Raw genomic sequence first — 57,671 nt, forward strand, 5'->3', positions numbered from 1 at the left:
TTACTGGCTATTTTGTTAGGAATTATGTCCCAGCTTCCCGTATCAATTATTATTCTTTTTTACTTAATTTATAATCAATTAAATAGATAGATTCTGGTGTAACATTAAAATGTCTTACTTTATTATTCACACCATCTATTTGAGAGTTGTATGTGATATAGCTGTTAGGAATATCTTTTTTAGATTCATTTAGTATTTCATTAGTCACTTGACCACGTTGCTTGTCACCGAAAGTAGTATTTAATTCTTTAATTAACTGAGTGACTTTAGTATTACTATAATTACCTTTATTTAATGCTCCATCAGGTAAGTATGCAGTGTTAAAGAAATAACCTGTATCACCACGTGGCACACTTAAATAACTATACATTGAAACATCCCAACCCTGTTTGTTTTTGAGATATCCTTCGATATCATCTACATTGCGTAATTGTATATCAACATTTGCCTTTTTAGCTTCAGATTGTATCACCTGTCCAATTTTAGGCAATTCTGGTCTGCCATCGTATGTGACCATGTTTAATTTAAGAGGATGTGATTTGGAATAACCTTCTTGAGCTAAAAGTTCTTTTGCACGCTTGATGTCTTGTGATTGAATTTCCTCTTTTTCTAATGATTTTAATCGATGGTTAAAAGGACCTGATGCTGGCTCAGCATAATTTTTAGAAATATTTTTAGCAATGTCTTTTCGATTAATAATCATATCTAGTGCTTCTCTTACTTTTTTATTAACTTTTTTACTATCATGATTGTATAACATTAAATGCGTTCTAAAGCCTGATGTACTTTGAATGTTTGCTTTGTTAGATTTTTTTACATCATCAACGCGTTCAATTGGAACATCAGTAGTCAAATCTGATTTGCCTGATAATAAGTGATCAACACGAGTATTACCATCTTCATGATAAGTGACATTAATTCTTTTTAATTTTGGCGTACCTTGCCAGTAGTCTTTGAATTGTTTTAGTACGATTTTTTGAGAACGTTTATACTGATCAATTTTATAAGGACCCGTACCAACAGGTTGATCAGTTACTTTGTTTTTAGCTTTTGTGTCGTAAATAGCAGCAAATGGGCTTGCGAGTTCAGACATTAATTCTGGATAAGGTTCTTTAGTATTGATTGTGACTTTTTGTCCATGAGCATTGATTGATTTGATAGGAAGTGATCCTTTTAACAAATCACTTTTTTTCATTCCTTCTTCGAGACTGCGTTTTACAGCTTCGCCTGTTAAATGATGACCGTTTTGAAATTTAATATTATCTTTTAAAGTGAGTTCTAGTTGATTGTCAGATACTTGATGATAATTTTTGACTAATAAAGGTTTTACTTTACCATTCTTCGACATTTTAAAAAGCGATTCCAAGGCACCTGTTTTAACTGGGATATCAGTTTCGTAAGGTGCAATTGATTTAGTTTTCAAAGGTATTTCAACATTGAGGGTGTCTTTGTCTGTACTTGAGGTGCCCCCACAGCTCGCTAAAACAAAAGATATCATGACAATAAGAGTAATCAATTTTTTCATAAATGAAATCCTCTCTAAATATGAATTATTTGAGATATTTAAAAATGTAATTATGTAGTAAATATAAATACATTTGGCATGATTATATTTGTAAACTCTCAACGAATTTTATTATATAACTTATAATTAAAAAAATAAAATTTTTGACAACTATGTTAGCATATTTATTTAAGATGCTACATTATACATTAGTACACAAATGTGATTTAATTATTCGTAATAATGATAATACAAAAGGGTGGGATAATTATGATAGGTAATATTCTAGTCGCTCACGGCATGAGAAAAGGAAATCAGAATGAAGCTTTAGAAGAATTTATCGGAACTTTATTAAAAGATGAGCAATATTATTATGAGTTAGCATTTTTAGAAAGTGAAACACAAAATCTTGAAATCATAATGGAGAAGATGATTAAGCAAGGAATTACAAAATTTCGTATTGTACCTTTACTCATTTTTAGTGCAATGCATTATATCAGTGATATTCCACAAATACTTAAAGAGATGAAAGCTCGATATCCACAAATTGATAGTAAAATGAGTGCGCCTCTTGGTACACATCCATATATGAAAACATTAGTAGAAAATAGAATTGCTGATGAGAAAGTCAGTGAAGGTTCAACCAAAGCAACTATAGTAATTGCCCATGGAAATGGAAGTGGACGTTTTACGAAAGCACATGATGAATTAAAAGCATTTGTTAAAACGCTTGATAGTCATCATCCTGTTTATGCAAGAGCTTTATATGGGACATTAGCATTTAAAAATGATTTAGATAAAATCTCAGAGCAATATGACGAGTTAGTCATTGTCCCATTATTTTTATTTGATGGTAGATTGGTGAATAAAGTAAAACGTCTTTTAGGTGAAATGACATTGCATAGTCAATTACACATTACGCCATCGATTAACTTTGATCCAATTTTAAGATTAATTATTAGAGAAAGACTTGAAGCGTTAGATATTTAATATATTTCAATTATTTTAAACGAATTTACAAAAAATAAATGATATGATTCGTTAAGGTTGGGGAATGTAACACAATTCATTGTTACATTCCCCTTAATATTTGATGATATTATTTCTATAATGAATGCAGCTCATTATAAAATAGTTTGTGGTTTAAAATGACAGCGTAAAGTGTAATTTCAATTGCAACATATATTATAAAATAGTTAATAATATATTTTAATTTTGGCCTCAATTTCATCCTAGAAAACCATATCCATGCCATTAGGGAAATCCCCGATTTTAATTTTAAATGTGAATTACATCACAAAAAACTGAAGTTTTGTTATAAGATGAACTTGAAAAGAGAAATACAAAATGATTAAATTTCTGACCTTTTATAAAGTTACATTGTGTTTTGTATTAAAAATTTATATTGATAAAAGGGGCATTAAAGTATGGCAAAACAAAAACTTGTAATGATTGGTAATGGTATGGCAGGTTTAAGAACGATAGAAGAGATTTTAGAACGTTCACAATCACAATTTGATATTACTATTATTGGGAAAGAACCTTATCCGAACTATAACAGAATTATGTTATCCAATATTTTACAGAAGAAAATGACCGTCGAAGATACAATTATGAATCCGTATGATTGGTATCAAGAGAATAATATTGAACTTATAAATAATGATCCAGTGGAAAAAGTTGATAAAGAAAACAAAATAGTTACTACTTCTAAAGGTATTGAAGTAGAGTATGACATTTGTATTTTCGCTACTGGATCAAAAGCTTTTGTATTACCTATACCAGGTTCAAATCTTCCTAGTGTCATTGGATGGCGAACAATTGATGATACAAATAAAATGATTGAAATTGCCCAAACGAAAAAACGCGCAGTTGTCATTGGTGGAGGTCTTCTAGGCTTAGAGTGTGCCAGAGGACTTCTAGATCAAGGAATGGAAGTGACAGTTCTTCATTTAGCTGATTGGCTCATGGAAATGCAATTGGATCGTAAAGCCGGAGAAATGCTTAAAGCGGATTTAGAAAAGCAAGGTATGAAGATTGAACTTCAAGCAAATTCTAAAGAAATCATTGGTGATAAAGATGTTGAAGCTATTAAATTAGCTGACGGTCGGGTGATTGAAACAGATTTAGTAGTTATGGCTGTTGGTATCAGACCTTATACTGAAGTTGCTAAAGATAGTGGATTAGATGTCAATAGAGGTATTGTTGTAAATGATTATATGCAAACATCTGATTCTCATATTTATGCAGTCGGTGAATGTGCCGAACATGATGGGAAAGTTTATGGATTGGTGGCGCCACTTTATGAACAAGGCAAAGTGCTAGCAGATTATTTAACTGGTAAAGAAACAAAAGGTTATAAAGGATCTACTACTTTCACTTCACTTAAAGTATCTGGTTGTGATTTATATAGTGCAGGGCAAATTGTTGAAGATGAAGATGTCCATGGTGTGGAAATTTTTAATAGTGTCGACAATATCTACAAAAAAGTGTATTTAAGTCAGGGTCAAGTCGTTGGTGCTGTCTTGTATGGTGATACTGATGATGGATCACGATTTTATAATATGATGAAAAAACATGAAACGCTTGAAGATTATACACTTGTTTCTTTATTGCATAAAGGTGATGAAGATGCGGGGACATCTATTGCTGATATGTCTGATGATGAAACGATTTGTGGATGTAATGGTGTTGATAAAGGAACAATCGTCAATGCTATTACAAGTAAAGGTTTAACGTCTGTAGATGAAGTGACTAAAGCAACAAAAGCAGGTAATTCATGTGGTAAGTGTAAAGGTCAAATCGGTGAGTTATTACAATATACATTAGGTGACGACTTTATTGCTGCAAAACCAACAGGTATTTGTCCATGTACTGATTTAACAAGAGACCAAATTGTAACTCAAATCAGGGCTAAAAATCTCAAATCATCAAAAGAAGTACGACACGTTCTTGATTTCAAAGATAAAGATGGTTGTCCTAAATGTCGACCTGCAATTAATTATTATTTAAATATGGTTTATCCTTTTGAACATCGAGACGAAAAAGATTCTCGCTTCGCTAATGAAAGATATCATGCAAATATACAAAATGATGGTACTTTCTCAGTGATTCCTCAAATGCGCGGTGGTGTTACAGATGCTGACCAACTCATTCGATTAGGAGAAGTTGCTAAAAAGTATAACGTACCACTTGTTAAAGTAACAGGTTCGCAACGTGTAGGTTTATATGGATTGAAAAAAGAAGAATTACCACAAGTTTGGAAAGATTTAGGAATGCGTTCTGCTTCTGCTTATGGTAAAAAGACGCGTTCTGTTAAAAGTTGCGTTGGTAAAGAGTTTTGTCGTTTTGGTACACAATACACAACTCGACTAGGAATAAGACTTGAAAAAACATTTGAATATATTGATACACCTCATAAATTTAAAATGGGAGTATCAGGTTGTCCGAGAAGTTGTGTAGAGTCTGGTGTTAAAGATTTTGGCGTCATATCTGTTGAAAATGGCTACCAAATATTTATCGGAGGTAATGGTGGTACTGATGTTACTGTAGGTAAATTGTTAACGACAGTTGAAACCGAAGATGAAGTGATTCAATTATGTGGTGCCCTCATGCAGTATTACAGAGAAACAGGTGTTTACGCTGAAAGAACAGCACCATGGTTAGAACGTATGGGCTTTGAAAATGTCAAGAATGTCTTATTAAATCAAGAAAAGCAAAAAGAACTGTATTTAAGAATTATGGAAGCCAAAAAAGCTGTTGAGAATGAACCATGGGAAACTATTGTTGAAAATAAAGAAGCACAAAAAATCTTTGAAGTTGAGAAGGTGTAAGAATGAAAGCTAAAGAAAAGATTAAAGTTACAACAATGAATGAAATGATTCCTCAAATAGGCAAAAAAGTAGTTGTAAACGAAAAAGAAATAGGTATTTTTCTCACAGATAATGGTGATTTATATGCCATTGGAAATATATGTCCACATAAAGAAGGACCGTTGTCTGAAGGGACTGTAAGTGGTGATTATGTTTACTGTCCGTTACACGATCAAAAAATAGCTTTAAAAACTGGAGAAGTACAACAACCTGATACAGGATGTGTAGAGACATACGAAGTAGAAGTTATTGATGGAGATATTTACTTATGTCTATAACTTATCCTGGCACAGTATATCTAATCGGTGCAGGACCAGGCAATCCAAACTTATTAACTAAAAAAGCTGAACGGTTAATTAGATCAGCTGACGTGATTTTATTTGATCGTCTCGTAAATCCTTTCATCTTACAGTATGCTTCTTCTCAAACAAAAGTGATCAATGTGGGAAAGAAACCTTATTGTAAACACATTCAACAAGAGGAGATTAATCAAAAAATTGTTGAAGCAGCTAATCAATATCAATGTGTGGTGAGACTAAAGGGAGGAGATCCTGCGATTTTTGGTAGAATTACAGAAGAAGTACAAACATTAGAAAATCATCATATTCATTACGAGATTGTCCCTGGTGTGACATCAGCAAGTGCTGCCGTAGCAACTATGAATATGGGATTAACGATGCGTTCTATCGCACCGAGTGTGACTTTCTCAACTGGTCATTTTAAAGATTCGGTTAATCACGATACGGATATTAGGAACTTGATTAATGGAGGCACTTTAGCTATTTATATGGGTGTGAAAAGATTAGGTCAAATTATTAAACAAATTGAATCATATACGAATGAAGACTACCCCATTGCAATAGTGTTTAATGCTTCCTGCTACAATGAAAAGATTGTTATAGGTCATTTAAGTACGATTGAAGAACAATTGGTTTCTCAACAACTAGAAGGTCATCCAGGCATATGCATTTTAGGTAATATACTTGATGACATTAATCGTACGTTATTGAATAATAATAAGAATGACAAGGGAAATCTATATTTAATCAAGGGAGATAAAGAACGTGCAATTGCAAAGGCTGAAACTTTATATGATGAAGGAATCCAATGTCTGATTGATTTTGACCATAGCTACCACATTTCTCAACAAAACGTGTATAACGAAATGATTAAACACAAGAGTATTAAAACAATATATGTATAAACATTTGGGTCTACAAGTTCATTATGAATTTGTAGGCCTTATTTTTTAGGGAATCTCTAACATCAATTAGGACATTCCCTAATATAATGGCTTTGTGAAAAAATGTACAATAAAGATAAGACACAATACCTATGCATTGAGAAAGGATATAACCTTGTATGGTGGGAGGATTAATAAAATGGGAAAATTTGGATTGAATTTCTTTAAACCGACAGAAAAGTTTAATGGAAATTGGTCGGTATTAGAGCATAAAAGTCGAGAATGGGAAAAGATGTATAGAGAAAGATGGAGCCACGACAAAGTTGTGAGAACGACGCATGGTGTTAACTGTACTGGATCATGTTCATGGAAAGTATTTGTCAAAAATGGCGTAATTACATGGGAAAATCAACAAATTGATTATCCAAGTTGTGGACCTGATATGCCAGAATTTGAGCCAAGAGGTTGTCCGAGAGGTGCATCATTTTCTTGGTATGAGTATAGTCCGTTAAGAGTTAAATATCCTTATATTAGAGGTAAATTATTAGATTTATGGACCGAAGCGCTTGAAGAACAAAAGGGAAACCGAATTGCGGCATGGGCATCCATCGTAGAAAATGAAGAAAAAGCCAAACAATATAAAGAAGCAAGAGGTAAAGGTGGACACGTCAGAGCAAATTGGAAAGATGCCACAGATATCATTGCAGCTCAAATTTTATACACCATAAAAAAAGATGGACCGGATCGTATTGCTGGATTTACTCCTATTCCTGCTATGTCGATGATTAGTTATGCTTCAGGAGCAAGATTTATTAATTTGTTAGGTGGAGAAATGTTAAGTTTTTACGATTGGTATGCTGATTTACCACCTGCATCTCCACAAATTTGGGGTGAGCAAACAGACGTGCCAGAATCCAGTGATTGGTACAACGCCTCATACATAATGATGTGGGGATCAAACGTTCCATTAACACGTACACCTGACGCACATTTTATGACTGAAGTTAGATATAAAGGGGCGAAAGTTATTTCAGTAGCACCTGATTATGCTGAGAATGTTAAGTTCGCCGATCATTGGCTTGCACCACATCCGGGGACAGATGCAGCGGTTGCACAAGCAATGACACATGTTATTTTACAGGAATATTATGAAAATCAACCGAATGATATGTTTATTAACTATGCTAAGCAATATTCTGATATGCCGTTTGTCATTATATTAGATGAAGATGAGAATGGCTATAAAGCAGGTAGATTCTTGCGTGCTTCTGATTTAGGGATGTCAGGTGAAAATAATGAATGGAAGCCAGTTATTCAAGACAAATTGAGTCAACAATTACTTGTTCCTAATGGCACAATGGGGCAACGCTGGGAAGAAGGGAAAAAATGGAATTTGAAACTTGAAACAGAGGATGGTACACCAATTGATCCAATGTTATCAATGGTTGAAAGTGACTATCATGTTGAAACGATTCAATTTCCATATTTTGATAGCAGTGGTGATGGTATCTTTGAGAGACCTATTGCAACGAGAACTATTCAGTTAGCTAACGGAGAAGAAGTTAAAATTGCTACGGTTTATGATTTAATGACGAGTCAATATGGTGTTCAACGTTTTGAACACGAACTAGAAGCTACATCTTATGATGACGCATCTTCTAAATATACTCCCGCTTGGCAAGAACAAATTACAGGTATCAAAAAAGAATTAGTGACGAAAGTGGCAAAAGAATTTGCACAAAATGCTATTGATACTGGTGGACGCTCAATGATTATTATGGGGGCTGGTATCAACCATTGGTTTAACTCCGATACTATTTATCGTTCAATTCTTAACTTAGTACTATTGTGTGGTTGTCAAGGCGTTAACGGTGGTGGTTGGGCACACTATGTAGGACAAGAAAAATGTCGACCAATTGAAGGATGGAATACTATTGCATTCGCTAAAGATTGGCAAGGTCCTCCACGTTTACAAAATGGTACAAGTTGGTTCTATTTCGCTACAGATCAATGGAAGTATGAAGAATCAAATGTAGATAAATTAAAATCACCATTAGCTGAAAATATTAAGCATCAACATCCAGCTGATTACAATGTAACAGCTGCTCGTATGGGCTGGTTGCCTTCATATCCACAGTTTAATAAAAACAGTCTATTATTTGGTGAAGAGGCTAAAGATGAAGGTGATGATTCAAATGAAGCCATCTTACAAAAAGCGATTGAATCAGTTAAAAATAAAGATACACAATTTGCGATAGAAGATCCAGATTTAAGAAAAAACCATCCTAAAACATTATTTGTATGGAGATCTAATTTAATTTCTAGTTCAGCTAAAGGACAAGAATACTTTATGAAGCACTTGTTAGGTGCGCGCTCTGGTTTAATGGCAGAGCCAAATGAAGATGATAAACCAGAGGAAATTAAATGGCGCGAGGATACAGAAGGGAAACTTGATTTATTAGTATCACTTGATTTCAGAATGACTGCGACGCCATTATATTCAGATATCGTTTTACCTGCTGCAACTTGGTATGAAAAACATGATTTATCTTCTACAGACATGCATCCATTTATTCATCCATTTAACCCAGCGATTGACCCATTATGGGAATCGCGTTCGGACTGGGATATTTATAAAACTCTAAGTAAAGCTGTTTCAGAAATGGCGAAAGATTATCTTCCAGGTAAATTTAAAGATGTCGTAACTACACCATTAGGACATGATTCAAAACAAGAAATTTCAACTGAATACGGTATTGTAAAAGATTGGTCTAAAGGAGAAATTGAAGGTGTGCCAGGTAAAACAATGCCTAATTTTTCTATCGTAGAGCGAGACTATACACAAATTTACGATAAATTCGTTACTGTTGGTCCAAAACTAGAAAAAGGGAAAATAGGTGCTCATGGTGTGAGTTATAGCGTTAGTGAAGAGTACGAAGAACTTAAAAGTATAGTTGGAACTTGGAATGATGATAATACTATTTCAGTTAAAAATGATAGACCGAGAATAGATACAGCGAGAAAAGTAGCAGATGTCATTTTGAATATATCCTCTGCTACAAACGGCAAATTATCACAAAAGTCATATGAAGATTTAGAAAATCAAACAGGTATGGAACTTAAAGATATTTCTAAAGAACGTGCTTCTGAAAAGATATCATTCTTAAACATTACTTCTCAACCAAGAGAAGTGATTCCAACTGCAGTATTCCCTGGCTCTAATAAAGATGGAAGACGCTACTCACCGTTTACAACTAATGTTGAACGTTTAGTGCCATTTAGAACACTAACTGGACGTCAAAGTTATTATATAGATCATGAGGTATTCCAACAGTTTGGCGAAAGTTTACCGGTATATAAACCTACTTTACCTCCAATGGTATTTGGTGCTCGTGATAAAAAAGTTAAAGGTGGACAAGATACATTAGTGCTTCGATACCTTACACCTCATGGAAAATGGAATATTCATTCAACTTATCAAGATAATGAACGCATGTTGACGTTGTTTAGAGGTGGACCAGTTGTATGGATTTCAAATGAAGACGCAGCTGACCATGGTATTAATGATAACGACTGGTTAGAAGTATACAACAGAAACGGAGTTGTTACTGCCAGAGCTGTAACATCTCATCGTATGCCTAGAGGCACAATGTTTATGTATCATGCACAAGATAAACATATAGAGACACCTGGTTCTGAAATTACTGATACTCGTGGAGGTTCTCATAATGCACCTACTCGTATTCACTTGAAACCTACTCAATTAGTAGGAGGATATGCACAAATTAGTTATCACTTTAACTATTATGGACCAATTGGAAATCAAAGAGATGAGTATGTAGCTGTTAGAAAAATGAAGGAGGTCAATTGGCTTGAAGATTAAAGCGCAAGTTGCAATGGTATTGAATCTAGACAAATGTATTGGTTGTCATACTTGCAGTGTGACATGTAAAAACACATGGACAAATCGACCTGGTGCAGAATATATGTGGTTTAATAACGTAGAAACAAAACCGGGTGTAGGATATCCAAAAAGATGGGAAGACCAAGGACAATATAAAGGTGGTTGGGTGCTAAATAAAAAAGGAAAGCTTGAATTAAAATCTGGTAACAGATGGTCAAAAATTGCTTTAGGTAAAATCTTCTATAATCCAGACATGCCACTCATTCAAGATTATTATGAACCGTGGACATATAACTATGAACACTTAACCAATGCTAAACAAGGACAGCACTCTCCCGTGGCGACAGCTCACTCTTTAATTTCAGGTGATAGATTGAATCTTAAATGGGGGCCAAACTGGGAAGATGATTTAGCTGGAGGTCACATTACAGGACCAGAGGATCCAAATATTCAGAAAATAGAAGAAGATATTAAATTCCAATTCGATGAGACATTTATGATGTATTTACCAAGACTATGTGAACACTGTTTAAATCCAAGTTGCGTAGCATCTTGTCCATCAGGAGCTATGTATAAACGAGATGAGGATGGTATCGTACTCGTCGATCAAGAAGCCTGTCGAGGTTGGAGATACTGTATGACTGGATGTCCGTATAAAAAAGTATATTTTAACTGGAAAACGAATAAAGCTGAAAAATGTACATTTTGTTTCCCACGAATCGAAGCTGGTATGCCAACTGTTTGTTCCGAAACTTGTACAGGACGTATGAGATATTTAGGTGTTTTATTATATGACGCAGATCGCGTTCAAGAAGCGGCTTCAGCTAAAGATGAAAAAGACTTATACGAAAAACAATTAGACCTATTCCTTGATCCATTTGATGAGGAAGTCATTGCACAAGCTGAAAAAGATGGAATAAATCAAGAATGGATTACAGCAGCTCAAAACTCACCAGTGTATAAATTGGCAATAGAATATAAAATGGCCTTTCCATTGCATCCTGAATTTAGAACTATGCCGATGGTGTGGTATTGTCCACCTTTAAGTCCTATTATGAGTTATTTCGAAGGTGAAAATGCAGGTCAAAATCCAGATATGATTTTCCCAGCTATTGAGGAAATGCGTTTACCTATTCAATACTTAGCAAATTTATTAACTGCTGGCGACACAAAACCTGTTAAAGAGGGCTTACAAAAAATGGCGATGATGAGAAGTTATATGCGTTCTCAAATAACAAACCAACCTTTCGATACTTCTAAATTAGAACGATTAGGACTTACTGAAAGACAGATGACTGAAATGTATCGCTTACTAGGTATTGCTAAATATGAAGATCGTTTTGTTGTGCCTTCTTCCCATAAAGAAACATATTTAGATACTTATAAAGCGCAAGGAAGTCAAGGTTACGGTGGAGAGTACTTTGGCTCTAATTGTGAAGGTTGTGGTGTTGCAGTTCAATCAGGTAAAACTGGACAAGAAATTTATAATGAAAATTTCTATGGAGGGATCTTCCGTGATTAACCTTGAACAATTAAGTCTATACCAAGATAGCTTAGGCTATCTTGGTCAACAAATGAATTTTCCAGAAAAAATGACATTTCATCCAAAAATATTTGAAGAAACTATTTCTAAGTCTCACCCCGGCTACGAAGATTTGCTTGCATATAGAGAAGTCATGATGAATTATACTTTGTCAGAAATTAAAGCTATCTATACAGATACATTTGATTTTAGTAAAAAACACCCACTCTATATGACATTTAATAAATTTGACACGCAAAAAGAACGGGGTCAAATGCTAGCTAAATTAAAGGTTTTATACGAAATGTTTGGACTAAAAATGGTTGATAATGAATTATCTGATTTTCTCCCATTGATGCTACAGTTTTTGCAAGTTGCTGATTTTAAAAATGATAGTCGAGCACAGGAAAACCTTCAACTTGTCATTATGATTATTGAAGATGGTACGTATGAAATGGCAAATACCCTAGCTGAAAACAATAATCCCTATGCATATGTTGTCAGTGCATTAAGAAAAACTTTAAAAGCGTGTATCGTGCCTTTGAAAGAGGTGGAAAATCATGCTTAATCAATTTGTATGGGTTATTTATCCATATTTATGTTTAGCAATATTTGTTATTGGACATATCGCAAGATATAAATATGATCAATTTTCATGGACAGCAAAGTCGAGTGAAATGATTGAAAAGAAACGATTAAAATGGGGAAGTTTACTTTTTCATTTAGGTATTATTCCGGTATTCTTTGGTCATGTTGTGGGATTATTGATTCCCGCTAATTGGTTAGAGGCGATAGGAGTAAATAATCATATCTATCATATAGGTGCAGTTTATATAGGTAGTGTTTTTGGTATAATAACATTAATAGGAATGTTGTTGCTAACTTTAAGACGACTATCCATCAAAAACGTTAGACGATTAAGTTCATTTTCAGATATATTTGTGAATATCGTTTTGTTGATTATTTTAATAATGGGTTGTTATTCTACGCTTGTAACCAATGCGATTCAACCTGAATTTGATTATCGTCAAACCATTGCGATATGGTTTAGACATTTATTCATGTTTTCTCCAAATGCTGACTTAATGTTAAACGTGCCTTGGTCGTTTAAACTGCACATATTATTAGGGTTTACAGTGTTTGCGTGTTGGCCATTTACTCGTTTAGTACATGTTTGGAGTGTACCACTGTCTTATATGAACAGAAGATATATTGTTTATCGCAAAAACAAAATTTAATTTATTATGAGGTGAAAGTGTGGAACCAGAATCTTTAAAACATAATCAACATTTACAAATGAATTTAGATAAGTTGAGAGCACAAGAGGGTTATGATTTTGGTGGTATCGCTTTATATGATTATCATCACACTTCATCACCAATTAAATGGCAATATGTTTCAGGTAACACAAATGATAGATATAAACTTATCATTTTGAGAAAGGGTAGAGGGCTTGCTGGAATGGTGATGAAAACCGGTAAGCGTATGGTTATTGCTGATGTAGATACAGCTTTATCTCCAGAAGAGAAAGTTAAATTTCCAATCATTCTTAGTGAGTCATTGACAGCTGTAGTTGCAGTCCCTTTATGGTTAGAAAATTCAATGTATGGCGTTTTATTATTAGGTCAAAGAAATCATCAGCCGTTACCTCAGTCATTGGACCAACTTAATATTGAAAAACAAATCGGTATTTTTACAGAAATAAACTAGGTGGTAAATATGTTGGAGCAAACTGATTTAAGTTTAGAGCAATTACTTAAGAATTATTATGAAACCACGAACGAGAAAATTGTATTTGTTAATAGACAAGGCAAAATTATTGCTATGAATGACGCAGCAAAAGATATTTTAACTGAGGAAGATAATTATAATGCTATGACAAATGCGATTTGTCATCGATGCGAAGGATACTCTAATGAATATGATGTACAATCGTGTAAAGATTGTTTTTTAGAGACAACGCAATTACAACATTCCAATTTCCAAGTATTTATGAAGACAAAAGATAATGAAATTAAGCCTTTTACAGCTATGTATCAAAATATTGATGAACAAAGAGGTATTAGTGCATTTACCTTACAGAATGTGGCGCCTCAGATTGAAAGGCAAGAAAAAATGTATCAACAAAAAATGTTACATCGTTCAATTCAAGCACAAGAAAATGAACGAAAGCGTATTTCTAGAGAATTACATGATAGTGTAATACAGGATATGCTCAATATAGATGTTGAACTAAGGCTTTTGAAGTATAAGCACAGGGATAAGGTGTTAGCTGAAACATCTCAACGTATAGAAGGCTTATTATCACAGCTTATTGATGATATTAGAAATATGTCTGTTGAATTAAGACCTTCTTCTCTCGACGATTTAGGCATTGAAGCAGCTTTTAAATCATATTTTAAACAGTTTGAAGAAAATTATGGTATGCATATTAAATATGATTCGAACATTAAAGGCATGCGTTTTGATAATGAAATTGAAACAGTTGTGTATCGTGTAGTTCAAGAGGGTGTATTTAATGCTCTAAAATATGCTGAGGTTAATGAAATTGAGGTAAGTACGCATAGTGATGGCAAGCAGCTTGTAGCAGAGGTTGTGGATCGAGGTAAAGGGTTTAGTTTAGATCATCACCCTAAAGGCTCTGGACTTGGATTGTACGGAATGAGAGAACGTGCAGAATTAGTTAACGGTCATGTTAATATAGAGACACATATTAATAGAGGTACTATAATTACATTAGATATACCGATTTAAGTTGATGATGTAAGTTGGGGGAATTGAAGTGAAAATAGTTATAGCGGATGACCATGCAGTTGTTAGGACAGGATTTTCAATGATATTAAATTATCAAGAAGATATGGAAGTTGTTGCAACTGCAGCTGACGGGGTTGAAGCTTATCAAAAAGTGTTAGAACATCGACCAGATGTTTTAATTTTAGATTTGAGCATGCCGCCAGGAGAGTCAGGCTTAATCGCAACCAGTAAAATTTCTGAAAGTTTTCCTGATACTAAAATTTTAATACTTACGATGTTTGATGACGAAGAATATTTATTTCATGTGTTAAAAAGTGGTGCTAAAGGATACATTTTAAAAAATTCACCTGATGAGCAATTAATATTGGCCGTACGTACAGTATATCAAGGTGAAACTTATGTTGATATGAAATTGACGACGTCTTTAGTCAATGAGTTTGTCAATCAATCACAAACGGATGAAGTGTCATCATCTTCAGATCCATTTAAAATTTTATCGAAACGAGAGTTAGAAATATTACCTCTTATAGCAAAAGGCTATGGCAATAAAGATATTGCAGAAAAGTTGTTTGTATCGGTGAAAACGGTAGAGGCACATAAAACGCATATTATGACGAAACTAAATTTAAAGAGTAAACCTGAATTAGTTGAATATGCCTTAAAGAAAAAATTATTAGAATTTTAAATGTATATCATGATTGATTATTAGGGCTTACTTAGTCTATGACTAAGTAGTCCTTTTTTTGTACCTTTATATAGGGAAAAATAAAAGTAAAATCAGGGTATGTCCTTATGTTCATATTTTCACAAACATATTAAAATGAATTTGTGATTGGTACTTTGTTTATAATTTTGTTTTATATTATTAATTTTGACCTCTTATTAAGCTCTCACAAAGTACCAATACACCTTATAATTAAATCAGATGAAGGTGAATTAAAATGAACATGAAAAAGGGTGTTTCTCAGCTTACGTTACAGACATTGAGTTTGGTCGCAGGCTTTATGGCATGGAGTATCATTTCTCCATTAATGCCATTTATTTCACAAGATGTTGATATTTCTCCAGGACAAATATCTGTCATTTTAGCTATTCCTGTTATTTTAGGTTCTGTACTACGTGTACCATTTGGGTACTTAACTAACATTGTAGGAGCGAAATGGGTGTTTTTCTGGAGTTTTATTGTACTATTACTTCCAATTTTTCTTTTAGGTCAAGCTCAATCACCCGGTATGCTAATGTTATCAGGATTCTTTCTAGGAATTGGTGGCGCAATTTTTTCAGTAGGTGTTACTTCAGTACCTAAATACTTTTCAAAAGACAAAGTTGGTTTAGCAAATGGTATATATGGTGTAGGTAATATTGGTACTGCAGTTTCATCATTTTGTGCCCCAGTGTTAGCAGGTGCAATTGGCTGGCAAAATACAGTTCGTAGTTATTTAATTATTCTAAGTATATTTGCAATTTTAATGTTTTTTTTAGGAGATAAAAATGAGCCGAAAGTGAAGATTCCTTTGATGGCTCAAGTCAAAGACCTATCTAAGAATTATAAGTTGTATTATTTAAGTTTGTGGTATTTTATTACTTTTGGAGCTTTTGTGGCTTTTGGAATCTTTTTACCGAACTTCCTAGTTGATCATTTTAGTATTGATAAAGTGGATGCAGGTATTCGTTCAGGTATATTTATAGCACTAGCGACATTCTTAAGACCGGTTGGTGGTGTTATAGGTGATAAATTTAATGCAGTACAAGCGCTTATCATCGACTTCGTGATAATGATTATTGGTGCACTTATATTAAGCTTATCTAGTCATATTGTTCTGTTTACGATAGGCTGTTTAGCAATTAGTATCTGTGCGGGTATAGGTAATGGTTTAATATTTAAATTAGTACCTTCATACTTTTCTAAAGAAGCAGGTTCAGCGAATGGTATTGTATCCATGATGGGGGGACTAGGCGGTTTCTTCCCACCACTAGTGATTACTTTTGTAACGAGTATCACTGGTTCAAGTCATCTCGCTTTCTTCTTCTTAGCTATATTTGGTGTAATTGCTCTTATTACAATGATTCATTTAAATAAAAAAGAAAAAGCTGTTCGTATATAAATAAAAATTGTGTCCTAAGGTGAGCATTAAAGAGTGTTCAAATTAGGGCACATTTTTGTTTAATATCAAAATAAAATATTCAAAAAATTTTGCTATTTTCGTTTCATTAGAATGAAATAACTAACAGTCAGATTTCATACACATACTGAACCAAAGACTATCAATGAATTAGGAAACAATCATCTTTTCAAGACATTGGCAGTCGATAGATCATTTTAAAAAATACGTATATCATAATGTTTTAGCATAATTCCATGTTGTCATATATGTGAATAACTGATTTTACAATCACACCCTCTACTTTCATTAAAATAGCTATACAATTGCTTCTTTCAACCTCCATTATATGAAGGGAAACAAACAACACACATCTTGATAGTCTATTTAAATACCATCTTAATTCACATTTTTAGATGTTAAAATGGATTATTATTAAATTATCTATAATCATTCATTAATGGTCTTTACAATGCTTGTAATTAATAGAGTATAGATAAAGTGATGTAACTTGCAAAAAAAGAGGTATTTAGATAAGTTTAGTAGGAATTAGGTGCAAAAAAATATACTGACTGTACGAGAGAATAAGACAAAAGCTTACTTTAGACATACTATTACTATTAAATTGTGTCGCTATTGCTAAAGTTGAAAGTTTTGTTGTATTTAAAAAGCTTACTTTTGTCTCTAGTCTCTATAAGTATCACTTTTCCACTGTTTTATCAAAATTTTTCGTTACAAAATTTTGCAAGTCTTCAACTAAATTTTGGGTTTCTTCTTGAGTAATATTAAATTCATTAAAAACACTTTGTGAAATATCAGATAGAACATTTTGAATATCCTTGCCACGTTCTGTTAAAGAAATTTGAAGGTTCCGTTCATCATGTTCTTCACGAGTTCGAATGACATAATTCTTTTTCTCTAATTTTTTTAATAATGGTGTCAGCGTGCCAGAATCCAAGAAGACTCTTTCGCCTAGTTTTTTAATGTTAAGTTTCTCATCATCTTCTATCGCCATTAATACAATATAACCTGTGTATGTAAGACCATACTCTTTTAGGTAATCTGTATATTTTTTGATGATTTCTTTAGAGGAAACATAAAATAAAAAACATAATTGTTTGCTCAAATAACTATTCTCTACATACATTTAATCACTCCTTGTTAAGGTAACAATATTATGAAGCGTATCACTTGTCAAGTATTGATTTCATCACTATAATTCAAATTGTTTTAAATTAAATTTATCAAATATTTGAATGAGTTTAATTTGATAATAAAGCAATTTTTTAAAAAATTAGAGGAGTGCGAAAATTGACACGTATAAATGATTTTAACGAAGTGCTTAACAGTAGAAAATCAGTAAAGGTATTTGACGAGAATTATAAAATTCCTCGAGAAGAAATGGATGAAATCATTACTAAAGCAACTAAAGCACCTTCATCGGTTAATATGCAACCATGGAGAATTGCTGTTGTAGAAAGTGATGAAATGAAAGAAAAAGTTAAAGAATCATTTGGATTCAATTCCAGACAGTTAACTACATCCTCAGCTATGTTAATTATTTTTGGAGATTTACAAATTACGAAAAAGCTGAACAGATTTATGGCGATGCTGTAGAACAACAATTGATGACAGAAGATATCAAAGCACAGCTATTAGATTGGATATTACCCTATTATAAAAACTTATCTAGAGAAGGCATGAAAGATATAGTGAATATAGATAGTAGTTTAATGGCAATGCAATTAATGCTTACAGCGAAAGCTCATGGATACGATACAAACCCTATTGGCGGCTTCGATAAAGAAAATATTGCGGATATTATTGGTTATGATTCTGACAGATATGTGCCAGTTTTAGCGATTGCTATAGGTAAAAAAGCACAAGATGCACACGATTCAGTGAGACTTCCGATTGATGATGCAAGGGAATTTTTATAAAACTTCTCAAAATTTTCACATTTACAAACGAACATTTTGTTACAATTTAACTAAATCTTTCTTTTCTATACGAATTAATCGTTTATAATTGTGTGTGATAAGATAAAAGGAGTTTCTATAATAATGAGTAAGAAACAGGTTATTTTTAGGGTAATCATTATTTTGATTATCTCTCTAATATTAGCAATTGCATTTTTCTTCGGACTCAAAGCTTATCAAGGTCATAAAAATCTTGAACTGATTGATAGCTATATGAGCGACCATCATCTTAATGATAAAGTGAAAAAAGACAAAACATCATATAGCACTAAAAAGGGGCTATACTATAAAGAAGTTGTTTTCAAAGATGAACCTAACGTGACATATGTGATTCAACCTATCAGTACTTCAAAAGGAATATTCATTGAAGGTTTTGATAGCGAAACGAAGAAAAGTATTAAAAAAGCAAAACATAGTGATTTTGATCAAAAATATAAACCTTCTAAATAAAGGATTAACACACAGTTTTATTTAAACATAGAACTGTGTGTTTTTTAGTGTTGTTTTTAATAGGAAGAAATGCAGCATGCATGTACTTTTTATAAAAAAATTATATAGCTATTTTGATGTTATCTGATATAATTAAGTGATGTCAGATGAAGGGGAGTTTGCATAATGGCTCTATTCAAGAAAAAAATAAGTCTACCAACGCAAGTAATTATTGCTTTGGTACTCGGTGTCATCGCTGGTCTATTACTATATGGACAAGATGATGTTGCAAATTATATTAAGCCATTTGGTGATGTGTTCTTAAATTTAATTAAGATGATCATCATTCCGATTGTATTTTGTTCATTAGCCTTATCTATTTCAAATTTAGGGGATTCTAAAAAGGTAGGAAGCTATGGATGGAAAGCAATCCTTTATTTCGAGATTATTACAACTATCGCTATAGGTTTAGGTCTTATCATTGGTAATCTATTCAAACCAGGTTCGGGTCTAGATCCAGATAAATTACCTAAAGGCGATATTACTAAATATCAATCATCTGCACATTCAGCAGAACAAGCGACTACTTATGGTAATCATCTTATAGATACATTAGTTCATATTGTGCCAACGAATTTATTTGAATCTATGGCAAAAGGTGAGTTATTACCGATTATCTTTTTCGCAGTATTTTTTGGATTAGGATTAGCTGCGATAGGAGAAAAAGCAGAACCCGTTAAAGGATTCTTAAATGGTACTTTAGAAGCTGTATTTTGGATGATCAATAAAATTTTAAAATTAGCTCCAATTGGAGTATTTGCATTTATCTGTACGACAGTAATGACTTTTGGTGCTTCTGCATTAATTCCATTATTTAAATTATTAGTTGTTGTAGTATTTGCTATGGTTTTCTTTGTTATAGTAGTATTAGGAATTGTTGCAAGAATGGTTGGAATAAGTATTTTTTCAATCATGAAGATACTTAAAAGTGAATTGTTACTTGCCTTTTCTACTTCAAGTTCAGAAGCAGTATTGCCGATTATGATGAAGAAAATGGAACGCTTTGGTTCTCCAAAAGATGTTACTTCATTTGTTATTCCTATCGGTTATTCATTTAATTTAGATGGCTCAGCTTTATATCAATCTATAGCTGCTTTATTTGTTGCTCAAATGTATGATATGCATTTATCATTAACTGAACAACTTGTATTAATGGCCACACTTATGATTGCTTCAAAAGGTATGGCTGGGGTGCCAGGCGTATCTATTGTAGTTTTATTAACAACATTAAGTTCTATGAACATACCAGCACAAGGTATTGCTTTAATTATTGGCGTTGATCGTTTATTAGATATGGTTCGTACCTGTGTTAATGTTATTGGTAACGCACTATCAACAGTTGTTATTGCTAAGTGGGAAAACGTCTATGATAAAGAAAAAGGTCAAAACTACTTAAATTCAATTTAAAAAATTTATATATCTGACATTTTAGAGCCACTTACAATCTATGATTGTAAGTGGCTCTTATGCATTTTTGAAAAAATGTAAACAGAAGCAAAACAATTTATGATTGTAAGTGGCTCTTATGCATTTTTTAAAAATGTAAATTTAAAAAGCACAAAGATGATTTTTTAGTTTAAAATCATCTTTGTGCTAAATTGTTCTAATTTAAATGCAAGTTTTAATACTTCTACATTCCGTGTTTCATATTACCCATATCATGGATTTTTGACATTAAACCATGAGGTACGTCATCGTGATCAACTTTCTTAACTTTAGTAATTTTTCCAGTTTTTTCATCTTTAAAGAGCATCACAAAATCTTCTTTTTTAACTGATACATTAGCATCTTTAGGTAATTCTACGTTTTTTTCAATTTTTTCATTTTTAGTATTTATCATTTTATCAATGGTCGTGCTATCTTTCATAATACCGTAGTATGAATCTTTCTTACCACCCACGAACATCATGATTACTAGTACAATACAAACGATAACCATAATTGTGATAAGACCTATGCCTAATCCTTTTTTATTTTTCATTATTGAAAACTCCTTTATCTATATTAATTCATTTATACATAATTTTAAGTCATTTTGCAATTATATATTGTAGTATAAAGAAAATAAAATTTATAAAATGGAGCTTGATGATATGAATGACAAAAAATAGACAATAAATAACCGCATCATAATCTAAAATGATTATAATACGGTAAATTTTGATATTATTTTATAACTCAATTGTAGCTGGCGTATCTAGTTCATCATCATTCATTAATTTAATTGAACGAGGTATAACTTTGAGTACACATAATTCAGGATCTTCTTTTGAATTGAAAAATGTTTTGTCTTGAGTTTCCCATAACCAATCAATAACTTTTTGATCTTTGACAACTTCTATAGTGGCATCTATTTCAACAAAGCTATTGTTTGTTGTTTCGTTATAACCTAATAAAATGTGAGCATCAGGATTATTTTCTATTTCTTCGACTTTTAGTGAATTGACATTCGTTTTTGTATATAAGTTTAAGTCATCGTTGTAAAAGACCATATATCTGCTATTAGGTTTATTATGATGTGCAGTTGACAGGACACCAATTTTTGAAGAATTTAATACTTTTTCTATTGCTTTTGTCACTTGTTGTTTATTCAAAATTATCATCTCCTTATTATTGTATATATCCTTATCACACATAATTTAAACGAAACAACCTTATGATGATTTTTAAGAAGGTTTAAAACAAATATATTTGACTTCATCGTGTTTTAAGGTGACATGAAAAGGAAGATGATGGTCATGTTGTATAGCTAATTCTGTTTTTGGTTGATTTGATTTATCAAGTTCATCAAGAATACTACGTTCAATATAAAATTGTTGTTTAGTTTGTGGTAGAAGGTTTTGAATTGCGCCATGCTCATGATTTAACGTTTTAATAATAATTAATGAGTTGGTTGATAATGTATTTTTAAAAACGTAGCGCTGTTGACTGTCAGATAGATAACGATCATTTATTTTATTAAATAATAAAAAGTGATAGTTACCATCTTTGCGACTCATTAAAAAATTGTTAGCTATCTCTAAAGGTTCATTTAAAAATGGTTCGATTAATTTATAGAGGTGCATGAGAGGTAGGGGACTACCATAACGATTAAATAAGGCAATAAAAGGACTCTCATCTTCTATCAGTTGATAACTTACACCACCCCCGTAACGCATTAATGCGACTAAATGACAAACAAGGTCAGATAATTGAAGTGGATAAGTACCATTGTTTGTATATTTAAAACACTTTAAAGATAAATTATTGTAAACAAATTTAGTTGAAGGTATACCGGAATCTAATATAAATTGTTTATAATTTTCAAAGTGTGTGGACGAATGTAAGTACGATTTACGTTTGGTAATTAATGAGTTTTTGGTTTCTAGATTTTCAATGTCTATAAAATAGTAATCGAAATTTAATCGCTTCATCATATCATAAGTTCGATCAATAGAAGAATTTTGGTGTAGTAATCCTTCAACAGTTATACTATAACGGATAGCCTTATTTTTATTTTTAATTTTTAAATGGCATAAATGTATATCGTTCACTGACATATTCTCAGTTTCAAAGACTAACATAAATTTAACCATTTTTTTGTTCATTTTATAATCTTGGTGGCTATTAAGAAATAATAAAATTATTTCTTTGATAGATTCAAATTCATTTGTAGATGTTAATCTCATGGCTAAACCTATATTTTTTTCGAATAATTTTTCAAAGCATCGATTTAATAAATTAAAGTTCACCTATCGCGTCGAAATATCAGTGATATCATTGATAAAAATTACAGCTTGTGGCAGGGAGGTAAGATCAATGTTGTAATATTCATTAAAAACAAATTGAAATAATTCGTTGAAATTTTGAAAACGTATAAACGCTTTAGAGTTTTTAGTCTGATCTTGAGGATAAAATTCATTGATATCTCTTTCAGTCGTTTCAGTAGCCCAATGATCACTAAACTCAAATTGATTAATTAATTCAATATATTGTGAAAAGTCAGTATCACTAAAACTTATCGAAGGTAAGGGGTCTAACTTAGAGATAATCGTTCGGTATTGTTTTGGGCTACAACCTAAATAATTTTTAAATTGATTTGTAAAATTGGTATGACTACTAAATCCAGATTGTTCTGAAATAGCGTTAATTGAGTCCTCAGATGAAAGTAGCCTTTTTATAGAGTCAATCACTTTTAAGCTTGTAAAATAATCTTTAAAATTCATATTAAGATATCTTGCAAATAGGTTAGAACAATAAGATTCAGATATATTACAATGTTGAGCTACTTCTCGTAGTGAGAGTGACTGTGATACTTTTGAATGAATAAATGTTAATCCTTCAGTAAACACTGAATGATTAACTGCAATTTGAGGAATATATTTTTTCTTATATCGAATGACTGCTTCTTTTAGTAGCGTTTGTATTATTTTAGAGATGGATTGCTCATCTTGATTTTCTCCTTTTATTAAATGTTGAATAGCTTGTAAAATAATTGTTTTAACAAAACTGCTTGATTGTAATAAATGTCTGTCAAAATAACATTTAAAAAATTTATTATCTTTACTATAAAAATAAATAACTGGAATAGAGAGTAATACGAGATTTGAAGCACTATTAATAAAATAGATGTCAGATTGATTAATGATAGCTATATGATTACCTAAATCTTTTGTTTCACCATTAATAGTGATTTTTAAGTCATTTGTAAGTGAAAACATTAGAATAATTCTATTAATATTGCGTTCAGGGGGAGAATGATATTCTTTATATATATTTAAAAAACATGTCATTGTATATTACATTAGCTCCTTGAATGAATTGAATAACTAAATTTAAATGTGACCGTGTATATCTATTTCGCTCAATTATTTAGTTGTTTTGATAGAATAATAAATGTAATTATAAGCGATTGATAAAGAAATAGTAATAGTAAAAAATAAAATTTTTCTTGGCTAAATACAGAAAATTGTTAGAAATTATAAGTTTCGCACAATATAAAAGTTGATTTAGGAATATAGGGTCATTATTTTGGAAAATTTAGATAGAGTCAAAAAGAGAATTTTATTACATAATTAATGTTAGATTTCGTTTCCTTTTAAAAATCTAAAAGAGCAATTTAGAGGTTTAGGAGAAGTTCGAATGAATTATAAAACGAAGTCACTGTAACTAAATGTACGCTGCTCATTTCAACGTTAATTGAAAGAACAATAAAAGAGATATCGACCATAACAAGACTCAACATGTTTGATGTGTCATTATTCAGCACTTATTATCAATTGAGCAAAAATGTTTCATACCTATGTAATCTCTTAAAACTTTTCCAATTACATCAATGAATTCAACAGCAAGAAAACACAAGCACTATGATCCGAAAATAACTCCATTAAAATTCTATTTTTTGATTATTAATTTTTAAATTAAGATGAATAAACATTAGCATATGGGTAGTTTTGATGAAAGTTAAACATTTTATTTCAACATCAAGAATCAACATCTATGCACGTTTTAAATGTACCATAAGTTTATGTTCAATATTGAAGTAGCAACAATTAGAATTTTGAATTAAAATGACTCTCCCCCAAAGTAACATTTAATTTAAATTTTAAGCATTGTCATGGTGCTCGCCGTAAAGTTTTAGATTTCATTAAGTATTCATATCGCTATTAATTCTTTTCAACAAATAGTTTAAAGACTCTCAATCATACTTATAAACTATAAATGTGAGTGGTTTGATGAGTAGAATTTTCATATAGATGTCATCATCTATAGGCGTACATTTTCGCAAGATTTTCTGTATAAAGGATATGTACAGATTTTAAACTGCCTGCAAAGTATCAAACCACTGTGCCGGCAGTTTTTTATTTTAAAACCAAAATTGACATATAAATAAAGATCTGTTTTACGTATTCGTGCTTGCCTGAAGAAATATAATTGTTAAATGATTTTGTCACTTCATTTTGTAATATTGAGTATGGTACTTTGTTGTAAGTACTCGACAGCATATTTATCTGCTAAATTTTTTAAAAAAGACAACAGCTCAAAATAGTCAATTTGATTTTCAATATACAACGCTTTTAATTCTCGGCTATGTTGTTTTTCATATTGTGTACATTGTTTTTTGAAATACCCCCACATATGTTCAAAAGCATTGATAACTGAGCCTTTTGTAGGTGTAATGGTTAAAGCGTGCGTTATATGTTCTTTCACTTCACCCAATGTGGTAGGCGATTTTAATAACGTTCTTATCGAATGATATGCATTCTGATCATGAAATAGCACACGATATTTTTCTTCACGCCACAATTTTTCTATTTTTCCGCGTTCTTTCAACTAAATCCCCTCCAAAGTGATATTGATTTAACTGCAGATGTTAAAGCTAGTTTAATATTTTTTAAGAAAAATGAATAGGAGTATTGTGTAAATGATTGGAACCGGTTACAATATAATTAAGTTATTTGAATCGGTTCTAAAAGGAGGATGAATATGAGTTATAAAAAATCTGCTGAAGAAATACTTAAAGCAATTGGCGGTGAAGAAAATTTAGATGCAATGGCACATTGTGCAACTCGATTACGTTTAGTATTGAACGATGAGAGTAAAGTAGATGAAGATACCTTGTCTAATATGGACGTCGTCAAAGGAACATTCTCTACAGGTGGTCAATACCAAATTATTATAGGTTCAGGGACAGTAAATAAAGTATTTAATGAATTAGAAAAAATAACTGGAAAAGAAGCATCTACGACTTCAGAAGTTAAAGATAAATCATCTAAGCATATGAATCCATTCCAAAAATTTGTGAAAATGTTATCTGATATCTTTGTTCCTATTATTCCGGCTATTGTAGCTGGTGGTTTGTTAATGGGATTAAATAATATTTTCACAGCTAAAGATTTGTTCTATGATGGTAAATCTATCATAGATGTACATAGTCAATTTTCTGGCTTGGCTGATATGATTAATATATTTGCAAATGCACCTTTTACATTATTACCAATACTTATTGGTTTTAGTGCAGCTAAGCGATTTGGTGGTAATCCTTATTTAGGTGCAGCTCTAGGTATGATACTTGTTCATCCTGGATTGATGAGTGCATATGATTTTCCAAAAGCTTTAGAAGAAGGAAAAGCTATTCCACACTGGGATGTCTTTGGGCTACATATTAATGAAGTAGGTTATCAGGGACAAGTATTACCTATGCTCGTAGCAACATATATTTTAGCTACGATTGAAAAATGGTTACGTAAAGTTATTCCAACTGTGTTAGATAATTTATTGACGCCATTATTATCAATTTTTATTACAGCATTTATAACATTTTTATTTGTAGGGCCTGTCACTCGTCAATTAGGTTATTGGTTATCTGATGGATTGACTTGGTTATATGAATTTGGTGGAGCTATTGGTGGACTTATATTTGGTTTATTATATGCGCCAATCGTCATTACAGGAATGCACCATAGCTTTATTGCAGTTGAAACGACATTAATTGCTGATGCGACTAAAACAGGTGGTTCATTTATCTTCCCAATCGCAACGATGTCAAATATTGCACAAGGTGGTGCAGCTTTAGCTGCATTCTTTATCATTAAGCAAAATAAAAAATTAAAAGGTGTTGCTTCCGCGGCGGGTATTTCAGCTTTACTAGGAATTACAGAACCAGCAATGTTTGGTGTCAATCTTAAATTGAGATATCCATTTATAGGTGCTGTTGCAGGATCAGGTATAGGTGCGGCTTATATTTCATTCTTCAAAGTAAAAGCGATAGCGCTTGGTACAGCTGGATTACCTGGATTTATATCTATAAATCCTACACACGCTGGTTGGTTACATTACTTAATAGGAATGCTAATTGCATTTGTTGTTTCAGTTGTCGTCACTTTAGTACTTTCTCGAAGAAAAACAAATAAGACAGCTGTTGAATCATAGTAGAGACTTAAAATTTTGACACAATTTTAAACATATAATAATACCCTTAGTTAGATTGAGTGCTAATCTATAACTAAGGGTATTTGTTGTTATAATTTTTGTTTTTTCCATAAAAAGATACTAACGATAGCTACTAGAATAAGTGAAATTCCCACAACAATAATCCAAGACACGTAACTATGATCATCAATTGGTAAGGGTACATTCATACCAAAGAAACTAAAGACGAGTGTAGGAAGGGTCAAAAGAACCGTAAACAACGTTAATGTTTTCATGATGTTATTCATATCATTAGATAATAATGAAGCATACGAAGAAGTGATACTCTCAAGTATTCGTTGATGTAATTCAGTCGTTTCAATAGCTTGGTTGTTTTCTATCACCAAGTCTTCAAGTAGCTCTTCATCCTCTTCAAAACGTTTGATTGCAGGAAGACGAAAGAGTTTTTTAATAATTGTGTCGTTACCTTTTAGTGCAGCTAAGAAGTATACTAAACTTTTTTCTACTTCCATTAGTTTAAAAAGCTGCTTGTTAGTAATGTTATTTTTGAGTTCTCTTTCAATACGAATCCTAGATTTATTAAGCAATCTTAAATTTCTATTGTAGTGATTTGCTATTGTTGTTAGTATTTCAAGTGCAAATCGACTGTGAAATTTCAAGTTAATATCTTCTTGTTTAGCAAAGTTTTCTAAAAATTCATTTTCAGCATCGCAAACAGTCATAACGATACCATTTCCAATAATAATGCCTAATGGGATGGTCACAAACGACAAGACACGCCGATTGGTAGAATTGACGATAGGTAAGTCAATAATAATTAGCGAGTATCCCGTATCTTCGTCATATTCAATACGTGCACTCTCTTCAGAGTCTAACGGATCTCGAATAAAATCCTCAGGTATATTGTAAAATTCCATCAAACCTTCAATTTCTTCTCTATCTGGTTCTACTACATTTATCCATGAAGCACTATGATTGATTTCAGTTTCAATAATTTGTGAAGGATGATGAAGTGCGTGTTTATAAGCTGTAATCATAATTAATAGTTCCTTTCAGCGTCCACTAGAATAAGGATGATACTAAAGTTAATTAAATAAATTTTAAACTTCTAAATTTGTGGCATCAAGCTTCTTAAACTTCGGACATAATTTTTAAATATCATACTCTCTTGGCCTAAATATGATATATAAAGTTGAATCACATTCCTATTGTATAGTTAGGTATAAGAAAAAGTAGATGAATTTTGCTATATTATCAATCCAGCTACTAATAACTTTAGATTGTACATTAATCATTAAATATATAATTTATCTTTAAGGCATATGCAGATTACTTATGATTTAATAGTATGGTTAATTATAATAAACTTTATACAACTTATTCAATCTTCGAAATTTTGTTGATCACTTAGTAAGGTGATTCTAAAATGAATAAACTTTATTTTATATTACAAATTGCCATTTTGCTACATACTTAATTGATTTATTAACTTTATGATTTATATATACTTGTATTTAATTTACTAGATAAAATTTCTATTTTTATATTTGTGTCTAATTCGAAAAAATTAGAATAGTTATTGTTAAGATGAGTGATAATGTCTAATATGAAAAACGGAGCAAAATTTTTATATGAAAGGAGGGATGTTGGTTTTAAAAATAATGTCTAAACATAGTGCTACGTTAGTTATTATGTTTTTAATAACTTTATTGCCTATTTTTCAATATCAAGCTTCTGCACATGCGACTTTAGAAAAATCAACACCACAACAGCAAGGGGTTATTAAAGACAAACCAGAAGCAATCAAGTTAGAGTTTAATGAACCTGTGAACACCAAATACTCGAGTGTGACCTTATTTGATGATAAAGGTAAAAAGATTAAAGACCTTAAACCAATAACAACTGGATGGTCTCAGACAGTTGTATTTTCATCTGAGCAAATTGTTAATGGCACGAATACTATTGAATGGCATACGGTATCTGCGGATGGACATGAAGTCGGAGATACGTTTGAATTTTCAGTTGGAAAAGTGAGGCTAAAGATGTAGATAAATCTTCACCTTTTTATGAAAAGTCTAAATTTTGGTTTGGATTATTAAGATATGTTACTGAAGGTGCAAACTTTCTACTTATTGGCTTGTTTTGGTTAAATGGTATTGCTAGGAAACGAGGATTAAGACAATTTAATGTGTTACCCAAGCAATCAGGAATTGCATGGATTATGGCTATGTCAGTACTCGTGAGTCTTGTGGTTTATATGATGACACTCACATCTGATATATTAGAAGATATTCTATCATTTAAATTAGAAGTGATAATGCAATTTCCGTATATATTAAGCTCTATTTCACTAATCATTTTGTTTATACTTTTCATTTTAAAAGATATGGAAAAATATGGTACTGGCTCATTTCAATAATTATGATTGCTGTGATAAGTATGTCTGGACACGTGTGGTCACAACAAGTGCCATTATGGTCAATTATCATAAGAACAATTCATCTTATAGGGCTAACGTTATGGTTAGGTTCACTCGTTTATCTCATTTGTTATGCTATTAAAGTGAAAATTAATCAGTTGACGAGTGTAAGACGTATGCTTTTAAAAGTTAATATCATTGCTGTGTTTATGCTCGTTTTTACAGGGATTTTAATGGCTATTGATGAAACGAATACTTTAACACTTTGGAATAATGTGAGCGCTTGGTCTATTTATCTTGTCATAAAAATCGCAGGAATTATTACTATGATGCTATTAGGTTTCTATCAAACGATGCGTGCTTTGAGACAACGACAACAGGTCCATCGTTTTGCACTGATGACTGAATTGTTAATTGGTATGATATTAATTTTTGCAGGTATCATGATGAGCAAATAAATATACCTAGTTGAAGAGGGAAATGATGTTACGCAAATTACTGTTGTTAACTTTTATAGTATTTTGGGGGATCGGATTTTTTAAGTATGCTGATGCACATGTCACACTTAATCCTAATGAAAGTGAACCTGAATCATATGATAAGTATGATGTAAGGGTGCCTGTTGAGCAAAATGATCATACAATGAAAGTAGAATTAGATGTGCCAAAGGGATTAAACGTTGAGAGTGTTAAACCTATTGAAGGTTTTAAACATCATTTTTTAAAGATAAAAAAGGGAACATTACTAAAATAACATGGACTGCTACAGATAAAGGTATTGGTCCCCATGAGTTTATTGAATTTCCTATTGTAGTGGCTAATCCTAAAAAGGAAGGCACATTCAAATGGAACGCTACTCAAACTTATGATAATGGAGATGTTGTTAAGTGGACTGGGAAGGAAGATAGTGCGCACCCTACACCAACTACAACTGTAAAAAAAGGTGCAAATCCAAATGACACTCATTCTGACTCGAGTCAAGGTGATTCAATCGTTTTATGGATAGTTGCTATCGTAGCAATTGTGATTTCGTTGATTGCTCTTTTTAAACAAGCGCATCCAAAAAAATTTAATTGAATCGTTTTGAATATGAATAGTATTTTCTGATTTAAAGGTTCTACGTCTTTAGATAATAATTTAATATAGATTTCTATTAATTTACAAAGACAAATGAGACTGTGGCTAAGAATTCACCTAAATTTCTGGCTAGCTCTTTATTTTATAGTCGTGATTTTGTCACTTTAATAAAAATGAATATGTTTTATAATATAATTTTAAGGAGGATTTTTTATGCGTAGATTATTATACTCTTTTTTATTTTATATGGTCATAGGTTTATTAAGTGGCTTTTACTACAGAGAATTAACTAAAGCGCATGACTTTGTGGGTGACACGCAATTGTCTTTAGTGCATACACATACACTTATCTTAGGCATGTTTATGTTTTTACTCTTATTACCACTTGAAAAAGTATTTAAATTAAGTAGTTATTACTTATTTAATTGGTTCTTTTTCGTGTATCATTTAGGTGTGTTAATCACGATTTCAATGATGACAGTTAAAGGTACATTCCAAGTTATTGGTAAAAAATTTTCACCCGAAATGTTTGCGGGATTTGCAGGCATAGGTCATACAGGTATGCTTGCAGGTTTACTGTTACTTTTTTTCTTATTAAGACAGGCTATTCTTACAGAACCCAAAAAATAAAGTCGAAATACTAAAAAATGTTTGGTAGAGTGGATTTAGATTTTCAATAACTAGATAGGTGATAGATAATGACTAAGATTCACTTTGAAGCACCCAGTCCCGAAGATTACTGTAATTTAAGAGCTAATGCTGGAATGAGTAGTAAATCGATTGAAGCGGCAATAAAGGGGCTTCCTCATGCATGTTTTAATGTGACCCTTTATGAGAATGATATGTTGATTGGTATGGGGCGAGTGATTGGGGATGGTGGTACAGTTTTCCAAATCGTCGATATTGCTGTGAAAGATATATATCAAGGTTTGGGTCATGGAATGGCAATTATGCATGAAATAATGAAGTATATTGAGAGTGTTGCTGAAGAAGGTACATATGTGAGCTTGATAGCAGATTATCCGGCAGATCAATTATACGAGAAGTTTGGATTTAAAAGTACTGAGCCTTATTCAAAAGGTATGTATATCAAATATTAAATATTAAAGTAAAAACGTCATGAAATGCATTTGCTTTTGCATCCAATGACGTTTTTTAGTTATTTAAACATTGAAATCAATGACAATACGTCCAGTATTATTATGATTGATGACTTGATCGATTGCTTTTGGGATTTCATCGAATGAAATAACATGTTTGATGTCATGTAATTGTTGTGGTTTTAAGTCTTTTGCAAGTCTTCTCCAAACACGTTTTCTTAGTTTAATTGGAGTAAATACTGAATCGATACCAATTATACTTGCTCCTCTTAAAATGAAAGGAAAGACGGTTGTTTCAAAATTGTTACCACCAGTCATGCCAATTAATGCAACACTTCCGTTGTTATCCAATCGTTTGACGATGTACGGTAAGTTTTCACCACCAACTGGATCAATGGCTGCCTGCCATGTTCTCTTCTCTAATGGTTTACTATTATCTTCTGGTAAACGGCCAATTACTTCTTTAGCACCAAGCTTTTTAAGTTTTTCTTCGGCGTCATCTCTACCCGTACTTGCAATAACATCATACCCTAAGTTATTTAACATGAGTAATGAAATCGTTCCGACGCCTCCAGTGGCACCTCGTACAAGCACTTCTTTACCTTCAATAGACATACCTGATTTTTCAAGTTGTTCTATAGCTAAACCTGCTGTATAGCCAGCAGTACCGTAAATCATAGCTTCTTCCAATGTTAAATCTTCAGGTAATTCAATCACCCATTCTGATTTAACACGTGCGTATTCACTGAAGCCTCCGTAATGACTTACACCTAAATCATAGCTTGTTACGATGACTTTATCTCCAACCTCAAAGCCTGGAGCATTTGTTTCTTCAATGGTACCTGCTAAATCTATACCAGGGACCATCGGATATTGTTTTACTATTTTGTTATGGTCCTGAGTGGCTAGTGCGTCTTTATAATTTATGCCAGAATAATGTACTTTTATTAAAACGTCACCCTCAGGTAAGTCATCTTTAGTTAGTTCTTTATAACTATTTGAAACAATACCGTTGTCATCTTGATCGACTACAAAAGCTTTGAATTTTTCTACCATATTTCTACACTCCTCTAATGATGAATTGAATCAATATTAAATTTTAAAGATATTATTTAATGATTCGCTTGATATTACCCTGTTTTTATTTTTAATATAAGGAAACTGCTTTTCTAACAAACTTTATATCATTCATTGTATAATTTAATTTGAAAATTTAAAACTTATTAATAGCAAAAATGTCAATGTACACATCTAATTCACAAAATTAACTTTTTAAGGTTTTAGAGGGGGATTTAAATGGGGGAAAGGATAAGAAGTGTTCAAATAACTGAGGTAGAGCAACTACAACTAATTGCTAAAAGAACATTTTTTACAACGTTTAGAGAATCTTATAGTGATGAGGACTTCAAGCAATTTTTTAGTGATGCATATGATATAGATGTGTTGAGAAAAGAATTGGAACAAAGTAATTCTTTTCATTATTTTTATGAAGTTGATCAAAATATAGTAGGTTTCTTGAAATTGAACATTAATGATGCTCAGACTGAAAACAAAGGTCATGCATATTTGGAAATACAACGCATTTACTTTGATGAAGCATTTCAAGGGAGTGGAAGAGGACAATTATTTATCAATCTAGCTATTGATCAAGCTATCAAATTTGGGAAATCGAAAATATGGCTTGGTGTTTGGGAGCATAATCCTAAAGCGCTTAGCTTTTATAAAAACAGAGGATTTAGAGTTACAGGGTCGCATCAATTTTATACTGGAAGTGTAGTAGATAATGATTTGATTATGGAGTTGGATCTTACAACAAACTATAAACAAAGTTTATAGTTCAATCATAAAATATAAATGAGCTAGGGTTATGTTTAATATTGTTCGCATTTAGCATTAATATTAGATATAATTGTAGCGTTGAATTTTAGTACAATATCTATGTAATTGTATTCAAAGTGAAGTCATCGAAATTAAAAATGCAATCAATATATACAGATTAGGTTTATATTTTTAATAGGTAATGATAGTTATTATAGTGACATTCAAACATACAACCTAAATTTTATAAGATGTTGTCGATTTAATATAAAGAGAAAGGACGTATAGTATGAATAAACTGACAATTATTGTCACGTATTATAATGCGGAGGAATACATCACAGGTTGCTTAGAGAGTATTAAGCAACAACGTACACAAGATTTTAATTTGATTATTGTGAATGATGGGTCGACAGACCAAAGTAAAAAATTAATGGATGAAGCTATTAAAGACTATGATAAAAACATTCGATTTATCGATTTAGATGAAAATAGTGGTCATGCACATGCGCGTAATATTGCATTAGAAGAAGTGGAAACACCTTACTTTATGTTTTTAGATGCAGATGATGAATTAGCTTCTTATGCAATCACGTTTTACTTAGAAAAGTTTAATAATACTGATGGTTTAATTGCTCCAATACATTCTTTTACTACACAACGTCCGCAATTTGTTGATTTAGATCGAGTAAGGGTTGAATACTTTAATGCCAAAGGGAATATTAATTCATTTTTAAGAAAACAGTCAGCTTGTAACATTATTTTTAGAACAGCTATTGTCAGGGCGCATCATATTCGATTTAATGAAAATTTAAATACATATGTGGATTGGTCATTTGTTCTTGAATATATGAAGTATGTAAATAAGTTTGTACGTATTTTTAACTTCCCATTTTATTTCCGTGGGGAAGTCTATGATCCATTTGAAACACTTACATTAAGTGAACAAAATTTTGATATTTTATTTAAAGATTACGTCAACAGCTTTTATGATGCCATTAAACGAGCAACAAATCCAAAAGTTAGAGAATTTATTGTCACTAAAATGGGAAATAAAATTGCTAATGAATTTGAACCAACTCGATATGATATTAATGAACGCTATCAAACACATAAGGATACGCTTGTTGAATTATCGAAATTTTTACATGTCCATTTAGTTAAAAACCAAAAGCTAATAAATAAAATTGAAACAATTTTGTTAATGAATAATGAAACTGATAAAGCTTTTAAAGTTAATCAATTTAGAAAAACGTTGCGACATGTTAAAAATATTGTTCTAAGAAGAAAAAATAAAGAACGTTCATTGTATGATTTAACAGATAAAGAAGATAATGTTAAACCGAAAACGATTGTCTTTGAATCGTTCGGTGGTAAGAATTACAGTGATAGTCCAAAGTATATTTATGAATATATGCAAAAGTATTATCCTAATTATCGCTATATATGGTCATTTAAGAATCCCGATAAAAATGTCGTACCGGGTAGTGCTGAAAAGGTTAAGCGTAATTCAGCAGAGTATTATCAAGCATACTCGGAAGCAAGTCATTGGGTATCAAATGCGCGTACACCACTTTATTTAAATAAAAAAGAAAATCAAACGTACATTCAAACTTGGCACGGTACACCATTAAAACGTTTAGCGAATGATATGAAAGTGGTACGTATGCCGGGGACTACGACACCAAAGTATAAGCGTAATTTTAATCGTGAAACATCACGTTGGGATTATTTAATTTCGCCAAATAGATATTCAACTGAAATATTTAGAAGTGCTTTTTGGATGGATGAAGAAAGAATATTAGAGATAGGTTATCCTAGAAATGATGTATTAGTTAATAGAGCCAATGATCAAGAGTATTTAGATGAAATTAGAACTCACTTAAATTTACCTAGTGATAAAAAGGTTATTATGTATGCTCCGACATGGAGAGACGATGAATTTGTGAGTAAAGGAAAATATTTGTTTGAATTAAAAATTGATTTAGACAACCTTTATAAAGAACTCGGAGATGATTATGTGATTTTATTACGCATGCATTATCTCATTTCTAACGCACTTGATTTATCTGGTTATGAAAATTTTGCAATTGATGTTTCAAACTATAATGACGTCTCTGAATTATTTTTAATAAGTGATTGTTTAATTACAGACTATTCATCAGTAATGTTTGATTATGGTATTTTAAAACGCCCTCAATTTTTCTTTGCATATGATATAGACAAATATGATAAGGGATTACGAGGATTCTATATGAATTATATGGAAGATTTACCAGGACCTATTTATACAGAACCATATGGCCTAGCTAAAGAACTAAAGAATTTAGATAAAGTGCAACAGCAATATCAAGAAAAAATAGATGCATTTTATGATAGATTTTGCTCTGTAGATAATGGTAAGGCGTCTCAATATATTGGGGATTTAATTCATAAGGATATCAAGGAACAATGATAAATTTCATACTTAATTAATAATTATAGGGTATAATATTAATGAGCAATTAATATTATGCCCTTTTTAATATTTTAATTGAAATTCAATTCAACATGATAAAGAGACAAAGTAGGAGGCGGTTTCAAATGAAAAAAGTATTAGCAAGTGCAACGATTTTATCATTAATGTTAGTAGGTTGTTCCAATGGTGGAAATGATGAAGCAAGTCATAAAGATGATAGTTCTAAAACAGAACAAAAGGATAAATCATCATCTCAACATGACTCAAAAAAAGATTCGAAACGTAATGATACAAATAATAAGCAAGACAATCAGGAAAATAACAATAATAAAGAACAAACAAGTAATCAAAATCCAAATGATGGAGAACAACGAACAAGCGAAAGACCAACAACAAATTCAAACAGAAATTCATCGGATAATCAAAATAAACAACAGCAATCAGTACAAGATAACCAGAATAAATATGTAGCACCATACCAAAGTGAAAATGCGACACGTGTTGCTCGATATCTTTCTCCATTTGAGGGCGACCGCAGTCAAGCTTTGCAACAATTACCAAATTTTGAAACTGCACTTTCCATTGCTAAAAACGAAGCTAATATGTATGGAAGCGAAAATAAATCATATAATGATTATTCAATAGAACAAACAGAAGATGGATTTAGATATGTGTTTAGCTTTAAAGATCCATCAAAAAGTAATACTTACTCAATTGTAACGCTTAATCGACAAGGTCAACCTACTGTTGTAGATCCTAACTTCCAACCTTAGTTGTAAGTATAGTGAAACTCAACAAGAATGAGTCATACTAAGCTAACAATAAAAAGCGAGCAAAATCATTTCTGTATTGCATAATGACTTTGCTCGCTTTTATTTTGAAAATCATCAATAAGATGAAGCACTTATTTCAATTGATTTGAAATAAGTTTACTAATATATTCAAATGACTGATTATTTTTATTTGTATATTTATTGTTTAATTGTGGGATGCTATCAGTAATTAAATCATTTATTAATAGTTCAGCATCGGTATACCAAATAGGTTTTAAGGTGTCCATTACGTCTTGATAGACGCCACGTTCTTCGACATATTGAGAGTGATTGGGTGTGTATAAGCAACCTTTTTTATCTACGGTTAAAGCATCAAAAATAATTGATGAGTAGTCTGTTAAAACAACATCTGAAATAATAATTAAGTCTTGCGTTTCAATATTATTAGGCGGATTTATTACGCCTTCAGGAACCAAGTCATTTTTACTCTCGACGTGTCCTTTATAGATCACATTATAATGTTTTAATAACTGTTCATTAATAGGAAATATATCATCATCAGATGAATTTGTTTTCCATGTTGGGGCATATAATAATACTCGCTTAGTAGGATCTATATTTATCTCACTAAATATACGTTTATGTAAACCTACATCATTGATACGATTTAATAAATAATTATTTCTAGGATATCCTACAGGTAATATATCAATTTTTTGACTAGGAAACGCTGATTCAAAGTATGTTTTTGATTCTTCTGAATCCACAATTAAATAATCTTGTTGTGTCCATTTATTATATTTTCGAGCTCGGTAGTTATATATATTTAAATTTTGGTGTGGCTCTTTACTATCTAAAAATAGTTTTTTAATAGGTGTCCCATGCCATAATTGAATGATTTTACCATTAGGGTGAATGTCGTCAGGAATATAGCTTTCCGTAATGACAAAAGTAGCTGTTTCAATCAAATTCTTCACATTTTCATCGTTAGTTGAAATAAAATGTGGTCCTGTTCTCTCATCTGTTATAAAGTAAGACTCTATCATAGGATTGTGTTTAACAAAGTAATTAAATAAATACTTAGAGTTACCTCGATAGCCAAAATCAAATCCTAGAAAAACGACGTGGTTCTTAAGTTTTGATGAATCCTTTTTATAAATATAGCTAATCTCTTTATGTTTTTTAACTGAATAATTCTTAATAGGAGTCACTAACCATCTTGGAGCTTTAAATTTAGTACTAAGTAGTACTGAATCATAATATCTAATACTATCGTGATCGTTAAATGGTACACGCGTAAATGGGATTCTTTGTTTATGTGCATAAGCGATGGTGTTTAAGAAGAATTTATCTCTATAAGTTAAATCATTACGGTCAAATGAGCGCCAAAATCCCTTGCTCGTTTTTAATGGTCCTTTAAAGTCTAATACGACATGACCTTCAACTGCGATATGCCCTTTAAGAATTGTTAATAATGCTAAATCAAAGATATTTTCAACTTCAAATTTATCAATAAGTTCTAATGTTGAATTAATTTCATAAATAACATTTGGATATAAATTAATATTTTTAACCCAGTCCTCAAAATCAACAAAGTCCAACCCGAAGTATTTACAATCGTTTAAATAATAATTGTTAATTGTATAGTCAACTATAAATGAAGTCTTAGGTAAAGTGATAGCTTTAATCATGGACTGATGAATTTGAATTTCATTTGAATAGGGGATGACATGCGTATAGCCGTCGCTAAGTGCACGTTCCATTTGCTCTTTTAATTTGTCCATATTTGAAATATTTATTTGCTTTATCATAAATCTTCCTTCAATCTCTTAACGATATTTGTTAGCTTTTATTTTATCATGGTGCATAATATAATTCATGTAAACATAACATAAAAATTAATATATATGTTTTTAACCTGTGAAATTAAAGCGCTTAACTACTATAAATATTAAGGTTTATTAATTGTTAACACCCCTTTACATTCATGTCACACCATTGTAAATTATATAAGAAAATGTTATATTTTTCTTGTGAAAATGGTCACGATATGCTTGTGGGGATCGTACTGATTTAATAGGTATTTATCACATATTAATAAGGGGACAGTATGCGTCTACCTAGTCTTCATGACTAAAGATTTAATGAGGAGAGTTCAATATGTTAGTAGAATCTTTTAATCCATTTGGTAATTTACTATTATCATCTTTAATTGCGGCAATCCCTATCATTTTATTTTTACTGTGTCTTACAGTATTTAAAATGAAAGGAATTTATGCTGCTATCACAACCCTTGTGGTTACATTATTAATTGCAATTCCATTCTTTAAATTACCAGTAGGAATTGCCTCTGGAGCAGTTGTTGAAGGTTTCTTCCAAGGTATCTTCCCAATCGGATATATTGTTATTATGGCAGTATTATTATATAAGATTACTTTGGAATCGGGGCAATTCGCAACTATTCAAGACAGTATTACAAGTATTTCACAAGACCAAAGAATTCAGCTTCTTTTAATTGGTTTTTCATTTAATGCATTCTTAGAAGGCGCTGCAGGATTTGGTGTTCCAATTGCAATTTGTGCACTTTTATTAGCGCAACTTGGCTTTAGACCATTACAAGCAGCTATGTTATGTTTAGTAGCTAACGCTGCATCTGGTGCATTCGGTGCAATTGGTATTCCGGTTGGTGTTGTAGATACACTTAACTTACCTGGTCATGTAGAAGCGATGGGAGTTTCACAAACATCAACATTAACTTTAGCAATTATTAACTTCTTTATTCCTTTCTTACTTATCTTTATCGTAGATGGTTTCAAAGGAATTAAAGAAACTTTACCTTCAATTCTTGTTGTTTCTGTCACTTATACAGTTTTACAAGGATTACTTACAGTGTTTAATGGTCCTGAATTAGCTGATATCATTCCATCACTTGCTTCTATGTTAGCATTAGCTTTATTCTCTAAGAAATTCCAACCTAAGAATATCTTTAGAGTTCAAAAAGATGTTAAACCAGAAGCACCGAAAAAACTTAAAGGTAAAGAAGTCTTATTTGCTTGGAGTCCATTCATTATCTTAACTGTCATTGTTATGATTTGGAGTGCACCTTCATTTAAAGCATTATTTGCACCAAAAGGTAAATTATCTGCTTTAGTTGCTAACTTTGACTTACCTGGTACTTTCAGTAATATTTCACACAAACCAATTACTTTATCATTAAACTTAATTGGTCAAACAGGTACAGCAATCCTAATTACAATTATTATTACTGTTTTAATGGCTAAAAAAGTTAACTTTGGTGATGCTGGTCGTTTATTTGTTGAAGCATTTAAAGAATTATGGTTACCAATCATAACAATTTGTTTCATCTTAGCAATTTCAAAAATCACAACATATGGTGGTTTAAGTAATGCTATGGGACAAGGCATCTCAAAAGCAGGAAGCGTATTCCCAATATTATCACCAATCCTTGGTTGGATCGGCGTATTTATGACTGGTTCAGTTGTTAATAACAACTCTTTATTCGCGCCAATTCAAGCTTCTGTAGCACAACAAATTGGTACAAGTGGTTCACTACTTGTAGCTTCAAATACAGCAGGTGGGGTTGCGGCGAAACTTATTTCTCCACAATCTATTGCCATTGCAACAGCAGCTGTTAAAGAAGTAGGTAAAGAATCTGAACTACTTAAAATGACATTACGTTATAGTATTGGATTACTTGTATTTATCTGTATCTGGACATTTATCTTGTCATTCATTCTGTAAATCAAAATTTATTGAAATGTATTTTTCATATACAAAGCCCGAAATGAAGCTATAAAGTCATTCATTTCGGGCTTTCAATATCTTGCTTTTGGATGTCGAGATTTTAGGTAATCTTTTAAAAATGATGTAATTGTTATATAAATTCTCATTTGAAAAATAGGAGTGAGACAGTTCGTTTTAAATGAACTAAGTCTCACTCCTATTTTTATTTAAACATAGACATAAATAATTGATATATATGATCTGGACTAAATTGTTTCAACGTATCTTTACTATTTTCAATGATGTGATCTAACTCATTATAATGTTGTGTTGTTAAATCGATACGTTTTGCAAGTTCAGACACATTTTCATAGTTTACTAAATAACCATTATCTCCGTTGTTAATGATTGAATCTGGCCCTACATTGCCTTCAAAACTTATTACTATATTATCTTGCACCATTGCCTCTAAAATAATCATTCCGAAACCTTCATTGCGTGAAGGTACAACAACGATTTTACTTTGTGCAAGTTTATTATTTAATTCTTGCGTTGGCTCATATATTTTAATCAAATCATTTAAATGATATTGATTAATAAAGTCAACAAGTGATGTTTTCTTACTACCAGAACCATAGATGTGAACGTCATAATTCAATTGACGCAAGTCTTCTTGTATTAAACGAATACTCTCTAATAATAAATCATACCCTTTTTCATATTCTAAACGTCCGGCGCTAATAATACGATTTTTCTTTGGAGCAGCAATTCTTTTTTCGGTAACCATATTAGGTATAACGTATACAGGAGTTTTAAGTTGTGATTGATATTTTTGCTGGTCTGCGACAGTTAACGTTGTAATCTTATTGATATTACGGTACGCAGCAATAATTTCCTTTTGATACTGATCAGGGTGAGCATCAAAATTCATATGTTCCATTGCGATGGTCACTATTTCAGCTTTAGCATATTTAGAAATGAGAATATTAAAGCTAGCTCTTGTTCCAACGAGTACATCAGTTTTAGTATGCCTGATTGCTTTAATCATTTTTTTCTCTACATAACTCGAAAACTGACTTTTACCTGGCTCAAATTGAGAAATCACTTTTGTATTTAAAAAGGGGGTATACTTTTTGATACGATTTGCCGTAATAGCTCTAGTATTTTTAAGTTTTAAGCGATAGTCCACTAAGACTTTAACTTTTATTGCTGAATGTAATTCAAAATATGGAGAGTCTGCGCCTCTAAAAACTGAAATAATTGTTACAGGATGTCCTTTTTCTGCCAGTGTATTTGCAAGTTGTGTCACCGACTTTACCGTTCCGCCCATTGCATAAATATTATGCATAAAAAATGTGAACGACTTCATTGCGTAAAACACCTCATTGTTTTCTATGATATTTAAGTCATTATAACATTAGTTCGTATATAAGGGGTAACATGTAAACAATTGTAATTTGAATTGTGTAATGAAGCTATTCTCATAATGTTGACTTTTATTCTTTTGTGTAACACAATTTATATATATAATTAAATTAGTTCAATTAATGGTTATGATAAGGAAGAAATGAGCACTTCCTTGAAAGACGCTTAGATTTTTTTGCAATATAGAGAAAGCGCTTTAATTTTATTAAAGACATCGACATCTATGAGTGTCAATCGTTCCATTTATTTAATAAAAAAGGGGGACTGTGTTTGTTATGAATACTCAACATAGCAAAACAGATGTCATCTTAATAGGTGGCGGAATTATGAGCGCAACATTAGGAACTTTACTAAAAGAATTAACACCAGAAAAAGATATCCAATTGTTCGAAAGATTGAGTCAACCTGGCGAAGAAAGTTCAAATGTTTGGAATAATGCGGGAACAGGTCATTCAGCATTGTGTGAATTGAACTATACGAAAGAAGGTAAAGATGGTTCAGTAGATATTACTAAAGCAATTCATATCAACGAGCAATTTCAATTATCTAAACAGTTTTGGGCTTATTTAATACGTGAAGGTCATATTGAAAGTCCAGATAAATTTATTCAATCAGTGCCACATATGAGCTTTGTTAAAGGGGAAGAAAATGTTAAATTTTTAAAAAGTCGAGTGGCGAGTTTACAGAAAAATGTATTATTTGAAAAAATGAAAATTTCTCAAGATCCAGAAAAAATTAACTCATGGGTTCCTTTAATGATGGAAGGACGCCAATCAGATGAAGCAATTGCCATCACGTATGACGAGACAGGTACAGATGTTAACTTTGGTGCTTTGACTAAAAAGTTAATAGCTAATTTACAACAAAAAAATGTTGGCATTAATTATAAACATGAAGTTTTAGATATAAAAAAATTAAATAATGGTAACTGGCAAGTTGTGGTTAAAGATTTAAATACATCAAATGTAATGAATTATGAATCTAAGTTCGTCTTCATCGGAGCTGGTGGTGCAAGTTTACCTTTATTACAAAAAACAAAGATTAAGGAATCTAAACACATTGGTGGTTTCCCAGTAAGTGGCTTATTTTTACGATGTAAAAATCCAGATGTCATACATAGACATCATGCAAAAGTCTACGGTAAAGCCGAGGTTGGTGCACCTCCAATGTCAGTTCCACATTTAGATACACGATTTGTTAATGGTGAAAAATCATTACTATTTGGACCTTTTGCAGGGTTTTCGCCAAAATTCTTAAAAAACGGTTCATATTTAGATTTAGTTAAATCTGTGAAACCCAATAATATGATTACAATGTTAAGTGCTGGCGTAAAAGAATTTAATTTGACGAAATATTTAGTTTCTCAATTAATGCTTTCAAATGAAGAACGGATCAATGATTTGCGTGTATTCTTACCAGAAGCGAAAGATGAAGATTGGGAAGTAATTACTGCAGGTCAACGTGTTCAAGTAATTAAAGATACAGATAAGTCTAAAGGTCAATTACAATTTGGTACGGAAGTGATAACATCAGAAGATGGTTCACTTGCTGCATTATTAGGTGCTTCACCTGGTGCTTCGACTGCTGTTGATATCATGTTTGATGTCTTGCAACGTTGTTACAAATCAGAGTTTAAGTCATGGGAACCAAAAATTAAAGAAATGGTCCCATCATTTGGTTTAAAATTGTCAGAGCATGAAGATATGTACCATTCAATAAACGAAGAAGTAAAAAAATACTTGAATGTAAAGTAGTATTTAAAAAACCACCATTAAATGATTAAAAATAAGTTATCATTTAATGGTGGTTTTATATGTGGTGTATAGTTTAATCAATGAAATGTTTTAAATTCATCATATTTTGTTATGAATCCAATTGATAGTTTAAAGAATATATACTAAATAAATAGTTTTACAATAAATTGTGTTTTATCATCTGAAGTGAGAGTAATGCTACCATGATGAAGATGAATGATTGATTGGGTAATGGCTAGACCTAGACCATTACTACTAGATTCGTCACTCAGTTTATAAAAACGATCGAATATATGTTTCGCATCTTCTTCTGCAATCGATCCATCATTTTCAATATTAAATATAATCAAGTGATTTGTACTAGTTAGAGTGATATTAATCATGCTATTTTGAGGAGCATATTTCATTGCATTAATGATGAGGTTATTGAAAGCTTGATGTAATAGTCTTTCATTTCCTCGAAAATACAAATCTTCTAATTCAGTAAACAAAACTAAATCTTTTTCATCTGTTCGAAATTGTTCATGTCTAATAATATCCTTTATTAAAGTATTTAAATGAACATTATCGTTAAAAGTAAGGTGGGAAGCATTATCTAATTCAGATAAAAGTAGCAATTCCTTAGTTAGTTCACTTACTTGATTAGTGATTTCAAACATTTCATTGATACATAGTTGTTTCTCTTCTTCATTTTGCGTCAATTCAAGTTGTGTAAGTAATCGTTGTAAATGTGTAAGCGGTGTTTTAATTTCATGAGATACATTTTGGACAAAATGTTGTCTCATTTGATCTACTTGTCCTAAATTTTGACGCATTGTATTGAAACGTGATTGCAGTGTTCCGATTTCATCGTGACGTGTTTGTTTGATAGGCGTACTGAAATCACCTTTCATAATTCGAGTTGTTGCATTTTTTAATGCGGTCACTGGTTTAATAATAGAATATGTTGATGCAATGACTAGTGAAATTGAAATAATAAGTAAAAGTGTTATCAACACAGCTAAGAAAATTCTAAATTCGCTAAAAGTTTTCCCGATATCTGGGCGCATAAAAACTGCTAATGCCCCATCATCTGTTTTAAATTGAATACCTACTGTATTATCCGTTTCATTATCGAAGAACCCTGTTACAAAAAATGCATAAGGTTTATTTTTAATACCATGATAATCTTCACCGTTGAGCACTTTTTTGATTGCAGACTGACTTATAGTATTTTTACGAAAAGTTTCCCCATAAAAATGTTTGGTTCCATGTTCGTTGACAGTCATAATTTGATAATTCATTTGACCTAAATGTTTCAAATACGTATCTAGAGGTTTAGGTTTTTGTGTTCTTTCATATTCACGAGCTTCTTTGAGTGTGCGCATAATTTTTGCATCATTAGAAGCTTTCAAATGAAAGTGATAATAAATATTCGTAAAAAGAAAACTCATTAATGCACTAAACAAAATAACTGTAATTGCATATATAGCAATTCTCGAATATAATGTTTTAAACATTTTGGTCCACCCTATATCCTTGACCTCTTACAGTTTGAATTGATACTGATGATTTCAATTTAGATAAACGTTGACGTAATCTTTTAATATGAACATCAACAGTACGATCATCTCCTTCATAATCGAAGCCCCAAATTTTTCCAATAATATCATCTCGAGTGAAAATATGTTTAGGATTAGAGGCTAATAAAAATAACAACTGAAATTCTTTGTTTGGAAGATTCATCGTTTTTGAACCCACAGTAATTTCCATATAAGACTGATTTAATATTAAGTTGCCAAGTTGTAACTCGTTATCAGCATTAATTTGATATCGTCTTAAGACAGCTTTAATTCTAAATAATAATTCTTTAACCTCAAAAGGTTTAGTGACATAATCGTCAGTCCCACTTAGAAATGCACGTTCTTTATCACTTAATGCATCTCTAGCTGTCAACATTATGACAGGAATATGATAATCATCTTTCAAAGTCTGACAAAGCTCAAAACCATCCATTCCACTCATCATAATATCTACTATCGCAATATCAACATTTTTATTTTCAAGAAAATCTAGTGATGCTTCTCCACTTGTGAAAGTATGTGTTTGAATACTTTCTCTTTCTAAATGACTTGAAACATATTGCAATAACTTTTTATCATCGTCTACGATTAAGCAATTAATCATATGTTTACGCTCCTATACTTTTTAATGATTATACTACGTTAAAACAAATTATGAACAAAATCACACTTGTTCATATTGAGTTCATATTTTCCTCTTAAACTTAACATATAAAGAAATGGGAGAGGATATCAATGAATCTAGCTTGGAAAGAGATTAAATTTTATAAGTTCAGATTTATATTAATCATGTTCATTATTTTTCTAATGGCGATTATGGTTTTATTTATCAGTGGACTTGCTCAAGGCCTAGCACGAGAAAATATATCAATATTTGATCAAATTAAAGGTAATCAATTTGTTGTTCAAAAAATGAAAGAACCACAATTAGAAAAATCTATTCTATCACGAAGTAAACAAGACAATATTTCAAAAATTATTGATGAAAAACCTTTTAAAATGGCAGGTAAAACTTTCAAAATCAATGGAAACGAAGAAAACGTGATGGCTATAAATAGCGTGAAAAATCATCAGCCAAATTTGAAATCTGGTCATTATCCTAAAAATGGAAATCAGATAGCAATAAATGAAAAACTAACTGCAGAAGGTCTTTATTTAGACGATAAAGTTAAAGTCAAAGGTGACGATACAACTTATAAAGTTGTAGGTATATTAAAAAACACGATGTATTCTCATAGTAACATTGTTATGATGGACCAATCCAAAATAGAACAAAGTAGTAATGTCGCAACATTTTATGTTACGAACCAATTATCCAAATCGGATAAAAATAAAATAAATCACATCAAAGGCGTTCAAACAGCAACTACAGACGATATAACAAGTAATATCGCAAGTTATAAAGCAGAGCAAACACCATTAGATATGATGATTATTAGTTTATATATTATAACTGCAATTGTATTGAGTGCATTCTTTTATGTAATGACGATACAAAAGACATCTGAAATCGGTATTTTAAAAGCAATTGGTATAACTACAAAGCATTTATTGACATCGTTGATTTTACAAATTTCAATGATTACATTTATAGGTGTAGCTATAGCAGAAGTAGTCATTTTTCTCATCAGTCAAATTTTACCAGTTTCAATGCCATTCCATATAGATATGCATAATATAATCATTGTACTTGTCGTATTTATGATAGTTGGATTAATCGGTACATCATTATCATTTATTAAGTTAATTAAAATTGATCCTATTGAAGCTATTGGAGGTGGCCAATAATGGGTCTAGTTGTTAAAGATATAAGTAAAACATTTGGTGAAAAAAGCTCAAAAACAGAGGTGTTAAAAGATATTAATTTTGAAGTGAAAGATGGAGAATTCATCATTTTAAATGGCGCTTCAGGTTCAGGAAAAACAACCTTATTAACTATTTTAGGTGGTTTGTTATCTCAAACATCAGGTGATGTAGTATACGAGGGGAAATCCTTATTTGAACGACATACTAATAAAGCGCACTTAAGACTAAATGATATTGGTTTTATCTTTCAAGCCTCTCATTTAGTTCCATACTTAAAAGTTTTAGACCAACTTACCTTAATAGGTAAAGAAGCTGGAATGTCTAGCAAAGAAGCTCAAGCAAGAGCTAAAGAATTATTAACAAAAATTGGATTAGAAGAACAACTTAATAGCTACCCACATATGCTTTCAGGTGGACAACAACAACGTGTAGCGATTATGAGAGCACTTATGAATCATCCGAAAATTGTTTTAGCAGATGAACCCACAGCAAGTCTTGATGCTAGTCGTGCTCAAGAGGTTGTTGAAATGATCAGAAAACAAATAAAAGCTAACCAAATGATAGGTATCATGATTACTCATGATGAAAGCTTGTTCAAATACGCTGATCGTATTGTTCAATTGTACGATGGTAAAATAAAAAACAGTTAAAAGGGAAGTAGGATAGAATAGATAGAACAAATGATATTTCACTCTAGAACCCCAACTTGCCTTGTCCGAGGAATTTCGTACTGAAATTCTCTGTGTTGGGGCCCCGAACCCCAACTGTGGGATTGTTGTATATCACTTTTAACTTACTATAAATTAAAGAAGCTTGCGACATGTTTGTGTCGCAAGCTTCTTTAAATATATTCAATTTTGCTAAGAGGGATTTATATGGTTTGTAGTATTGCAAGCCAAAACAACATAGCGAAATAAATAGTAAGTATTGTTTTATATTGATACATTAAACCCAAAAAGTCTATAATCATAGATTGTGCCAAAAAGTGGTATGGTGTACGACTTCCAATGCCATCGAAAGAAAGATGAGCTTTTTTAGCAAATTTAAGCGCTCTTAAAACATGAAATTGACTTGTTACACACAACATATGATTTGAAGTAGGCATCATCGAATGAATGATAGATTTAGAGTATAAGAAATTGGTTCGTGTATTCGTGGATTGATTCTCCATAAATATATGGTTTTCCGGAACGTTGTGAGTTATAAGGTATCTTTTCATCGCAAGTGCTTCTGAAATTGGTTCGTCAGGACCTTGGCCACCACTTACAATGATGATAGGTTTAGTCCGTTGTGAATGATAAACAGATAAAGCTTTATCAAGTCTTGCAGCAAGAAGCGTAGTCACTTCTTCAGAGAAAATTCCAGCTCCAAGCACCATAATTAACTTTAGGTGTTTATAATATTGATGATTTTCAAAAGCTGTAGACCAAGATAAGTATCCGATAAATGAATAAATTGTACTAAATGCAATGGTAGCGGCCCATAAAGCTAAGCTATTAATGATAATTAGGGGAATAGTACTTATATATAAACAACTCACAGCAAATAGCCCCACAGTATAAAAATGATGACTAAGTTGTAAAATAAAAAAACGTCCTGTTTGCAACTTGAAAATATAACGATGTTTAATCAACAACAGTATCATTGCTACAATTACAATGATAAACATATCATATGGTATTGATACAGTTACCATATGATAAGTCATCATAACAAAACCAATGATGTTATATAAGATGAAACTAAATAAATTAAGAGTAAACGATTGCTTCGTATATAATAAAACAATAAGTAATAATTCGATTAGAAAACATAAAAAAAGTAACATTGTTTTGATACCTCAGTAGTTATATTACTTATAAATTTAGCTTATGAAATTATAATTAGCAATGTTTATGAATATGGTAATTTTAATACATATTTATGGTTTAAATTTTAAGGTATTATTGCTATGATTTAAAAGGATTAAACATAATTTTTTTATATAAATCGTTTAGATTAATTAGGAGATAAAAATGGTAAGAAGAATAGAAGATCACATCTCATTTTTAGAAAAATTTATTAATGATGTTAATACATTAACGGCAAAGTTACTTAAAGACTTGCAAACTGAGTATGGCATATCAGCTGAGCAATCTCATGTGTTAAATATGCTTAGTATAGAGGCGTTAACTGTGGGGCAAATTACAGAGAAACAAGGTGTTAATAAAGCTGCTGTTAGTCGAAGAGTCAAAAAGTTGCTCAATGCTGAATTAGTTAAATTAGAAAAACCTGATTCCAATACTGACCAACGTCTTAAAATAATTAAATTATCTAATAAAGGAAAAAAATATATTAAAGAGAGAAAAGCGATTATGAGCCATATTGCTAGTGATATGACGAGTGACTTTGACAGTAAGGAAATTGAAAAAGTTAGACAGGTTTTAGAAATTATCGACTATCGTATACAATCTTATACTTCTAAACTTTGATAGAATCAGTGAAAGAGTCTATACAGTTAGAGACGAATAGGAATATAATAATATGAGTGAGAAAATAAAAAAATGAGACTAAATCTGTATGTTTTTGATTAGCGTTTATTTATATAATTTAGATAAGTCTGTAACTTTCTTTTAATGGAATTACAATGAAAACTACATGTAATGGAAATTGTATTTTATTATTGCTAAATGTAAAATATATCGAGTAGGTAATGTGTTTATGAAATGTAAATATAATCATAATGTAGTGAGATGAGTAGAGGTGATAAAATGAGTCAATGCCCAAATTGTGGTCATCAAGTGAAAGATGATACATCGCAATGTCCAAACTGTGGGCAACTATTAACTAAGAAGAAAAAAAGAAAGATTAAAGACCAATCATCTCAATCGAGTAATGAGAATTCTACCAATATACGTCTTCGTAAAATTGTGCCGATAGGTATTAGTGTATTTATCTTAATACTTATTATCGTGTTATTTTTCCTTTTAAGAAATTATAATTCGCCTAATGCACAAGCTAAGATATTAGTTAATGCTGTAGATAATAATGATTCACAAAAAGTTGCTACATTATTGAGTACTAAAAATAAAAAAGTAGACGATGTTGAAGCGCAACAATATATTAATTATGTAAAAAAAGAAGTAGGTATTAAGAAGTATATTCGAGATATCAATAATACTGTAGATAAATTGAATAAAAGTAATTCAAGCGTGGCATCTTATATACAAACGAAAAGTGGACAAGATGTACTTAAGATAAGTAAAAATGGTACAAAGTATTTAATTTTTGATAATATGAGTTTCACAGCTCCGACTAAAAAGCCAATTATTAAACCTAAAGTAGAAACTAAATATGAATTTAGAACAAGTGGTAAAAAGAAAACTGTCATTGCTGAAGCAAATAAAAATACACCTTTGGGTGAATTTATTCCTGGTACATATCATTTACCAGCTAAGAAAATTACAGAAAACGGTACATTCAATGGGCATTTAAATTTTGACTTTAGAGAAAGCCACTCTGAAACCGTAGATGTAGCTGAAGATTATGATCAATCATTTATCAATATCAAATTTAAGGGTGCGAATAAATTAAGTGATAAATCAGAAAAAGTTCAAATCAATGACCGTACATTCACTTATTCTCATTCTAAAGAATTTGGTCCTTATCCAAAAACAAAAGATATAACGATTTCTGCAACTGGTAAGGCAAAAGGTAAGACGTTTAGTTCTGAGACGAAAACAATTAGTGCAGACGATTTGAAAGATAATACGAAAGTTACATTGGAATTTGATAGTGATAAAATAAATAGCTATGTTGAGAAGAAAGAAAAAGAAGAAAATAGTTTGAAAAATAAATTAACTGAATTTTTTACTGGTTATGCAACGGCTATGAATTCAGCATTTAATATGAATGATTTTAACTTTATATCGAGTTATTTTAAAAAGAATTCGTCTATATACACATCAATGAAAAGTAATTTCCAAAATCGAACGAACGTGACTATGATATCTCCGCAAGTGTTAAGTGTTCATCGAAACGGACATACTGTAAGAACAACTATTCAACATATCGATCATATTGGTAATTATATAAATAAAGATTATGAATTAGAAATAGATAATGATGATAGTAATATGCAGTTGGTTAAAGAATTATAAAAATAGACTGGATTTTATCAAACATTCAAAATATTTTATTAAAAGGGAGGAGTAAGCTTGAAAAGGGTGTATCAGTCAGAAAATCAATCATTACTTTTTATTGTTATTTTAGGTTCATTAACAGCATTTGGCCCATTGGCTATTGATATGTTTTTACCTGGACTACCTAATATTAGTCATGATTTTGATATTTCTGCATCTACAACTCAGCTTACTATCTCCTTTTTTATGATTGGATTAGCGTTAGGAAATTTTTTGGCTGGCCCCATATCTGATATTACTGGTAGAAAAAAACCATTAATTTTCTCACTGATTATTTTTACTATTGCGAGTTTAGGTATTATATTCGTCACAAATATATGGATTATGATTATTTTACGATTTATTCAAGGATTAACTGGTGGTGCAGGTGCAGTCATCTCAAGAGCCATTGCTAGTGATATGTACTCAGGTAATGCGCTAACTAAATTTTTATCATTATTAATGCTTGTCAATGGCATTGCGCCAATTATCGCACCTGCGCTTGGCGGTATCATTTTAAATTATGGGCCATGGCGAATTGTATTTGTAATACTAACAATGTTTGGGATTGTCATGTTAATAGGAACTTTATTTAAAGTTCCTGAGTCGCTTGAAAAGAGCCTAAGGGAAAGTAGTAACATAGGTACGATGCTAATTAATTTCAAAGAACTTTTTAAAACACCCCGTTTTGTATTACCCATGTTGATACAAGGGGTGTCATTTGTATTACTATTTACTTATATTTCTGCATCTCCTTTTATAGTTCAAACAATTTATGGTTTAACGCCATTAAACTTCAGTATTATGTTTGCTTTTATAGGCGTTACACTCATTATTTCAAGCCAATTAACCGGAAAACTTGTTGACTATATAGATAGATTACTGTTGCTGAGAATCATGTCTACTATACAAGTTATTGGTGTTATAATCGTATCACTAACTTTACTCAACCATTGGACTTTTTGGATACTTTCTTGTGGCTTTGTGATTTTAGTGGCACCAGTTACAGGGATTGCAACGTTAGGATTTTCGATAGCAATGGATGAGAGTAAAGGGGCCAAAGGTAGTTCTTCAAGTTTGTTGGGATTGTTTCAAACTTTACTTGGTGGCGTCATCTCTCCACTTGTTGGTATTAAGGGAGACAGTAATGCGATACCTTATATAATCGTTATCGTTATTACAGCAATAATTCTTATGGTTTTACAGTTGATTAATGTGAAGATATTTAAAAAAGCTAAAATTCATTGATAAAATTGAGTGATTTTTCAATGAGTTTTAGCTTTTTTATCGTTGTAATTTAATTGTATTAGCTAAAAGAACTTGAGCGACCTCTTGAGGAGATTCGATGCATCCATTACGTAACCAATCGATAAATACACCTGCTTGACCACCGACTGAATAAATGATAAACATACGTTTATTATTTATTGAGGTTTCATATCTATTCATGACTTTTTCATAACATGTTTTAGTGGCGTTAATGTAATCTAATGCAATATCTTTATTAGGATATGTTACAAGTGTTGCTCTGTAGAACGCTTCTTTACGTTTAATATATTTGGCTATCAATAAGAAAAATTTATATAATTTTTTTTGATCTGTTTTGATATGATGAAAATCGTTATAGAAAGATTGTAGTAAAGATATATATTTGTTTAAATGATAATTTTGGATCTTATCTAGTAATTGATATTTATCTTGAAAATGATCATAAAAAGTAGAGCGATTCACGCCACTATATGCACATATCATTTTAATGGTTATTTCATCAAAAGGATAGTATTCTAAAAGTTCGATTAAACTTTTTATTATTTTATATTTCGCACGTTGTTTCATATATTCACCTAAATCAAAAAGAAAATTTAAATAAATAAACTCTAAACCAACACAATTATTAAAAATGTTGGTGTATTTTTTATTTACACATCTCTATAATAGATAAAGTGAATTTTAAAAGCAAATAGGAGGGTATATTCATGAAAAAAATGATATTAATCAATGTGATTACTATCATTGTCCTAGTTGTTATTGGTGTGTTAGGCTTTTGGTTCTGGCATAACACAACAAGTTATGTGACAACTGACAATGCAAAAGTTGATGGAGATCAAATAAAAATCTCAAGTCCTGCATCTGGACAAATTAAATCTCTTAATGTTAAGCAAGGAGACAAACTTGATAAAGGTGATAAAGTAGCAGAAGTTTTAGCACAAGGCCAAGATGGGCAATCAAAAGATATGAACATCAAAATGCCACAAAAAGGTACTATTGTTAAAACAGATGGTATCGAAGGTTCTATGACTCAAGCAGGGAACCCAATTGCATATGCATATAATTTAGATGATCTATATATAACTGCTAATGTAGATGAAAAAGATATTTCTGACGTGGAAAAAGGCAACGACGTTGATGTAGATATCGACGGTCAAAAAGCATCAATCAAAGGTAAGGTTGAAGAAGTAGGCCAAGCGACTGCAGCTAGCTTTTCATTGATGCCATCATCAAATAGCGACGGTAACTATACGAAAGTTTCTCAGGTAGTACCCGTAAAAATCTCTTTAGATTCTAATCCATCTAAAAATGTTGTCCCAGGTATGAACGCTGAAGTTAAAATTCATAAAAATTAAGGGGGTCATTTTATGACAGCGACCTTCATTATTATATATATTGTAGTAGCGCTCATACTCATTGGTTTTATTAATTTCTTTTTAATTAAGCGTAAAAGAAAAAATAAAGACAAAAGAGTGGAACAACGTTCGACAATAGATTCTAAGAGAGAAAGCAATCAATCTAAATTTAAAGCAAGCGATTTAGAACAAACAACTAAGTCAAATACTGACCCAACGCAATCAAACGATATTGAAGATGAAAAACGAAAAAATCACTTTGACTCAGAAATAGATAATGCATCTCAATCTATCAATACAGATAGTAAAGAGGATAGAAACGCGTTAAGTCATAAGAACCAAGAGGAAGATGACGCATCGAACGATGTGTTGAACCCTATCGATCCAAATTCTACTGAAGGTAGAGTTAATGAAAGAATTAAAAATCAAGAGTCTAACTTTATTTTTGGTAAAGGCATAACTAGAGGTAAAATTTTAGCGGCAATGTTATTTGGTATGTTTATCGCGATTCTAAACCAAACTCTATTAAATGTGGCATTGCCTAAAATAAATACAGAGTTTAATATTTCTGCCTCAACTGGTCAATGGTTAATGACTGGTTTTATGTTAGTGAACGGTATATTAATACCTATTAGTGCCTTTTTATTTAATAAATATTCTTATAGAAAATTATTTATTATAGGTTTAACACTATTTACATTAGGTTCCTTAGTTTGTGCAATCTCATTTAATTTCCCAATTATGATGAGTGGACGTGTATTACAAGCCATAGGCGCAGGTATATTGATGCCGTTAGGTTCTAACGTTATTGTTACAATTTTCCCACCTGAAAAACGTGGTGTGGCAATGGGGACAATGGGCATTGCAATGATATTAGCACCTGCAATCGGTCCAACACTTTCAGGTTACATTGTGCAAAATTATGATTGGAATGTAATGTTTTACGGTATGTTCTTTATAGGTATTATTGCTATCGTAATTGGTCTATTTTGGTTTAAGTTGTATCAAAGTACAACAAATCCGAAAGCAGATATTCCTGGAATTATTTATAGTACGATTGGATTCGGTTCCTTATTATATGGTTTCTCAGAAGCTGGTAATAAAGGATGGGGCTCAACTGAGATTGTAACAATGTTTATTGTTGGTACGGTTTTCATTATTTTCTTTATTTTAAGAGAACTAAGAATGAAAGCGCCAATGTTGAGCTTGGAAGTATTAAAATATCCAACTTATACACTTACAACTGTTATCAATATGATTGTGATGATGAGTTTATACGGAGGAATGATTTTACTTCCATTATATTTACAAAATCTTAGAGGATTTTCAGCATTAGACTCTGGATTATTACTATTGCCAGGTGCATTAGTCATGGGAGCATTAGGTCCGGTGGCAGGTAAATTGTTAGATACAATCGGTATTAAACCATTAGCAATATTTGGTATTGGCATTATGACATATGCGACATGGGAATTAAGTAAATTAAACATGGATACAACATATCTCCATATTATGTGGATATATATTGTGCGTTCATTTGGTATGGCATTTGTAATGATGCCGATTATGACTGCAGGTATGAACGCTTTACCACCACGCTTAATTTCTCATGGTAATGCGTTTGTTAATACAATGAGACAATTAGCTGGTTCAATTGGTACAGCTATTTTGGTTACGGTCATGACGACACAACAAACAAATCATCTTTCTGCTTTTAGTGAAGAGTTAGATAAAACGAATCCTGTCATTCAAGACCATATGCGTGAACTTGCCCAACAGTATGGTGGTGAGTCAGCAGCAATGAAATTATTACTCGAACATGTCAATAAACTTGCATCTGTAGAAGGTGTAAATGATGCATTTATTGTTGCTACAATTATTAGTGCGATTGCACTGATATTAAGCTTGTTCTTACAGGGCAAGAAAAAGGCTCAATTATCAGCTGAAAAAGCAAATGCTGAAGATTATCCTTCGCAACAAGATAAATAATTAAGAGATGTAATAACCACCTACGACGTTAAGAGCGTCTAGGTGGTTATTTTTATAAAAAAAGACAAACTCTATATTATTTCAATAGAATTTGTCTTTTTCACTTATCCAGAAACTTTATGTCTCGGAATCATAAACAAAAGAGATGATTCTCGTATTAAAAGAACATTAAAATCATCTTTATTTAATACGTGGTAAACGATTACGGAAAAACAAACTTACAATCAATAACGCAATACTACATCCAATGAGTATCAGTGCATTGTGAATCGCATCTGCTTCAGTTAATACTTGTTCTGGTGATACTGTTAAATAATATTGTTTTAGAGATTCGGAAATTTTCTGAGCAATTGTATGTATGATATAACTGAAATACAATGTAATGACTAGCATAATAGCTAAAAGTAATATATTGACTACTTTGAGTGCTGTGCGATTAAAAATAATTGTAATTACGGTTATAAACAAACTAATCAGACATAGGACAAAGAAAATATTAAATATAATGATGAGATTATCGACAGACTGTTGTAATTGATCAATATTACCTAAATTCAAATTACCGATTTGCGTAACTGTATCTTGAAAATTTCTTAATTGATGGAAATTTATAGTTTCATTTACAAATGAAATTTTAAATATAGGTTGTTTAAGCATACTATAGCCAGTAATAGCAGTTAATACTAAAACGAAAACTTGAATAATGAGACTTACCCATGAGCGTTTCTTTTTACCATATCTTTTTCCACGATGGATCTCTTGATGTTCAAATTGAGAGTTGAATTGTCTTTGGTTTTGTAATGTTTCAGACATTTAAATGCCTCCTTTAGATGCAAATTTACTAAGTTTATCTTTTTAATTTTATGTCTGTTATAATTGGGTTTAATCTAGTATCCTAAGTATTGATTAAAAAATATTTCTTTAAAATGACATACTTATCATTATATCTTTTTTTAGCAAAGGTATATAGATATTTAAACAAATTATTTCTTAAATTTAAAATTTTAAATAGAGGTAGGTTGATTGATTAATGAAAAATAGAATGATGAATCGCGTGGTTAATAAATATATACTTCACAATAGATCGATATTTTTTAGTAATGATGATGAAGTTAAACATTTTTTAGAAAAGAGAAGTATCGAAAATAGTAAAAAACATCAGCAACCTGCGACACTTAATGTAAAGTCAAATTTAGATAAACTTACTCTTAATGATATGCAAGTGTTTAGATTTAATTTTAGACATGAGAAAAATCAAAAGATACTCTATCTGCATGGTGGATATAATACTTTGCAACCTTCTCCATTTCATTGGAGACTTTTAGATAAACTAACTTTAAATACATTGCATGAGGTCGTTTTACCTATCTATCCAAAGTCACCAGATTATCACTACTTAGAAACGTTCAAAGCGATTCGTGACGTTTATAATCAATTAGTTGAAGAAGTTGGTGCGAACAACATTGTTATGATGGGGGATGGTTCTGGTGGAGGACTAGCATTAAGTTTTGTTCAATCACTTATCAATGATAATCAAGAAGTGCCTAGAAAGTTATTTTTACTTTCACCGCTTTTAGATGCCACTTTGACTAATCCTAATATTACGAAAACGTTGGAAGAAAATGATATCTTAGTTAGTCGATTTGGTGTTCATCAACTCATGAAATCTTGGACGAATGATTTACCTTTATCAGACGCGCGTATATCACCATTATACGGTACTCTAAAAGGGTTGCCACCTAT

Annotated in this window: 49 protein-coding genes and 2 pseudogenes (1 of these 51 running past the window's edge); 36 read left to right on the plus strand and 15 right to left on the minus strand. The window is 31.4% G+C overall.

Going from position 1 to position 57,671, the window contains the following annotated elements; all coding sequences use genetic code 11:
- Positions 1-49: 49 nt before the first annotated feature.
- A complete protein-coding gene (nikA, locus tag HMPREF2576_RS06775) occupies positions 50-1,525 on the minus strand; it encodes a nickel ABC transporter substrate-binding protein (protein ID WP_002469196.1) in 1,476 nt (491 codons plus the stop codon).
- 249 nt (positions 1,526-1,774) lie between these two features.
- Between nikA and HMPREF2576_RS06780 the strand changes: the two genes are divergently transcribed.
- The 12 genes from HMPREF2576_RS06780 (at position 1,775) to HMPREF2576_RS06835 (ending at position 16,844) form a co-directional block, all read left to right on the plus strand.
- Entirely contained in the window at positions 1,775-2,494 is a 720-nt protein-coding gene (locus HMPREF2576_RS06780) for a sirohydrochlorin chelatase (RefSeq protein WP_002456056.1), read from the plus strand.
- Between the two features lie 437 nt (positions 2,495-2,931).
- Positions 2,932-5,337, plus strand: a complete 2,406-nt coding sequence (gene nirB / locus HMPREF2576_RS06785; protein ID WP_002438309.1) for a nitrite reductase large subunit NirB — start codon at positions 2,932-2,934, stop codon at positions 5,335-5,337.
- Positions 5,338-5,339: 2 nt separating this feature from the next.
- Complete coding sequence (gene nirD, locus HMPREF2576_RS06790; protein ID WP_002438311.1) at positions 5,340-5,654, plus strand: nitrite reductase small subunit NirD; 315 nt, start codon at positions 5,340-5,342, stop codon at positions 5,652-5,654.
- On the plus strand, positions 5,645-6,580 hold the full coding sequence (gene cobA, locus HMPREF2576_RS06795; RefSeq protein WP_002438313.1) for a uroporphyrinogen-III C-methyltransferase: 936 nt from the start codon (positions 5,645-5,647) through the stop codon (positions 6,578-6,580). Before nirD ends, cobA begins: the two co-directional genes overlap by 10 nt.
- Before the next feature lie 178 nt (positions 6,581-6,758).
- Positions 6,759-10,442 carry a nitrate reductase subunit alpha gene (locus HMPREF2576_RS06800; protein WP_002501845.1) on the plus strand — a complete coding sequence of 1,228 codons (3,684 nt, stop codon included), beginning with the start codon at positions 6,759-6,761 and terminating at the stop codon, positions 10,440-10,442.
- The gene (gene narH / locus HMPREF2576_RS06805) at positions 10,432-11,985 is read left to right on the plus strand and encodes a nitrate reductase subunit beta (protein ID WP_002438317.1); all 1,554 of its coding nucleotides are present in this window, start codon (positions 10,432-10,434) and stop codon (positions 11,983-11,985) included. The genes HMPREF2576_RS06800 and narH overlap by 11 nt, the downstream gene beginning before the upstream one ends.
- Positions 11,978-12,553: a nitrate reductase molybdenum cofactor assembly chaperone gene (gene narJ / locus HMPREF2576_RS06810; protein WP_002456058.1), complete on the plus strand. Its 576-nt coding sequence runs from the start codon at positions 11,978-11,980 to the stop codon at positions 12,551-12,553. Before narH ends, narJ begins: the two co-directional genes overlap by 8 nt.
- Positions 12,546-13,223 carry a respiratory nitrate reductase subunit gamma gene (gene narI, locus HMPREF2576_RS06815; protein WP_002438321.1) on the plus strand — a complete coding sequence of 226 codons (678 nt, stop codon included), beginning with the start codon at positions 12,546-12,548 and terminating at the stop codon, positions 13,221-13,223. The genes narJ and narI overlap by 8 nt, the downstream gene beginning before the upstream one ends.
- A gap of 19 nt (positions 13,224-13,242) precedes the next feature.
- Positions 13,243-13,695, plus strand: coding sequence for a nitrate respiration regulation accessory nitrate sensor NreA (gene nreA / locus HMPREF2576_RS06820; protein WP_001831592.1), 453 nt, complete (start codon positions 13,243-13,245; stop codon positions 13,693-13,695).
- Between the two features lie 9 nt (positions 13,696-13,704).
- Positions 13,705-14,739 carry a sensor histidine kinase gene (locus HMPREF2576_RS06825; RefSeq protein ID WP_002456059.1) on the plus strand — a complete coding sequence of 345 codons (1,035 nt, stop codon included), beginning with the start codon at positions 13,705-13,707 and terminating at the stop codon, positions 14,737-14,739.
- A 28-nt stretch (positions 14,740-14,767) separates the two neighbouring features.
- A complete protein-coding gene (nreC, locus tag HMPREF2576_RS06830) occupies positions 14,768-15,424 on the plus strand; it encodes a nitrate respiration regulation response regulator NreC (RefSeq protein WP_002438326.1) in 657 nt (218 codons plus the stop codon).
- 256 nt (positions 15,425-15,680) lie between these two features.
- Positions 15,681-16,844, plus strand: coding sequence for a nitrate/nitrite transporter (locus HMPREF2576_RS06835; protein WP_002501846.1), 1,164 nt, complete (start codon positions 15,681-15,683; stop codon positions 16,842-16,844).
- Between the two features lie 697 nt (positions 16,845-17,541).
- On the opposite strand, the gene HMPREF2576_RS06840 is transcribed toward HMPREF2576_RS06835, so the two are convergent.
- Positions 17,542-17,988: a MarR family winged helix-turn-helix transcriptional regulator gene (locus HMPREF2576_RS06840; RefSeq protein WP_001831532.1), complete on the minus strand. Its 447-nt coding sequence runs from the start codon at positions 17,986-17,988 to the stop codon at positions 17,542-17,544.
- A gap of 164 nt (positions 17,989-18,152) precedes the next feature.
- Here HMPREF2576_RS06840 and HMPREF2576_RS06845 point away from each other — a divergent pair.
- The 3 genes and pseudogenes from HMPREF2576_RS06845 (at position 18,153) to HMPREF2576_RS06855 (ending at position 20,716) form a co-directional block, all read left to right on the plus strand.
- A pseudogene (locus HMPREF2576_RS06845) lies at positions 18,153-18,781 on the plus strand (nitroreductase family protein).
- Positions 18,782-18,904: 123 nt separating this feature from the next.
- Positions 18,905-19,270, plus strand: coding sequence for a DUF3139 domain-containing protein (locus tag HMPREF2576_RS06850; protein WP_001831482.1), 366 nt, complete (start codon positions 18,905-18,907; stop codon positions 19,268-19,270).
- Positions 19,271-19,435: 165 nt separating this feature from the next.
- Positions 19,436-20,716 (plus strand): dicarboxylate/amino acid:cation symporter, encoded by a 1,281-nt coding sequence (locus HMPREF2576_RS06855; RefSeq protein WP_001831600.1) that lies wholly within the window; start codon positions 19,436-19,438, stop codon positions 20,714-20,716.
- Positions 20,717-20,939: 223 nt separating this feature from the next.
- Here HMPREF2576_RS06855 and HMPREF2576_RS06860 read toward each other — a convergent pair whose 3' ends face one another.
- From HMPREF2576_RS06860 to HMPREF2576_RS06875, 4 genes and pseudogenes are all read right to left on the minus strand, one after another.
- On the minus strand, positions 20,940-21,290 hold the full coding sequence (locus tag HMPREF2576_RS06860; RefSeq protein ID WP_002469202.1) for a DUF4889 domain-containing protein: 351 nt from the start codon (positions 21,288-21,290) through the stop codon (positions 20,940-20,942).
- A gap of 190 nt (positions 21,291-21,480) precedes the next feature.
- The gene (locus HMPREF2576_RS06865; protein WP_002469205.1) at positions 21,481-21,903 is read right to left on the minus strand and encodes a pyridoxamine 5'-phosphate oxidase family protein; all 423 of its coding nucleotides are present in this window, start codon (positions 21,901-21,903) and stop codon (positions 21,481-21,483) included.
- 72 nt (positions 21,904-21,975) lie between these two features.
- A pseudogene (gene rsp / locus HMPREF2576_RS06870) lies at positions 21,976-24,081 on the minus strand (AraC family transcriptional regulator Rsp).
- A 1,162-nt stretch (positions 24,082-25,243) separates the two neighbouring features.
- The gene (locus HMPREF2576_RS06875; protein ID WP_001831516.1) at positions 25,244-25,621 is read right to left on the minus strand and encodes a YbgA family protein; all 378 of its coding nucleotides are present in this window, start codon (positions 25,619-25,621) and stop codon (positions 25,244-25,246) included.
- Between the two features lie 153 nt (positions 25,622-25,774).
- Here HMPREF2576_RS06875 and HMPREF2576_RS06880 point away from each other — a divergent pair, with 153 nt between their 5' ends.
- Positions 25,775-27,220, plus strand: coding sequence for a sucrose-specific PTS transporter subunit IIBC (locus tag HMPREF2576_RS06880; protein ID WP_002456063.1), 1,446 nt, complete (start codon positions 25,775-25,777; stop codon positions 27,218-27,220).
- Positions 27,221-27,309: 89 nt separating this feature from the next.
- On the opposite strand, the gene HMPREF2576_RS06885 is transcribed toward HMPREF2576_RS06880, so the two are convergent.
- Positions 27,310-28,257, minus strand: coding sequence for a magnesium transporter CorA family protein (locus HMPREF2576_RS06885; protein WP_002438349.1), 948 nt, complete (start codon positions 28,255-28,257; stop codon positions 27,310-27,312).
- Positions 28,258-28,881: 624 nt separating this feature from the next.
- Here HMPREF2576_RS06885 and HMPREF2576_RS12495 point away from each other — a divergent pair.
- From HMPREF2576_RS12495 to HMPREF2576_RS06920, 7 genes are all read left to right on the plus strand, one after another.
- The gene (locus HMPREF2576_RS12495; RefSeq protein ID WP_002493319.1) at positions 28,882-29,268 is read left to right on the plus strand and encodes a copper resistance CopC family protein; all 387 of its coding nucleotides are present in this window, start codon (positions 28,882-28,884) and stop codon (positions 29,266-29,268) included.
- A gap of 173 nt (positions 29,269-29,441) precedes the next feature.
- Positions 29,442-29,639 carry a hypothetical protein gene (locus tag HMPREF2576_RS12500; RefSeq protein ID WP_002456065.1) on the plus strand — a complete coding sequence of 66 codons (198 nt, stop codon included), beginning with the start codon at positions 29,442-29,444 and terminating at the stop codon, positions 29,637-29,639.
- A gap of 2 nt (positions 29,640-29,641) precedes the next feature.
- Complete coding sequence (locus tag HMPREF2576_RS12505) at positions 29,642-30,097, plus strand: copper-binding protein (RefSeq protein ID WP_002438352.1); 456 nt, start codon at positions 29,642-29,644, stop codon at positions 30,095-30,097.
- 25 nt (positions 30,098-30,122) lie between these two features.
- Positions 30,123-30,392: a DUF1775 domain-containing protein gene (locus HMPREF2576_RS06905; protein ID WP_002438353.1), complete on the plus strand. Its 270-nt coding sequence runs from the start codon at positions 30,123-30,125 to the stop codon at positions 30,390-30,392.
- 41 nt (positions 30,393-30,433) lie between these two features.
- Complete coding sequence (locus HMPREF2576_RS06910; RefSeq protein ID WP_254104674.1) at positions 30,434-30,715, plus strand: transporter; 282 nt, start codon at positions 30,434-30,436, stop codon at positions 30,713-30,715.
- Positions 30,716-30,928: 213 nt separating this feature from the next.
- The gene (locus tag HMPREF2576_RS06915) at positions 30,929-31,345 is read left to right on the plus strand and encodes a DUF2871 domain-containing protein (RefSeq protein ID WP_001831504.1); all 417 of its coding nucleotides are present in this window, start codon (positions 30,929-30,931) and stop codon (positions 31,343-31,345) included.
- Positions 31,346-31,413: 68 nt separating this feature from the next.
- Positions 31,414-31,815 carry a GNAT family N-acetyltransferase gene (locus HMPREF2576_RS06920; RefSeq protein WP_002438356.1) on the plus strand — a complete coding sequence of 134 codons (402 nt, stop codon included), beginning with the start codon at positions 31,414-31,416 and terminating at the stop codon, positions 31,813-31,815.
- Between the two features lie 63 nt (positions 31,816-31,878).
- Here the strand turns inward: HMPREF2576_RS06920 and HMPREF2576_RS06925 are convergent, their stop codons facing one another.
- The gene (locus HMPREF2576_RS06925) at positions 31,879-32,871 is read right to left on the minus strand and encodes an NADPH:quinone oxidoreductase family protein (RefSeq protein ID WP_002438357.1); all 993 of its coding nucleotides are present in this window, start codon (positions 32,869-32,871) and stop codon (positions 31,879-31,881) included.
- 240 nt (positions 32,872-33,111) lie between these two features.
- Between HMPREF2576_RS06925 and HMPREF2576_RS06930 the strand changes: the two genes are divergently transcribed.
- From HMPREF2576_RS06930 to HMPREF2576_RS06940, 3 genes are all read left to right on the plus strand, one after another.
- The gene (locus tag HMPREF2576_RS06930; RefSeq protein WP_002438360.1) at positions 33,112-33,651 is read left to right on the plus strand and encodes a GNAT family N-acetyltransferase; all 540 of its coding nucleotides are present in this window, start codon (positions 33,112-33,114) and stop codon (positions 33,649-33,651) included.
- A gap of 271 nt (positions 33,652-33,922) precedes the next feature.
- Complete coding sequence (locus HMPREF2576_RS11715) at positions 33,923-36,088, plus strand: bifunctional glycosyltransferase/CDP-glycerol:glycerophosphate glycerophosphotransferase (RefSeq protein WP_002456644.1); 2,166 nt, start codon at positions 33,923-33,925, stop codon at positions 36,086-36,088.
- A gap of 128 nt (positions 36,089-36,216) precedes the next feature.
- Positions 36,217-36,864: a hypothetical protein gene (locus tag HMPREF2576_RS06940; protein WP_002469204.1), complete on the plus strand. Its 648-nt coding sequence runs from the start codon at positions 36,217-36,219 to the stop codon at positions 36,862-36,864.
- A gap of 131 nt (positions 36,865-36,995) precedes the next feature.
- On the opposite strand, the gene HMPREF2576_RS06945 is transcribed toward HMPREF2576_RS06940, so the two are convergent.
- Positions 36,996-38,675, minus strand: coding sequence for a CDP-glycerol glycerophosphotransferase family protein (locus HMPREF2576_RS06945; RefSeq protein ID WP_001831509.1), 1,680 nt, complete (start codon positions 38,673-38,675; stop codon positions 36,996-36,998).
- 349 nt (positions 38,676-39,024) lie between these two features.
- Here HMPREF2576_RS06945 and HMPREF2576_RS06950 point away from each other — a divergent pair, with 349 nt between their 5' ends.
- Positions 39,025-40,626, plus strand: a complete 1,602-nt coding sequence (locus tag HMPREF2576_RS06950; protein ID WP_070856470.1) for an L-lactate permease — start codon at positions 39,025-39,027, stop codon at positions 40,624-40,626.
- Positions 40,627-40,831: 205 nt separating this feature from the next.
- Here HMPREF2576_RS06950 and HMPREF2576_RS06955 read toward each other — a convergent pair whose 3' ends face one another.
- Complete coding sequence (locus HMPREF2576_RS06955; protein WP_002469195.1) at positions 40,832-41,977, minus strand: glycosyltransferase family 4 protein; 1,146 nt, start codon at positions 41,975-41,977, stop codon at positions 40,832-40,834.
- Positions 41,978-42,308: 331 nt separating this feature from the next.
- On the opposite strand from HMPREF2576_RS06955, the gene mqo reads away from it, so the two are divergent.
- Positions 42,309-43,787 carry a malate dehydrogenase (quinone) gene (gene mqo, locus HMPREF2576_RS06960; RefSeq protein WP_002485540.1) on the plus strand — a complete coding sequence of 493 codons (1,479 nt, stop codon included), beginning with the start codon at positions 42,309-42,311 and terminating at the stop codon, positions 43,785-43,787.
- 143 nt (positions 43,788-43,930) lie between these two features.
- Here the strand turns inward: mqo and HMPREF2576_RS06965 are convergent, their stop codons facing one another.
- Positions 43,931-45,286 (minus strand): HAMP domain-containing sensor histidine kinase, encoded by a 1,356-nt coding sequence (locus HMPREF2576_RS06965; protein WP_002485531.1) that lies wholly within the window; start codon positions 45,284-45,286, stop codon positions 43,931-43,933.
- The gene (locus HMPREF2576_RS06970; RefSeq protein WP_002485539.1) at positions 45,279-45,953 is read right to left on the minus strand and encodes a response regulator transcription factor; all 675 of its coding nucleotides are present in this window, start codon (positions 45,951-45,953) and stop codon (positions 45,279-45,281) included. The genes HMPREF2576_RS06965 and HMPREF2576_RS06970 overlap by 8 nt, the downstream gene beginning before the upstream one ends.
- Positions 45,954-46,084: 131 nt before the next feature.
- Here HMPREF2576_RS06970 and HMPREF2576_RS06975 point away from each other — a divergent pair, with 131 nt between their 5' ends.
- Both HMPREF2576_RS06975 and HMPREF2576_RS06980 read left to right on the plus strand, forming a co-directional pair.
- A complete protein-coding gene (locus HMPREF2576_RS06975; protein ID WP_002485529.1) occupies positions 46,085-47,137 on the plus strand; it encodes an ABC transporter permease in 1,053 nt (350 codons plus the stop codon).
- A complete protein-coding gene (locus HMPREF2576_RS06980) occupies positions 47,137-47,805 on the plus strand; it encodes an ABC transporter ATP-binding protein (RefSeq protein WP_002468227.1) in 669 nt (222 codons plus the stop codon). The genes HMPREF2576_RS06975 and HMPREF2576_RS06980 overlap by 1 nt, the downstream gene beginning before the upstream one ends.
- Before the next feature lie 221 nt (positions 47,806-48,026).
- Here the strand turns inward: HMPREF2576_RS06980 and HMPREF2576_RS06985 are convergent, their stop codons facing one another.
- Positions 48,027-48,983 carry a YdcF family protein gene (locus HMPREF2576_RS06985; RefSeq protein WP_070856468.1) on the minus strand — a complete coding sequence of 319 codons (957 nt, stop codon included), beginning with the start codon at positions 48,981-48,983 and terminating at the stop codon, positions 48,027-48,029.
- A 187-nt stretch (positions 48,984-49,170) separates the two neighbouring features.
- On the opposite strand from HMPREF2576_RS06985, the gene HMPREF2576_RS06990 reads away from it, so the two are divergent.
- The 3 genes from HMPREF2576_RS06990 (at position 49,171) to HMPREF2576_RS07000 (ending at position 52,563) form a co-directional block, all read left to right on the plus strand.
- A complete protein-coding gene (locus HMPREF2576_RS06990) occupies positions 49,171-49,626 on the plus strand; it encodes a MarR family transcriptional regulator TcaR (RefSeq protein ID WP_001832914.1) in 456 nt (151 codons plus the stop codon).
- 279 nt (positions 49,627-49,905) lie between these two features.
- Positions 49,906-51,294: a glycopeptide resistance protein TcaA gene (locus tag HMPREF2576_RS06995; RefSeq protein ID WP_002470820.1), complete on the plus strand. Its 1,389-nt coding sequence runs from the start codon at positions 49,906-49,908 to the stop codon at positions 51,292-51,294.
- Between the two features lie 57 nt (positions 51,295-51,351).
- Complete coding sequence (locus HMPREF2576_RS07000; protein WP_001831540.1) at positions 51,352-52,563, plus strand: putative multidrug effflux MFS transporter TcaB; 1,212 nt, start codon at positions 51,352-51,354, stop codon at positions 52,561-52,563.
- Between the two features lie 36 nt (positions 52,564-52,599).
- Here HMPREF2576_RS07000 and HMPREF2576_RS07005 read toward each other — a convergent pair whose 3' ends face one another.
- Positions 52,600-53,151 (minus strand): TetR/AcrR family transcriptional regulator, encoded by a 552-nt coding sequence (locus tag HMPREF2576_RS07005; protein WP_002438383.1) that lies wholly within the window; start codon positions 53,149-53,151, stop codon positions 52,600-52,602.
- Between the two features lie 140 nt (positions 53,152-53,291).
- Between HMPREF2576_RS07005 and HMPREF2576_RS07010 the strand changes: the two genes are divergently transcribed.
- Both HMPREF2576_RS07010 and HMPREF2576_RS07015 read left to right on the plus strand, forming a co-directional pair.
- Positions 53,292-53,939, plus strand: a complete 648-nt coding sequence (locus tag HMPREF2576_RS07010; protein ID WP_001831502.1) for an HlyD family secretion protein — start codon at positions 53,292-53,294, stop codon at positions 53,937-53,939.
- A gap of 12 nt (positions 53,940-53,951) precedes the next feature.
- Positions 53,952-55,928 carry a DHA2 family efflux MFS transporter permease subunit gene (locus tag HMPREF2576_RS07015; protein WP_002469207.1) on the plus strand — a complete coding sequence of 659 codons (1,977 nt, stop codon included), beginning with the start codon at positions 53,952-53,954 and terminating at the stop codon, positions 55,926-55,928.
- A 180-nt stretch (positions 55,929-56,108) separates the two neighbouring features.
- Here HMPREF2576_RS07015 and HMPREF2576_RS07020 read toward each other — a convergent pair whose 3' ends face one another.
- A complete protein-coding gene (locus HMPREF2576_RS07020; protein WP_001831566.1) occupies positions 56,109-56,741 on the minus strand; it encodes a hypothetical protein in 633 nt (210 codons plus the stop codon).
- Between the two features lie 217 nt (positions 56,742-56,958).
- On the opposite strand from HMPREF2576_RS07020, the gene HMPREF2576_RS07025 reads away from it, so the two are divergent.
- Positions 56,959-57,671, plus strand: partial view of an alpha/beta hydrolase gene (locus HMPREF2576_RS07025; protein WP_002438393.1) — the 5' portion only. The gene runs 187 nt beyond the window's last position; 713 of the gene's 900 nt are visible here — the first part of the coding sequence; the start codon lies at positions 56,959-56,961; its stop codon lies off the right edge, out of view.

The sequence above is a fragment of the Staphylococcus sp. HMSC063F05 genome (genome assembly GCF_001837075.1).
Taxonomy (GTDB): Bacteria; Bacillota; Bacilli; order Staphylococcales; family Staphylococcaceae; genus Staphylococcus; species Staphylococcus epidermidis.

What these genes read in the sequence shown, in the direction of transcription:
- nikA (WP_002469196.1), bottom strand. Translation starts at nt 1,525, where the DNA reads ATGAAAAAATTGATTACTCTTATTGTCATGATATCTTTTGTTTTAGCG.
- HMPREF2576_RS06780 (WP_002456056.1), top strand. Translation starts at nt 1,775, where the DNA reads ATGATAGGTAATATTCTAGTCGCTCACGGCATGAGAAAAGGAAATCAG.
- nirB (WP_002438309.1), top strand. Translation starts at nt 2,932, where the DNA reads ATGGCAAAACAAAAACTTGTAATGATTGGTAATGGTATGGCAGGTTTA.
- nirD (WP_002438311.1), top strand. Translation starts at nt 5,340, where the DNA reads ATGAAAGCTAAAGAAAAGATTAAAGTTACAACAATGAATGAAATGATT.
- cobA (WP_002438313.1), top strand. Translation starts at nt 5,645, where the DNA reads ATGTCTATAACTTATCCTGGCACAGTATATCTAATCGGTGCAGGACCA.
- HMPREF2576_RS06800 (WP_002501845.1), top strand. Translation starts at nt 6,759, where the DNA reads ATGGGAAAATTTGGATTGAATTTCTTTAAACCGACAGAAAAGTTTAAT.
- narI (WP_002438321.1), top strand. Translation starts at nt 12,546, where the DNA reads ATGCTTAATCAATTTGTATGGGTTATTTATCCATATTTATGTTTAGCA.
- HMPREF2576_RS06825 (WP_002456059.1), top strand. Translation starts at nt 13,705, where the DNA reads ATGTTGGAGCAAACTGATTTAAGTTTAGAGCAATTACTTAAGAATTAT.
- HMPREF2576_RS06835 (WP_002501846.1), top strand. Translation starts at nt 15,681, where the DNA reads ATGAACATGAAAAAGGGTGTTTCTCAGCTTACGTTACAGACATTGAGT.
- HMPREF2576_RS06840 (WP_001831532.1), bottom strand. Translation starts at nt 17,988, where the DNA reads ATGTATGTAGAGAATAGTTATTTGAGCAAACAATTATGTTTTTTATTT.
- HMPREF2576_RS06850 (WP_001831482.1), top strand. Translation starts at nt 18,905, where the DNA reads ATGAGTAAGAAACAGGTTATTTTTAGGGTAATCATTATTTTGATTATC.
- HMPREF2576_RS06855 (WP_001831600.1), top strand. Translation starts at nt 19,436, where the DNA reads ATGGCTCTATTCAAGAAAAAAATAAGTCTACCAACGCAAGTAATTATT.
- HMPREF2576_RS06860 (WP_002469202.1), bottom strand. Translation starts at nt 21,290, where the DNA reads ATGAAAAATAAAAAAGGATTAGGCATAGGTCTTATCACAATTATGGTT.
- HMPREF2576_RS06880 (WP_002456063.1), top strand. Translation starts at nt 25,775, where the DNA reads ATGAGTTATAAAAAATCTGCTGAAGAAATACTTAAAGCAATTGGCGGT.
- HMPREF2576_RS06885 (WP_002438349.1), bottom strand. Translation starts at nt 28,257, where the DNA reads ATGATTACAGCTTATAAACACGCACTTCATCATCCTTCACAAATTATT.
- HMPREF2576_RS12495 (WP_002493319.1), top strand. Translation starts at nt 28,882, where the DNA reads ATGTCTAAACATAGTGCTACGTTAGTTATTATGTTTTTAATAACTTTA.
- HMPREF2576_RS12500 (WP_002456065.1), top strand. Translation starts at nt 29,442, where the DNA reads ATGGCTATGTCAGTACTCGTGAGTCTTGTGGTTTATATGATGACACTC.
- HMPREF2576_RS12505 (WP_002438352.1), top strand. Translation starts at nt 29,642, where the DNA reads ATGATTGCTGTGATAAGTATGTCTGGACACGTGTGGTCACAACAAGTG.
- HMPREF2576_RS06905 (WP_002438353.1), top strand. Translation starts at nt 30,123, where the DNA reads ATGTTACGCAAATTACTGTTGTTAACTTTTATAGTATTTTGGGGGATC.
- HMPREF2576_RS06915 (WP_001831504.1), top strand. Translation starts at nt 30,929, where the DNA reads ATGCGTAGATTATTATACTCTTTTTTATTTTATATGGTCATAGGTTTA.
- HMPREF2576_RS06920 (WP_002438356.1), top strand. Translation starts at nt 31,414, where the DNA reads ATGACTAAGATTCACTTTGAAGCACCCAGTCCCGAAGATTACTGTAAT.
- HMPREF2576_RS06925 (WP_002438357.1), bottom strand. Translation starts at nt 32,871, where the DNA reads ATGGTAGAAAAATTCAAAGCTTTTGTAGTCGATCAAGATGACAACGGT.
- HMPREF2576_RS06930 (WP_002438360.1), top strand. Translation starts at nt 33,112, where the DNA reads ATGGGGGAAAGGATAAGAAGTGTTCAAATAACTGAGGTAGAGCAACTA.
- HMPREF2576_RS11715 (WP_002456644.1), top strand. Translation starts at nt 33,923, where the DNA reads ATGAATAAACTGACAATTATTGTCACGTATTATAATGCGGAGGAATAC.
- HMPREF2576_RS06940 (WP_002469204.1), top strand. Translation starts at nt 36,217, where the DNA reads ATGAAAAAAGTATTAGCAAGTGCAACGATTTTATCATTAATGTTAGTA.
- HMPREF2576_RS06945 (WP_001831509.1), bottom strand. Translation starts at nt 38,675, where the DNA reads ATGATAAAGCAAATAAATATTTCAAATATGGACAAATTAAAAGAGCAA.
- HMPREF2576_RS06950 (WP_070856470.1), top strand. Translation starts at nt 39,025, where the DNA reads ATGTTAGTAGAATCTTTTAATCCATTTGGTAATTTACTATTATCATCT.
- HMPREF2576_RS06955 (WP_002469195.1), bottom strand. Translation starts at nt 41,977, where the DNA reads ATGAAGTCGTTCACATTTTTTATGCATAATATTTATGCAATGGGCGGA.
- mqo (WP_002485540.1), top strand. Translation starts at nt 42,309, where the DNA reads ATGAATACTCAACATAGCAAAACAGATGTCATCTTAATAGGTGGCGGA.
- HMPREF2576_RS06965 (WP_002485531.1), bottom strand. Translation starts at nt 45,286, where the DNA reads ATGTTTAAAACATTATATTCGAGAATTGCTATATATGCAATTACAGTT.
- HMPREF2576_RS06970 (WP_002485539.1), bottom strand. Translation starts at nt 45,953, where the DNA reads ATGATTAATTGCTTAATCGTAGACGATGATAAAAAGTTATTGCAATAT.
- HMPREF2576_RS06975 (WP_002485529.1), top strand. Translation starts at nt 46,085, where the DNA reads ATGAATCTAGCTTGGAAAGAGATTAAATTTTATAAGTTCAGATTTATA.
- HMPREF2576_RS06980 (WP_002468227.1), top strand. Translation starts at nt 47,137, where the DNA reads ATGGGTCTAGTTGTTAAAGATATAAGTAAAACATTTGGTGAAAAAAGC.
- HMPREF2576_RS06985 (WP_070856468.1), bottom strand. Translation starts at nt 48,983, where the DNA reads ATGTTACTTTTTTTATGTTTTCTAATCGAATTATTACTTATTGTTTTA.
- HMPREF2576_RS06990 (WP_001832914.1), top strand. Translation starts at nt 49,171, where the DNA reads ATGGTAAGAAGAATAGAAGATCACATCTCATTTTTAGAAAAATTTATT.
- HMPREF2576_RS06995 (WP_002470820.1), top strand. Translation starts at nt 49,906, where the DNA reads ATGAGTCAATGCCCAAATTGTGGTCATCAAGTGAAAGATGATACATCG.
- HMPREF2576_RS07005 (WP_002438383.1), bottom strand. Translation starts at nt 53,151, where the DNA reads ATGAAACAACGTGCGAAATATAAAATAATAAAAAGTTTAATCGAACTT.
- HMPREF2576_RS07010 (WP_001831502.1), top strand. Translation starts at nt 53,292, where the DNA reads ATGAAAAAAATGATATTAATCAATGTGATTACTATCATTGTCCTAGTT.
- HMPREF2576_RS07015 (WP_002469207.1), top strand. Translation starts at nt 53,952, where the DNA reads ATGACAGCGACCTTCATTATTATATATATTGTAGTAGCGCTCATACTC.
- HMPREF2576_RS07020 (WP_001831566.1), bottom strand. Translation starts at nt 56,741, where the DNA reads ATGTCTGAAACATTACAAAACCAAAGACAATTCAACTCTCAATTTGAA.